The 57,671-nt window shown below is 47.4% G+C and carries 57 protein-coding genes and 1 riboswitch (1 of these 58 running past the window's edge); of the genes, 3 read left to right on the forward strand and 54 right to left on the reverse strand.

Going from position 1 to position 57,671, the window contains the following annotated elements; translation table 11 throughout:
* Window positions 1-196 precede the first annotated feature (196 nt).
* A complete protein-coding gene (locus tag C170_RS02420) occupies window positions 197-748 on the reverse strand; it encodes a hypothetical protein (RefSeq protein WP_036606096.1) in 552 nt (183 codons plus the stop codon).
* Window positions 749-834: 86 nt separating this feature from the next.
* On the opposite strand from C170_RS02420, the gene C170_RS02425 reads away from it, so the two are divergent.
* The gene (locus C170_RS02425; RefSeq protein ID WP_036606137.1) at window positions 835-1,425 is read left to right on the forward strand and encodes a TetR/AcrR family transcriptional regulator; all 591 of its coding nucleotides are present in this window, start codon (window positions 835-837) and stop codon (window positions 1,423-1,425) included.
* 85 nt (window positions 1,426-1,510) lie between these two features.
* On the opposite strand, the gene C170_RS02430 is transcribed toward C170_RS02425, so the two are convergent.
* The 37 genes from C170_RS02430 to pth all read right to left on the reverse strand — a co-directional run bounded on the left by C170_RS02430 (window position 1,511) and on the right by pth (window position 41,856).
* Window positions 1,511-2,848, reverse strand: a complete 1,338-nt coding sequence (locus C170_RS02430) for a TrkH family potassium uptake protein (RefSeq protein ID WP_036606097.1) — start codon at window positions 2,846-2,848, stop codon at window positions 1,511-1,513.
* A 204-nt stretch (window positions 2,849-3,052) separates the two neighbouring features.
* Window positions 3,053-4,564 (reverse strand): lysine--tRNA ligase, encoded by a 1,512-nt coding sequence (gene lysS, locus C170_RS02435; protein WP_036606098.1) that lies wholly within the window; start codon window positions 4,562-4,564, stop codon window positions 3,053-3,055.
* Between the two features lie 116 nt (window positions 4,565-4,680).
* Entirely contained in the window at window positions 4,681-5,160 is a 480-nt protein-coding gene (greA, locus tag C170_RS02440; protein WP_036606099.1) for a transcription elongation factor GreA, read from the reverse strand.
* Window positions 5,161-5,411: 251 nt separating this feature from the next.
* Entirely contained in the window at window positions 5,412-6,431 is a 1,020-nt protein-coding gene (dusB, locus tag C170_RS02445) for a tRNA dihydrouridine synthase DusB (protein ID WP_036606100.1), read from the reverse strand.
* A gap of 96 nt (window positions 6,432-6,527) precedes the next feature.
* Entirely contained in the window at window positions 6,528-6,722 is a 195-nt protein-coding gene (locus C170_RS02450) for a helix-turn-helix domain-containing protein (protein ID WP_235200703.1), read from the reverse strand.
* Window positions 6,683-7,231, reverse strand: a complete 549-nt coding sequence (gene folK / locus C170_RS02455; RefSeq protein ID WP_036606102.1) for a 2-amino-4-hydroxy-6-hydroxymethyldihydropteridine diphosphokinase — start codon at window positions 7,229-7,231, stop codon at window positions 6,683-6,685. The genes C170_RS02450 and folK overlap by 40 nt, the downstream gene beginning before the upstream one ends.
* A 9-nt stretch (window positions 7,232-7,240) precedes the next feature.
* A complete protein-coding gene (gene folB, locus C170_RS02460) occupies window positions 7,241-7,603 on the reverse strand; it encodes a dihydroneopterin aldolase (RefSeq protein WP_036606103.1) in 363 nt (120 codons plus the stop codon).
* 117 nt (window positions 7,604-7,720) lie between these two features.
* Window positions 7,721-8,584 carry a dihydropteroate synthase gene (folP, locus tag C170_RS02465; RefSeq protein ID WP_036606104.1) on the reverse strand — a complete coding sequence of 288 codons (864 nt, stop codon included), beginning with the start codon at window positions 8,582-8,584 and terminating at the stop codon, window positions 7,721-7,723.
* Complete coding sequence (locus C170_RS02470; protein WP_036606105.1) at window positions 8,581-9,465, reverse strand: aminotransferase class IV; 885 nt, start codon at window positions 9,463-9,465, stop codon at window positions 8,581-8,583. Before C170_RS02470 ends, folP begins: the two co-directional genes overlap by 4 nt.
* A gap of 1 nt (window position 9,466) precedes the next feature.
* On the reverse strand, window positions 9,467-10,042 hold the full coding sequence (gene pabA, locus C170_RS02475) for an aminodeoxychorismate/anthranilate synthase component II (RefSeq protein WP_036606106.1): 576 nt from the start codon (window positions 10,040-10,042) through the stop codon (window positions 9,467-9,469).
* 60 nt (window positions 10,043-10,102) lie between these two features.
* Window positions 10,103-11,716: an anthranilate synthase component I family protein gene (locus C170_RS02480; RefSeq protein WP_036606107.1), complete on the reverse strand. Its 1,614-nt coding sequence runs from the start codon at window positions 11,714-11,716 to the stop codon at window positions 10,103-10,105.
* Window positions 11,717-11,856: 140 nt separating this feature from the next.
* Window positions 11,857-12,795 carry a cysteine synthase A gene (gene cysK / locus C170_RS02485; RefSeq protein ID WP_036606108.1) on the reverse strand — a complete coding sequence of 313 codons (939 nt, stop codon included), beginning with the start codon at window positions 12,793-12,795 and terminating at the stop codon, window positions 11,857-11,859.
* 338 nt (window positions 12,796-13,133) lie between these two features.
* A complete protein-coding gene (locus C170_RS02490) occupies window positions 13,134-14,084 on the reverse strand; it encodes a peptidyl-prolyl cis-trans isomerase (protein WP_036606109.1) in 951 nt (316 codons plus the stop codon).
* Window positions 14,085-14,107: 23 nt separating this feature from the next.
* Window positions 14,108-14,998 carry an Hsp33 family molecular chaperone HslO gene (gene hslO / locus C170_RS02495; RefSeq protein WP_036606110.1) on the reverse strand — a complete coding sequence of 297 codons (891 nt, stop codon included), beginning with the start codon at window positions 14,996-14,998 and terminating at the stop codon, window positions 14,108-14,110.
* 103 nt (window positions 14,999-15,101) lie between these two features.
* Window positions 15,102-15,872 (reverse strand): type III pantothenate kinase, encoded by a 771-nt coding sequence (locus C170_RS02500; RefSeq protein ID WP_036606111.1) that lies wholly within the window; start codon window positions 15,870-15,872, stop codon window positions 15,102-15,104.
* Between the two features lie 6 nt (window positions 15,873-15,878).
* A complete protein-coding gene (gene nadC, locus C170_RS02505; RefSeq protein WP_036606112.1) occupies window positions 15,879-16,745 on the reverse strand; it encodes a carboxylating nicotinate-nucleotide diphosphorylase in 867 nt (288 codons plus the stop codon).
* The gene (gene nadB, locus C170_RS02510; RefSeq protein WP_036606113.1) at window positions 16,742-18,382 is read right to left on the reverse strand and encodes an L-aspartate oxidase; all 1,641 of its coding nucleotides are present in this window, start codon (window positions 18,380-18,382) and stop codon (window positions 16,742-16,744) included. The genes nadC and nadB overlap by 4 nt, the downstream gene beginning before the upstream one ends.
* Before the next feature lie 35 nt (window positions 18,383-18,417).
* Window positions 18,418-19,356, reverse strand: coding sequence for a quinolinate synthase NadA (nadA, locus tag C170_RS02515; protein ID WP_036606114.1), 939 nt, complete (start codon window positions 19,354-19,356; stop codon window positions 18,418-18,420).
* A 299-nt stretch (window positions 19,357-19,655) separates the two neighbouring features.
* Entirely contained in the window at window positions 19,656-21,701 is a 2,046-nt protein-coding gene (ftsH, locus tag C170_RS02520) for an ATP-dependent zinc metalloprotease FtsH (RefSeq protein ID WP_036606115.1), read from the reverse strand.
* 100 nt (window positions 21,702-21,801) lie between these two features.
* Window positions 21,802-22,341 carry a hypoxanthine phosphoribosyltransferase gene (gene hpt, locus C170_RS02525; RefSeq protein WP_017691352.1) on the reverse strand — a complete coding sequence of 180 codons (540 nt, stop codon included), beginning with the start codon at window positions 22,339-22,341 and terminating at the stop codon, window positions 21,802-21,804.
* Window positions 22,342-22,393: 52 nt separating this feature from the next.
* A complete protein-coding gene (gene tilS, locus C170_RS02530; protein ID WP_036606116.1) occupies window positions 22,394-23,833 on the reverse strand; it encodes a tRNA lysidine(34) synthetase TilS in 1,440 nt (479 codons plus the stop codon).
* Between the two features lie 44 nt (window positions 23,834-23,877).
* Window positions 23,878-24,825 (reverse strand): serine/threonine protein kinase, encoded by a 948-nt coding sequence (locus C170_RS02535; RefSeq protein WP_036606117.1) that lies wholly within the window; start codon window positions 24,823-24,825, stop codon window positions 23,878-23,880.
* Complete coding sequence (locus C170_RS02540) at window positions 24,809-25,561, reverse strand: VWA domain-containing protein (protein ID WP_036606118.1); 753 nt, start codon at window positions 25,559-25,561, stop codon at window positions 24,809-24,811. The genes C170_RS02535 and C170_RS02540 overlap by 17 nt, the downstream gene beginning before the upstream one ends.
* A gap of 85 nt (window positions 25,562-25,646) precedes the next feature.
* Entirely contained in the window at window positions 25,647-28,154 is a 2,508-nt protein-coding gene (spoIIE, locus tag C170_RS02545; RefSeq protein ID WP_179088724.1) for a stage II sporulation protein E, read from the reverse strand.
* 472 nt (window positions 28,155-28,626) lie between these two features.
* Window positions 28,627-29,157, reverse strand: a complete 531-nt coding sequence (locus tag C170_RS02550; RefSeq protein WP_017691357.1) for a S1 domain-containing RNA-binding protein — start codon at window positions 29,155-29,157, stop codon at window positions 28,627-28,629.
* Between the two features lie 198 nt (window positions 29,158-29,355).
* Window positions 29,356-29,691, reverse strand: a complete 336-nt coding sequence (locus tag C170_RS02555) for an FtsB family cell division protein (RefSeq protein ID WP_017691358.1) — start codon at window positions 29,689-29,691, stop codon at window positions 29,356-29,358.
* An 11-nt stretch (window positions 29,692-29,702) separates the two neighbouring features.
* Window positions 29,703-30,272 carry a spore cortex biosynthesis protein YabQ gene (gene yabQ / locus C170_RS02560; protein ID WP_017691359.1) on the reverse strand — a complete coding sequence of 190 codons (570 nt, stop codon included), beginning with the start codon at window positions 30,270-30,272 and terminating at the stop codon, window positions 29,703-29,705.
* Window positions 30,269-30,553: a sporulation protein YabP gene (yabP, locus tag C170_RS02565; RefSeq protein ID WP_036606119.1), complete on the reverse strand. Its 285-nt coding sequence runs from the start codon at window positions 30,551-30,553 to the stop codon at window positions 30,269-30,271. The genes yabQ and yabP overlap by 4 nt, the downstream gene beginning before the upstream one ends.
* Before the next feature lie 169 nt (window positions 30,554-30,722).
* Entirely contained in the window at window positions 30,723-31,001 is a 279-nt protein-coding gene (locus C170_RS02570; RefSeq protein ID WP_036606120.1) for an RNA-binding S4 domain-containing protein, read from the reverse strand.
* On the reverse strand, window positions 31,001-31,273 hold the full coding sequence (locus tag C170_RS02575) for an HU family DNA-binding protein (protein WP_017691362.1): 273 nt from the start codon (window positions 31,271-31,273) through the stop codon (window positions 31,001-31,003). The genes C170_RS02570 and C170_RS02575 overlap by 1 nt, the downstream gene beginning before the upstream one ends.
* A 310-nt stretch (window positions 31,274-31,583) precedes the next feature.
* Window positions 31,584-33,077, reverse strand: a complete 1,494-nt coding sequence (gene mazG, locus C170_RS02580; RefSeq protein WP_036606121.1) for a nucleoside triphosphate pyrophosphohydrolase — start codon at window positions 33,075-33,077, stop codon at window positions 31,584-31,586.
* Between the two features lie 147 nt (window positions 33,078-33,224).
* Window positions 33,225-34,973 (reverse strand): putative polysaccharide biosynthesis protein, encoded by a 1,749-nt coding sequence (locus C170_RS02585; RefSeq protein WP_036606122.1) that lies wholly within the window; start codon window positions 34,971-34,973, stop codon window positions 33,225-33,227.
* A gap of 165 nt (window positions 34,974-35,138) precedes the next feature.
* The gene (gene spoVT / locus C170_RS02590; protein ID WP_036606123.1) at window positions 35,139-35,681 is read right to left on the reverse strand and encodes a stage V sporulation protein T; all 543 of its coding nucleotides are present in this window, start codon (window positions 35,679-35,681) and stop codon (window positions 35,139-35,141) included.
* A gap of 330 nt (window positions 35,682-36,011) precedes the next feature.
* The gene (locus tag C170_RS02595; RefSeq protein WP_036606124.1) at window positions 36,012-37,184 is read right to left on the reverse strand and encodes a peptidylprolyl isomerase; all 1,173 of its coding nucleotides are present in this window, start codon (window positions 37,182-37,184) and stop codon (window positions 36,012-36,014) included.
* Window positions 37,168-40,695, reverse strand: a complete 3,528-nt coding sequence (mfd, locus tag C170_RS02600; protein WP_036606125.1) for a transcription-repair coupling factor — start codon at window positions 40,693-40,695, stop codon at window positions 37,168-37,170. The genes C170_RS02595 and mfd overlap by 17 nt, the downstream gene beginning before the upstream one ends.
* A gap of 272 nt (window positions 40,696-40,967) precedes the next feature.
* Window positions 40,968-41,198 carry an anti-sigma-F factor Fin family protein gene (locus C170_RS02605; protein ID WP_017691368.1) on the reverse strand — a complete coding sequence of 77 codons (231 nt, stop codon included), beginning with the start codon at window positions 41,196-41,198 and terminating at the stop codon, window positions 40,968-40,970.
* 97 nt (window positions 41,199-41,295) lie between these two features.
* The gene (pth, locus tag C170_RS02610) at window positions 41,296-41,856 is read right to left on the reverse strand and encodes an aminoacyl-tRNA hydrolase (protein ID WP_036606126.1); all 561 of its coding nucleotides are present in this window, start codon (window positions 41,854-41,856) and stop codon (window positions 41,296-41,298) included.
* 139 nt (window positions 41,857-41,995) lie between these two features.
* Here pth and C170_RS30335 point away from each other — a divergent pair, with 139 nt between their 5' ends.
* Window positions 41,996-42,196, forward strand: a complete 201-nt coding sequence (locus tag C170_RS30335; protein WP_024633712.1) for a hypothetical protein — start codon at window positions 41,996-41,998, stop codon at window positions 42,194-42,196.
* Between the two features lie 300 nt (window positions 42,197-42,496).
* On the opposite strand, the gene C170_RS02615 is transcribed toward C170_RS30335, so the two are convergent.
* The 14 genes from C170_RS02615 to C170_RS02675 all read right to left on the reverse strand — a co-directional run bounded on the left by C170_RS02615 (window position 42,497) and on the right by C170_RS02675 (window position 55,461).
* On the reverse strand, window positions 42,497-43,450 hold the full coding sequence (locus C170_RS02615; RefSeq protein WP_017691370.1) for a ribose-phosphate diphosphokinase: 954 nt from the start codon (window positions 43,448-43,450) through the stop codon (window positions 42,497-42,499).
* A gap of 101 nt (window positions 43,451-43,551) precedes the next feature.
* Window positions 43,552-44,943, reverse strand: a complete 1,392-nt coding sequence (glmU, locus tag C170_RS02620; protein ID WP_260633062.1) for a bifunctional UDP-N-acetylglucosamine diphosphorylase/glucosamine-1-phosphate N-acetyltransferase GlmU — start codon at window positions 44,941-44,943, stop codon at window positions 43,552-43,554.
* A 77-nt stretch (window positions 44,944-45,020) separates the two neighbouring features.
* Entirely contained in the window at window positions 45,021-45,215 is a 195-nt protein-coding gene (locus tag C170_RS30640; RefSeq protein WP_124118801.1) for a hypothetical protein, read from the reverse strand.
* A gap of 83 nt (window positions 45,216-45,298) precedes the next feature.
* Complete coding sequence (spoVG, locus tag C170_RS02625) at window positions 45,299-45,583, reverse strand: septation regulator SpoVG (RefSeq protein ID WP_017691372.1); 285 nt, start codon at window positions 45,581-45,583, stop codon at window positions 45,299-45,301.
* A 188-nt stretch (window positions 45,584-45,771) separates the two neighbouring features.
* Window positions 45,772-46,599 carry a pur operon repressor gene (purR, locus tag C170_RS02630; protein WP_017691373.1) on the reverse strand — a complete coding sequence of 276 codons (828 nt, stop codon included), beginning with the start codon at window positions 46,597-46,599 and terminating at the stop codon, window positions 45,772-45,774.
* Window positions 46,600-46,696: 97 nt separating this feature from the next.
* Complete coding sequence (gene ispE, locus C170_RS02635) at window positions 46,697-47,551, reverse strand: 4-(cytidine 5'-diphospho)-2-C-methyl-D-erythritol kinase (protein WP_036606140.1); 855 nt, start codon at window positions 47,549-47,551, stop codon at window positions 46,697-46,699.
* A gap of 149 nt (window positions 47,552-47,700) precedes the next feature.
* Entirely contained in the window at window positions 47,701-47,877 is a 177-nt protein-coding gene (locus C170_RS02640; RefSeq protein WP_017691375.1) for a small, acid-soluble spore protein, alpha/beta type, read from the reverse strand.
* A gap of 257 nt (window positions 47,878-48,134) precedes the next feature.
* Window positions 48,135-48,410: a biofilm formation stimulator Veg gene (gene veg, locus C170_RS02645; protein ID WP_017691376.1), complete on the reverse strand. Its 276-nt coding sequence runs from the start codon at window positions 48,408-48,410 to the stop codon at window positions 48,135-48,137.
* A gap of 153 nt (window positions 48,411-48,563) precedes the next feature.
* Complete coding sequence (gene yabG / locus C170_RS02650; protein ID WP_017691377.1) at window positions 48,564-49,460, reverse strand: sporulation peptidase YabG; 897 nt, start codon at window positions 49,458-49,460, stop codon at window positions 48,564-48,566.
* A 59-nt stretch (window positions 49,461-49,519) separates the two neighbouring features.
* Window positions 49,520-50,422 carry a 16S rRNA (adenine(1518)-N(6)/adenine(1519)-N(6))-dimethyltransferase RsmA gene (gene rsmA / locus C170_RS02655; protein ID WP_100528122.1) on the reverse strand — a complete coding sequence of 301 codons (903 nt, stop codon included), beginning with the start codon at window positions 50,420-50,422 and terminating at the stop codon, window positions 49,520-49,522.
* Window positions 50,423-50,426: 4 nt separating this feature from the next.
* Window positions 50,427-50,972, reverse strand: a complete 546-nt coding sequence (rnmV, locus tag C170_RS02660) for a ribonuclease M5 (protein ID WP_017691379.1) — start codon at window positions 50,970-50,972, stop codon at window positions 50,427-50,429.
* A 155-nt stretch (window positions 50,973-51,127) separates the two neighbouring features.
* Entirely contained in the window at window positions 51,128-52,312 is a 1,185-nt protein-coding gene (locus tag C170_RS02665; RefSeq protein ID WP_036606128.1) for a 3D domain-containing protein, read from the reverse strand.
* Between the two features lie 273 nt (window positions 52,313-52,585).
* A riboswitch (cyclic di-AMP (ydaO/yuaA leader) is annotated at window positions 52,586-52,839 on the reverse strand.
* Window positions 52,840-53,080: 241 nt separating this feature from the next.
* On the reverse strand, window positions 53,081-53,851 hold the full coding sequence (locus tag C170_RS02670; protein WP_179088725.1) for a TatD family hydrolase: 771 nt from the start codon (window positions 53,849-53,851) through the stop codon (window positions 53,081-53,083).
* A gap of 332 nt (window positions 53,852-54,183) precedes the next feature.
* A complete protein-coding gene (locus C170_RS02675; RefSeq protein ID WP_036606129.1) occupies window positions 54,184-55,461 on the reverse strand; it encodes an HD domain-containing protein in 1,278 nt (425 codons plus the stop codon).
* A gap of 317 nt (window positions 55,462-55,778) precedes the next feature.
* On the opposite strand from C170_RS02675, the gene C170_RS02680 reads away from it, so the two are divergent.
* Window positions 55,779-56,033 carry an AbrB/MazE/SpoVT family DNA-binding domain-containing protein gene (locus tag C170_RS02680; protein ID WP_024633700.1) on the forward strand — a complete coding sequence of 85 codons (255 nt, stop codon included), beginning with the start codon at window positions 55,779-55,781 and terminating at the stop codon, window positions 56,031-56,033.
* A gap of 282 nt (window positions 56,034-56,315) precedes the next feature.
* Here the strand turns inward: C170_RS02680 and rsmI are convergent, their stop codons facing one another.
* The gene (rsmI, locus tag C170_RS02685; RefSeq protein WP_036606130.1) at window positions 56,316-57,200 is read right to left on the reverse strand and encodes a 16S rRNA (cytidine(1402)-2'-O)-methyltransferase; all 885 of its coding nucleotides are present in this window, start codon (window positions 57,198-57,200) and stop codon (window positions 56,316-56,318) included.
* On the reverse strand, window positions 57,201-57,671 hold the 3' portion of the coding sequence (locus tag C170_RS02690) for a tRNA1(Val) (adenine(37)-N6)-methyltransferase (protein ID WP_036606131.1). 309 nt of this gene lie beyond the right edge of the window; only the last 471 of its 780 coding nucleotides appear in the window; its start codon lies beyond the right edge, outside the window; the stop codon is at window positions 57,201-57,203.

Below are 57,671 nucleotides of genomic sequence, written 5' to 3' on the forward strand. Positions count from 1 at the left end.
TCTTTCGAAGCTTATTTCATTTGCTTGCCGCACCGTGTAAACCGTGTTTTCTTGGCCGGAATTAGAATATACCATGTACAGATATTGAATGCAAGTCTTTTTTTAAAACTATATTAACAATCGGTTTGACCTAATACGGACGTACATATGGGTATTCTCCCAACTTAGCAAGTTCATACGCACGTCCATTTTTACTTTAACGTTTAACATTCCTAGCAGGAACCTTTCTTGGCCATAAACTGTAACTAAAACTTATCAGAAAATCGATACCGAGTATCATTCCCCACACTCTGATCAGATTATTGAAGACAGCTGTACGTTCAGCATCTCCAATCCACCATATCATGGCCAATAAAAAAGCACTTCCTATAGCCCAAGCCAATAGATGTCTAAACCATCCACTACGCTCACGACTCGCATGTTCTCTACCATATAACTTGTTACTACGAGGGTTTTCTCCACCTTTGAACCAATATAGGAAATATCGATCCGCCCAAGCGATCATCTGGTGACCATAGGCAATGCTTACTCCTATATACACCGCAGCTATACCATGAATCATACTTGCTGTAGCTCCTCGCTGTAGATCCATAACTGTAGCTACCAGCAATAACAGATCGATAACCGGCGTCGCCATTAACAAACCGATGCCTATTCGCTTCATGCCAAGGAGATACCTGACACTCAGACCTGCGAACACAAACACCCAAAAGGCAATCTCACAACCTATAATGAAATAACCAATCATTTCAGCCTCTCCTTTTTTGATACAAATGTATTAAATTTAATTTAGCACGTGTGTACTATAATAATCAACAGTGATATAATATGCCTATGCCTAAACTTGTTGATCACGATAAACAGCGCGTGCTCGTGGCCGAGGCAGCTTGGCGTATTATACGAAGAGATGGCATGGAACAGGCCTCTGTTCGGAATATTGCTGAAGAAGCTGGAGTTTCGGTCGGTTCGATGCGTCACTACTTTTCTACTCAATCGGAACTACTACGATATGCCATGAATTTGGTATCTGAACGGGTGTCTCATCGAGTCCAAAAAATGTCCTTTACCGGCTCTCCCATGGACAATATGAAGTGCCTATTGCTCGAATTCTTACCAAACACGGAAGAAAAACTGGCCGAAATGGAGGTGTGGTACGCTTTTACAGCCAGAGCGAATACCGATCCTAGACTCAAAGAACTTGCTAATACCGTATATGATGAACTCAGACAAGCTGTAGGCTCTGTTATCACCTACCTGATAAAGTTCGACCTCTCCAGACCCGATCTGGACAAAGAACTGGAGATCGAGAGATTGTATGCACTGGTAGATGGCTTAGGCATACATACCGTGCTTAGACCGGATCAGTTGAATGCCAAGCTCATGGACGATGTTCTCACTTTGCATCTTGCTTCCTTGTGCCGTTAAACCAAAAAAACCGCAGCACATTCGTTGTGACTAAGGCCCGTTACGATAACAGGAGTTAGTTCTGAATGTCTGACGGTTTTTCTTTTTATCCGATAATGATCCGGCCCTCCGGATGACGATACAGTTTCTTCTCTTTGCGCGGACGAAGGGCATACGCGATGGTTAATGGCCCGATCCGACCTACAAACATGGTAAAGGTAATGATGATTTTTCCCCAATTGGTCAACTCATCAGTCACTCCCACAGAAAGACCCACGGTACCGATTGCGGATGCAGCTTCAAACATCAGTGAAAGGAATGGCGCATCCTCTGTCGTAAGCAGAAGCATCACCACGATCATGAATATGATCAGAGAAACCATAATAATGGTCAACGCCCTCATCAGCAGTTCTTTCGGAACACGCTGGCGGAAAAACACAATATCCTTATTTCCCCGAATCATGGCATACACCGCACCAATCATGATCAGGAATGTAGTCGTCTTGATTCCGCCCCCGGTCGATCCTGGGGAAGCCCCGATAAACATCAGCAGAATGAAGAAGAATTGGGTAGCCTGCCTCATCTCCGTGATATCGATTGTGCTCGTTCCCGACGAACGTGTAGAGACAGACTGGAAGAAGGACGCATAGATCTTCTCGCTCCATGTGAGTGAAGCCAGTGTATGTCCATTGGTGAATTCGAAAACAAACAACACAATCGCTCCTATACCGATCAGCGCTCCGGATACAGACAGCACCAGTTTGGACTGAAGAGACAAACGGCGGCGTTTGCGATACTCGAACAGATCATTCAATACAACAAAACCCAGTCCACCAGAGACAACGAGCACAGAAGCGGTCACATTGAATATCCAATCTCCAGTGTAGTATTGGAAGCTGTTACCAAACAGATCAAATCCGCCATTATTAAACAATGAAACAGAGTGGAATATTCCATAGTATACGGCCTGACCCAATGGCATCTCCGTTGCCCAGCGCAGCGCTAGTATGACAGCCGCCACCCCTTCAATGGTAAAGGAGAAAATCAACACCTTGCGGATAATGCGTACTATTCCTTCCATACTGTCTGCATTAATGGCTTCTTTGAGTAATAACCTGTCCTTGAGTGAGATTCGCTTGCCCAATACAAGTGCAAAGAGAGTAGCCATGGTCATGAATCCGAGTCCACCAAGCTGCATTAATACCATAATGACGATCTGACCAAACAAATTAAACGTCGTCCCTACATCCACAACGACAAGTCCAGTTACACATGCGGCAGAGGTTGATGTAAAGAGCGCGTCAATAAAAGCCAAATGCATACCGCTTTGGTTGGAGATTGGCAACATGAGAAGCACCGTTCCAATCGCAATGATAAGCAGAAAACCACCGACCAGAATTAACGGAGGAGATAAGAATTTGGCAAAGTGAAGCCTGAACTTCATGAAGGGCACCTCTTTTAACAAAAATACGAACAGGTTAATCTAACAATTTCAAGACGCGGTGTTACCCTAATGGTGTGCTGCGAACAAGGGCCTTCTGACAAACTTTATTTTTAGCGTCTATGTAAACCTAAAGAGGAACTTGCCCCAGCATGATACTGAACGGCAGGTTCCTCTTCTATTATGAACGTATCCTACGTTCCTTATTTAATCTTGCGTACGAGGACGCATGTGCGGGAAGAGCAGTACGTCACGAATCGACGGGGAGTTGGTAAGCAGCATGATCAGACGATCAACCCCGATTCCCAATCCCCCTGTTGGTGGCATACCATATTCGAGCGCACGGATGAAGTCGTCATCCATCTCATGAGCTTCGTCGTTCCCATGTTCTTTCTCCAGCATCTGTGCTTCAAAGCGCTGACGCTGATCGATTGGATCATTCAGCTCTGTGAAGGCATTGGCATGCTCGCGTCCAACGATGAACAATTCGAAGCGATCCGTGAAACGCGGATCTACATCATTTTTCTTCGCTAGTGGTGAGATTTCAAGAGGATGTCCCATAATGAATGTCGGTTGAATCAACGTCTCTTCTACAAATTCTTCAAAGAACGCGTTCAGAATATGACCAAATGTCATATGTTTTTCAACCGGAACCTTATGTTCCTTCGCCAAGTTGTGTGCTTCCTCATCCGTCATGTGTACGGAGAAGTCTACGCCTACAACTTCCTTAACTGCATCCACCATCGTAACACGGCGCCACTGTGGCGTAAGATCTACTTCATAATCTCCATACTGGATCACTTGCGTACCCAGTACTTCCTGTGCAATATGAGCAACCAGGTTCTCCGTCAATTGCATAATATCCTTGTAGTCGGCATATGCCTCATACAATTCAATCATGGTGAACTCCGGATTGTGACGTGTGGACATACCTTCATTCCGATATACACGGCCAATCTCATATACCTTCTCCAGTCCGCCAACAATCAGACGTTTCAGGTGAAGTTCAATCGCAATCCGCATGTACAGTTCCATATCCAGCGCATTGTGATGTGTGATGAACGGACGTGCTGCCGCTCCTCCTGCGATGGTATGCAACGTAGGTGTTTCCACTTCCAGATATCCAAGGGAATCCAGGTAACGACGCATCGATTGAATGATTTTGGAACGTGCGATAAAGGTCTGTTGTACGTCCGGGCTCATAATCAGGTCAACATAACGCTGGCGGTAACGCAGCTCTACGTCAGTGAGACCATGGAATTTATCCGGAAGCGGATAGAGCGATTTGGACAGCACTTCAATATCTTTCACTTTGACAGAAGTTTCACCTGTTTTGGTCTTAAAGATCACACCCGTTACCCCTACGATATCGCCAAGGTCCAGCAGGCTAAATGCCGCATACTTGTCTTCAGGCACGCTATCCTGACGAACATAGATCTGGATTCTGCCGCTCAGGTCCTGAATATGTGCGAAGCTTGCTTTACCCATTCCCCGCTTCGCCATAATCCGTCCGGCAATACTGACTTCGATGTGCTTCTCTTCCAGCTCTTCCTTGGTCAGTTCTTCATACTTCTTCAGAATGGAGCCGGCTTCTTCGGTACGTACGTATTTTTGGCCAAAAGGGTCGATTCCCAATTTGCGGAGCTCGTCCAATTTGTCACGGCGAATTTGTAAAAGCTCGCTAAGTTCGGTTTCCTGATTCAAGACTTCATCCGTCATGATCTGTATTCATCTCCTTATTTACATTGCAGGCATCGCGAGAGGACGTTTTTCCTCTAATGTTGAAAAAGCTTCCCTAAGGAAGCTTTTGTTTACCGCGCCCAACTGCTTCGTTGCTATAGCTTTTTAATGTCCATAATTTTATATTGAATTACGCCAGCAGGCACACTTACATCAACAACTGTACCTTTTTTCTTGCCGAGAATTGCTTTACCTACAGGGCTCTCGTTCGATATCTTGTTCTGAAGCGGGTCTGCCTCCGCAGTACCTACAATCGTATATTCCGTGATGTCGCCAAACTCCAGATCTTCTACAGTGACGGTTGCACCCACGCTTACGGCATCGGTATCGATCTCGTCGCTGTTAATAATCCGCGCGTTACGAAGCAATTTCTCCAACGTGATTACACGTCCTTCAATGAAAGCTTGCTCATTCTTCGCGTCTTCGTATTCAGAGTTTTCACTGATATCTCCATACCCGATGGCTACCTTAATCCGTTCAGCCACTTCGCGGCGCTTCACTGATTTCAATGTTTCCAATTCTTCTTCCAGCTTCTTGAGTCCTTCTGGTGTAAGGATAACTTCCTTGTCGCTCATCTCAACCGATTCTCCTGTCATGGGAATAAATTTGATTGTACGGCAACGGAATCAGTGCTTGTTACAGAGCTCCGCTCGCATACATCTTCAAAACTATATGAAGTTCTCCAGAGGAATAGAATATTCCTCCTGATGCTATATCCTTATTAACGCACATGGCGAATTTATACTGAGAAATTATAGGGGAACGATCTCGAAAAGTCAATGTTACGCCCCCTATAGGTGTAAACGTTTTACAGATGCGTTTATAATTAAGATGCATTTCCGGCGATTACCGGTTCTGACTCCAAATTACCTTCGCTTTTTAGCTGACTCACAAAGTTCTCCAGAATCTGTACCATCTCGTCCCGCTTGGTTCCTTCCATAATAACGTCTTTGATGCGGGCAGATCCTTTCAAACCTTTCAAATACCAAGCCAGATGTTTGCGCATCTCGCGTACAGCAACTGTCTCATTCTTCAATGCGATCAGGCGATCCATATGCAGGATGGCAACACGGATCTTCTCTTCGCCATTCGGGTCAGGAAGCAATTCCCCCGTGCTTAAGTATTGAATGGTACGATACAGCATCCATGGATTACCCAGGGCAGCACGACCGATCATAACTCCGTCACACCCCGTTTCATCCAGCATACGGCGTGCATCCTCTGGTGTATGGACATCACCATTGCCGATCACTGGGATAGAGACAGCTTCTTTTACATCTTTGATGTGTGACCAGTCAGCTGTACCTGTATAGAGTTGCTCACGCGTACGGCCGTGTACACTTACCGCCTGTCCACCAGCTCGTTCAACCGCGAGTGCATTCTCCACCGCGAAGATATGCTCGTTATCCCAGCCGATACGCATCTTGACGGTCACCGGCTTCTCCACCGCGTCCACGACAGCGGATACCATCTCATAGATTTTGTTCGGATCAAGCAACCAACGTGCACCTGCATCACATTTCGTTACCTTTGGCACAGGGCATCCCATGTTAATATCGATGATGTCTGCATTGGTTTCTTTGTCCACGATTTTGGCTGCTTCTACAAGGGAATCACGATCTCCCCCAAAAATCTGAAGGCTCAGCGGTTTCTCACGCTCATCTACAAACAACATCTCACGCGTACGCTGGTTGCCATGGACAATGGCTTTGCCACTCACCATCTCCGCGCATACGAGGCCTGTTCCGAATTCTTTTGCGATCAAACGAAAAGCCGGATTACATACGCCAGCCATCGGCGCAAGTACGACCTGGTTTTTCATTTCAATGCCACCAATGTTAAGCACGGTAGTCGTTCCACTCCTTTTTTAATTCTGTATATATCACGATATAAAATTCGATCAGTGTCTTGGTTGTTGTAACATGACGAAACCGAAACGGTCCTAGTTGCCCCGCAACTCCGCGATACTGATTGCCAGCACACCAGCAATTCGATCGAGCTCTTGCTGTGATACCTTACGGTTTCCCCGTTCAATGGTTCCCAGAATGGCCAGCGAGATGCCGGTCTCGGCCGCAAGTTCATGTTGTGTTAAACCTTTCAGCTTCCGGAATGCCCGGATTCGGTTGGCCAATTGCATGTTTTCCAAAGCTGTATTCCATCCTTTCCATCCAGTACAGACAACGATGAGTGTACAAAGGTATACAAACCTGAAATCTCGCCCTCCGGTACGATATCCGACAGTGGGACCAGCACAAAAGCCCGTTCTCCCATACGAGGATGAGGCAATTGAAGCAATTCGGTATCTCGCGTCTCACCTTGCATCCAGAGCAGATCCAGATCAACGGTGCGCGGTCCCCAGCGAATATCACGAACACGGCCAAGCCGATTCTCGATATCCAATAATTCCGTGAGCAACTGCTCAGGTGTCAGCATCGCCTGTACGGCGACTGCCATATTCAGAAATGCAGGCTGATCTACATATCCTACAGGCTCCGTCTCATATAGTGCAGAACAACGCAGAACGGATATATGAGGGTGTTCATCCAGCAAAGACAATGCTTCAAACAGCGTCTGTTCCCGGTCACCCAAATTGGCCCCTAAAGCAATATAAGCCTCTGAAGATTCAGAGGTCGAATGTGCAATCATGATCGGTTCTCACTTTCTTGTGCGGCGAAGCTCTACCGTTACGCCCTCAAAATGAATATCGAATGGCGGATGTGGCTTCGTCACCTTGACTGTCAATGCATTGATAATAGTATAAGTGTCTAGTAAAGAAGATGCAATATGTTCGCCCAAAGCTTCAATTAACTGGAATGACTTATTCTCTACAATTTGTTTCACCAGCTCATGGATCTCCGCATAATTAATCGTTTTGGTCAGATCATCGTTACGTCCGGCCTCACCCAGGTCCATATCAATCTCCAGATCAATATAGTACCGCTGCCCAAGCTTCCGTTCTTCTGCAAAAACACCATGATATCCGTAATACTCCATACGATGCAATACCATTCTATCCATACGATCCGCCTACCCTCTATATATATTGAAATTTTAATCTATTTGAAGTTATCCCTTAGCTTCGCCTTTGAAAAACGCTGCGCTTCCACTGGACGGGTCACCAGGGACCCGCCAGCATTATTTCCTCCGTATACCCGGAGAAGCATACAACATGGCATCACACATGTCTGCCGTCCGCCGAATCGGCTTCACATCATGAACCCGAACCATCTGGCAGCCTTGGGCAATGCCAAATGCAACGGTCGCAGCCGTTCCTTCCAACGCATCATCCGCCCCGACATCCAGAGTGTTCTGGATGAATCTTTTGCGTGAGGTGGCTAGCAGAACGGGATATCCCATTTCATTGAGCAAACCGAGCGATGACATGAGCTTCAGATTTTCTCCGAGATCCTTCACAAAACCAATGCCCGGGTCCAGGATAATTTGGTCTGCTTTCACGCCGGCTGTTAATGCAATCTGTATGCTCTCCTGCAAATCGCTGACGACATCACTCAGATAATCGGTGTAATTCCGATCCTGCCGATTATGCATCAGAACGATGGGACACCCCAATTCGGCTGCCATGCGGGCCATATCTGGATCTGCCTTGGCACCCCACACATCATTAATAATATGGGCACCGGCCAGAATAGCCTGACGTGCAACCTCGGCTTTATACGTGTCTACCGATATCGGAATGTGCGGGGCTTGCTGATGCAATGCTTCAATAACCGGAATAATCCGGCTGAGCTCTTCATCGGCGCCCACGACATCTGAACCTGGTCGGGTGGACTCCCCGCCGATATCAATCAGGTCCGCCCCGTCCTCCATCATCTGTTTGGCATGAGCAACCGCCCGCTCCACGTTGGTATAACGTCCACCATCCGAGAATGAGTCAGGCGTGACGTTAAGAATGCCCATAATCTGTGTTCTTGTACCCAGCTTCAATTCAGCTGGCCCCCATGCATAGTTCCGTTCATAGATGACAGGTGTAAGTGTCATGAAGTATACCCCGCTTTCTGCCGGTACATACCCAGAAGGACTGCTGTAACCGGGCCTATATGTCCGTTGCTAAATATCGTTTCAGCTCCGTCCTGATCCCGCAGAGTTGTCACCGGAACCAGTTCGGCCACCGAGCCGGTTAGAAATATTTCATCTGCTTGCAGGAGATCCTCCCAAGAGGCTAGCGTTTCTATGCAGGGGATTCCTTGCTGCGAGGCAATCTCCATTACCACAGCTCTCGTGATACCCGGCAGAATGCCGGTTGAGAGTGCTGGCGTGTAGAGAACATTTTCCCGTACCCAAAACACATTGCTGACGATCCCTTCCGCTATATGACCATCCCGGGTTAATTGTAGCCCTTCTGCACCCTGCACATGCTGCCCGTATCCATTAAGCTCCCGTTTCGCCAGAATACTGTTCATGTAATGTAGCGACTTGAACCGAACTTCTCCTTCGGGCGTGTTGCGAGGTGTAGACAACCGTTGAATCATTTTTCCACTCTCATATAAAGAAGGAGAAGGTTCAGGTAATGCTTTTGCCAGTAAAATATGATTTGGCTTTGAATAATCACCAGAAGGCAAGCCTAGCGGTGCTTCACCGGCTGATACCGTATAACGTACATACGCATCCCGAAGTCCGTTCGCATCCATCAAACGTTGAATCCAATCAGTCACCTCTGCTGCGGTCGTTGTAAAAGGAATGCCAAGTTCCTTACACCCCGAGGCCATGCGCTCCAGATGCCGTTCCAAAAGATATGGGACACCTCGATACGTCCGGAACGTCTCAAACAGTCCAAGTCCGTACAAAAAGCCGTGATCCGTTACAGGAACCACGGCCGCCGCCATATTGACCAGCTCTCCGTTTATCGCGGCATATTGCATGTTAAACCTTCACTTGTTGGGACAAAAAGTTACGAAGCATCTGATGACCATGGTCTGTAATAATGGATTCCGGGTGGAATTGAACCCCTTCAATCGCATATTCTTTGTGACGCAGACCCATAATTTCACCTTCAGCTGTCTCCGCTGTAATCTCCAGGCAGTCAGGCAAGCTGCTGCGCTCCACAATCAGGGAGTGGTAACGGGTAGCTGTGAATGGAGATGGCAATCCGGCAAATACCGATGTTCCATTGTGGTGCATCTCGGATGTTTTGCCGTGCATCATGCGCTCCGCACGAATGACATTGCCACCAAACGCTTGTCCAATGGACTGATGCCCCAAGCACACACCAAAGATCGGAATGCTTCCCTTGAAATGATCGATGACTGCCAGACTAATGCCCGCTTCATTCGGTGTACACGGGCCCGGAGAGATCAGAATATGATCAGGTGCCAGTGCCTCTATGCCTGCCAGATCAATCTCGTCGTTGCGGCGAACTTCCACCGTCTCGCCCAGTTCACCCAGATATTGAACCAGGTTATACGTGAAAGAATCGTAATTATCGATAACCAGTATCATATGCCTGCTCCTCCTCATCATCCGTCAACACAAGTGACGGTTGCTTCGTTTTATTTTAATTTAATTTAGTTTAACAGCTTCTGTTCGCTCCGCTTGTTCTTGTTCAATAGCTCTGCTTGCTTCCGCCTCTTCGCTGTAATTCACAGCTCTCATCATGGCTCTTGCCTTGTTGCGGCATTCCTTGTATTCCCGATATGGATCGGAATCAATAACAATCCCTGCCCCGGCCTGTACATAACCAATATCGTCCTTAATGGCAAGTGTACGAATGACGATGTTCAATTCCATATTTCCACTGTAATCCATCCACCCGATGGAACCCGTATAAGGCCCACGCCGCACAGGCTCAAGTTCCTCGATAATCTCCATGGTGCGGACTTTCGGCGCCCCGGTAATCGTTCCACCCGGGAATGTCGCAGCGATCACATCAAATACGGATAACCCTTCTGCCAGCCTGCCTTCCACCTGGGAAACGAGGTGCATGACATGGGAATACTTCTCGATGGTCATCAATTCAGGCACATGAACCGAACCATAGGCCGCAATCCGTCCGATATCATTACGTTCCAGATCAACGAGCATAATATGCTCCGCCCGTTCCTTCTCACTGCTGAGCAGTTCATCCGCCATAGCTTTATCCTCTGCTTCATCGCGGCCCCTTCTGCGGGTCCCTGCAATGGGACGTGCACTGACTTTGCCATTCTCCACTTTGACCAGAAGTTCAGGAGAACCGCTTACCAGTTGAAAGTCTGGACTACGCAGCATACCCATATACGGTGATGGATTCACAAGGCGCAGCCATTCATAAATATGCTCAGCGCTCGAATGAAGCCGCTTCTCCTGTCTCAAGGACAGGTTCACCTGGAACACATCGCCCTGCCTGATATATTCCTGTACCGTACGCACAGCTTGTTCAAAGTCCTTCTGGGGAAAGGAGGTTTCCCATCCTTCCGATTCCCTTTCCGCCTCTTCAGGCTGCGGGGTACGATTGACCTGTTTGTTGCGGCGTTCCAGTACCTGCTGTTGTTCCTCGGCCTGTGCAGCCCCCATAATATGAAGCCAACGTTTCTGCATCGCTGTCGCTCGTGTTTCTGCCGCTGAATATAGGCTACGGATATCCGTTTCGTTCCGGTTAGGCTCTATAGCCAGATGAACCATGCAGAAAAGCGCCTGCTGCTCATGGTCATACGCCCATATTTCTTCAAAGCGCATCCACCAATAATCCGGCAGAGCCGGGTTATCTTCAGCCAAAGCTGGAAGCTTCTCCAATGATCTTGCTACATCGTAGCTGAGATAACCTGCGTATCCACCCCCAAAGTCTGGAGCCCCATTAACCTTGGGTGCGCTATACGGGGCAGTCCATCTCTTCAATACATCAAGTGGCTTGCCGCTGTCCGTCAAAGTGGTTCCTTGCGTCACATCATGAATAACCGCTTCTTGACCTTTACCTGAAATTACGGATACGGGGTCTAACCCCAGAAATGTATATCTCCCGCCTTTGCCATTCTCCAGCACAATTGCGTAGGGTGACGCCTGCTCCCAGGCTGCCTCCCACGATAACGGTAAACCGCCATGATACGGCCCCTCATCCGACTTCGTGATATAGGGCATCATGGTCCAGCCTTGTTCAGCCCACTCCATCCAGTCGGCGTATGTTGTCATCAGGTGTGTCATTGCGGTGTGCCGCCCTCCATCTGTCGCTAGTTCTATTGTCTGATAGTATACTAAAGCGCCGCTCCTTTTAAAAGCATTACGCCAAAAATCCTCCATACCCGTCATACGGGCAAGGAGGATTGGTTTTGTCATTTGTAGACTTAGCCTTCGAAGTTGTAAAGAGGTGTGCTGAGGTAACGTTCGCCGTTACTTGGCACGATTACGACAACGCGCTTGCCTTCACCCAATTGTTTCGCAACCTGAAGACCTGCACGGATCGCCGCACCGGAAGAAATACCGGACAGGATGCCCTCTTCCTTCGCTACCTGACGAGCCGTCTCGAATGCATCATCATTCTCAATGTGAATGATCTCATCATAGATTTCCTGATCCAGAATCTCAGGGATAAAGTTGGCACCAATCCCCTGGATCTTATGTGGTCCTGGTTTGCCGCCCGCCAGAATTGGCGAAGCTGCTGGCTCAACTGCAACAATTTTAATACCAGAGAAAGCTTCTTTCAGCACTTCCCCTACACCTGTAATTGTTCCACCTGTACCGATTCCTGCAACGAAAGCATCCAACGTACCGCCTACAGATTGAATTGCTTCAACAATCTCAGGGCCAGTCGTTTCACGGTGGATCTTCACGTTGGCTTTATTTTTAAATTGCTCAGCCATGAAATAGGAAGGGTTTTCTTTCAGCAGTTCTTCGGCTTTTTTAACAGCACCATTCATGCCTTCAGCTCCAGGTGTAAGCACAAGCTCAGCACCATACGCACGAAGCAAGTTGCGACGCTCCAAGCTCATCGTCTCAGGCATTACAATAACGGACTTGTAGCCTTTGGCTGCAGCCACCATCGCGAGTCCAATTCCCGTGTTACCACTTGTTGCTTCAATAATGGTATCACCTGGTTTTAGCTTGCCTTCTTTTTCCGCTTCTTCCACAATGCTAATTGCGATACGGTCTTTCACGCTTGAACCTGGATTCTGGTACTCCAGCTTCACGAATACTTCAGCACTGCCTTCAGGTACGATACGGTTCAGACGAACAAGCGGAGTACCTCCGATGAGTTCTGTTACGTTATTAACTACTTTAGCCATATGAATGCCCTCCTTAGTGGATGAATAAAACTTGAGTCCTGTTAACCTATACTGTGCGGCCGGTAGCCTCTAGCTGTTATAGAAGAACTGCGGAAATCCTGTTGATCCTATCCCTTACTGCCAAGATTTCTAGCAGGGCGGAGGTTTCCGAAAGTTTCTTTGTTCATAAATAAATCTTTTATATCCGAGTAAACGAGTAGGTATTTATTATTTTCATCTTATCAACGTTAACCCTCATTGTCAATATGAGTACTCAAAAAAAACACTCTGCCTTTGGCCCTAAGACCGCAGACAGAGTATTTTTATCAAGATGCAGCAGTACTGTACAATCTTTGAATTCAGGAGGCAGGAATCTCGGACAGGATTACGGCTTCATACTTGTTACGCAGCATTTGCTCTACCTGCGGCAACGGATCAGCCTGACTCAGAGCCAGTTCCATTCGAATCTCCTCACGGACTTCTTCGGCCGATTGCACCTGGCGTTCTTCTTTATCATTAAGTCTGATAATAACATAGCCTTCTTCCACTCGAACCGGTCCGGCAATATCGCCTACATCCAGCCCGGCAGCAAGTTGAAGGATTTCTTCTGACTGGAATGGATCATTCCGCTCAATCCATCCCAGCCTCCCACCAGCATCACGAGAGAAGCTGTCTGTCGATTGCTTGCGAGCAGCTTCTTCAAAGTCCTCCCCCTTCTCCAACGCATCCAGTAAGGAATCGGCTTCATCTTCTTCCTTCACTACGATGATGGACAAGTCATATTTCTCGGGGGAAACGTAATCCTCACGGTGTTCAGTCCAGTAATGCTCAATATCTGCATCCTTGATCTGTATGCCGATCGTTGCGATTTTCTCAAGCAGCAGTCTGTAGCCGGCTTCCAACTCAAGTTCCTGTTTCGACAGGCCCAATTGAGACTTCATTTCGTCAAAATACGATTTCTCTGAATCGTACCCATCCATCGCGGCGGCAAGTTCTCTTGCAATCTCTTGGGGAGTGACGATCAGCTTGCGTTCAATTGCTTCGGCAAATACTGCTTTACGGTTTAACATCTGGAGTAATAACTCGCTGCCATAGCGTCTTTTCAGCGCATCGGTCCACTCTTTGTCCGTGATAACTTCTCCGTTGATCGTCGCTACGGTGCTTCCTTCTTCCGTATTAGCATCATGGGATGCATCTGCCTCGTCTTTGCCCTGTCTGAGACCATGCATAGCCATCACACTACCCATGACCAGCATACCTAGCGTCAAGACAATTACAGCCGTCCACAACCCTTTTTCCTGTCTTGTCATTCCGCATCCCGTCCCCGCATAGATCAGTTCTTGGCTTGCTCTAGGATGGTCTCAAGTTGTTCTTTGTTAAAGTCATAGGCTTCATTACAGAATTGGCAGACCACTTCAGCCTGGCCCTCTTCTTCAATTAATTGCTCCATCTCCGTTTGGCCCAGGCTGATTAGTGTCTTCTCTACCCGCTCACGTGAACACTCACAGCTAAAATGAATATCCAATCCTTCCATCACTTGTACATCTGGCAACAATCGGCGAAGCAACTCTTCCAATTCAAGTCCCTGTTCCAGCAACGTCGTCACTGGCGGCAACGTACTAATGGCGTTTTCGATCGCCGTGATCTCTGGATCTGTCAATCCCGGCAACAGCTGCATAATGAATCCACCTGAGACAATAACGGAATTATCCGTATCAACGAGCACACCAACGCCTACAGCAGAAGGGGTTTGCTCCGATTGCGCAAAGTAGTACGTGAAGTCTTCGCCCAGTTCTCCTGAAATAATAGGCACACTGCCACGATATGGTTCTTTCAGTCCCAAATCCTTCGTTATGTTGATGAAACCTTCCGTTCCAACTGCGCCTGCAACGTCCAGTTTTCCCACACTATTGCTTGGCAAATGTACATGCGGATTAGAAACATATCCTCGTACTTCGCCTTTCGCATTGGCATCAGCTACAATCTGTCCAATGGGCCCATCACCATTGACTTGTACCGTTAACTTCTCTTCACCTTTGAGCATTGCACCCATAATGGCTGCTGTTGTAACCGTACGCCCCATGGCAGCTGTAGCCGTGGGAAACGTATCGTGTCTTCTGCGTAGTTCCTCAACCAGTTCCGTAGTCTGGATAGCAAAGGCTCTTACCTTTCCATTCATTGCTGTACCACGAATTAACCGGTCATGCTTGTTGTTGTTTTCCAAGTCATTCAGCCTCCTTTGGCGTATCGCCATAATAGTCGTAACACAGAAAAAACGGCACAACACTTAAGCTGTAATCTCAGCCCGCTGTATGCCGTCACTATGCTCACCTTTCCCGGTTCCGCTCATATATAATACGCAGCCCTTCAAGCGTAAGCAGCGGATCAACTTCCTCTATACTACGGGTTTCTTCTGCGATAAGTGTAGCGAGACCACCCGTCGCGATAACTCGGGGCTTCGCTCCCATCTCCTCGCGAATACGTTCTACAATACCATCTACCTGCCCTGCATAGCCATATATAATACCCGCTTGCATGGCATGAATAGTATTACGGCCAATGACCTTTTTAGGTTTCTCCAGCTCTATACGAGGCAACTTGGATGCCCGCTCATAGAGCGCTTCAGTGGCGATCTGAATGCCAGGTACAATAGCTCCCCCCAGGTAGTGACCTTTCTCGTCAATACAGTCAAAGGTCGTTGCAGTACCGAAATCGACCACGACGAGAGGGCCACCATACTTCTCAACGGCTGCCACTGCATTAACAATACGATCTGCACCCACTTCACGAGGGTTCTCGTATCGCAGGTTCAAGCCAGTTTTGATACCAGGCCCAACGAGCAAAGCTTTTTTGCCTACATACTTCTCACACATCGCTTCGATTACATTCACCAGTGGCGGAACCACAGATGAGATGATGACACCTTCGATGTCACTTGCCCTGATGCCGGACATATGAAATAAATTATAAATCAATACGCCGTATTCATCCACTGTAGACTGACGTGATGTACTCAGACGAAAGTGGTGCAGCAATTCCCGGCCTTGATATACGCCGAGCACCATATTGCTGTTCCCCACGTCTACAACTAGAATCAAAGAGGTTCACCCCTCTTTCTTTTCATTTAAATCCAGACTAATATCCAGGCTCTCAAAGGAATAGGTTAACCTGCCAACCGAAATTACATCCACACCACTCTCTGCAATACCACGAATGGTCTGAAGAGACACGTTACCGGATGCTTCAACCTTCACATGAGGAGCCTGTTCACGAATAAGCTCAACTGCTTCACGCATCCGCTCTGGATGCATGTTATCCAGCATAATGATATCTGCCCCGGCTTGCAAGGCTTCTCTCACCTGCTCCAGATTTTCAGTCTCCACTTCAATCGTCATCGTATGTGGGATAACGGTTCGCGCACGCTGTACCGCCTCGGTGATTCCGCCTGCACCCTTGATGTGGTTATCCTTAATCATAACGGCATCGTACAGTCCAAATCGATGATTCGCTCCGCCACCCACGCGCACTGCGTATTTCTCAAGTAGTCGGTGGCCCGGCGTTGTCTTACGTGTATCCACGAGCCTGGTCTCAAGACCATCCAGCACATCCACGTAGGCACGCGTACGCGTAGCTATTCCGGACATACGTTGCAGCAAGTTAAGTGCCAGTCGTTCCCCCGTAAGCAGAGAATGTGTACTTCCCTCTACCTCGGCCAAAATCGTGCCATGGGTAACCTTGTCTCCGTCTGTTACCTTCGGTGAAAATACAAGATCAGGATCAACGACCTGAAATACAAGTTCAGCTACGGTCATGCCTGCAATAATACCATTGTCTTTGGCGTGTATAATGGCCTTGGATTGGTTGCCTGCCGGGATCGTCACACTTGTTGTAACGTCACCTGCACCAACATCTTCACGAAGCCAGTTTTTGATTGATTCGATAAGCCCTTCATTATATCCATTCAGTATCATGACATCAATTCCTCCACAATCGCTTGTTCTCGCTGCTGCAGACTATGCTTCTGCCACACGATATCATCACGCGCCGGGAAATCCTCACGATAGTGAGCCCCCCGACTCTCCTCGCGGTGTAATGCTCCGCTGGTAACTAACCAGGCACAGGTCAGAAGGTTGGCATACTCCAGCTCTTCCTTATGAGTGAGTGTCAGATCAAAAAATTGCAATTCCTGTTGTAGCTTGTCCATGGCCTTCTGCAGGTCCTCACCATTCCGGCGCAGGCCTACCTGACGAACCATCATTTTCTGTAATCGTAAGCGTCTTTCGGATACTGGCTTTTGCTCTTCCGTGATTTTGTTGATCTTGTTATTCATCTCCACAGATGAAGGCGCAGCCCCTCTTACTTGTACTAAACCAAGCGGAGGAAGAGATTGAATACGATCTACAATTCTCCGCCCAAATACAATCGCTTCTGACAAGGAGTTGCTTGCCAGGCGGTTAGCTCCATGCACTCCTGTAGAAGACACCTCACCACAAGCAAATAATCGGGAGATGCTGCTCTCTCCACTTAAATCCGTTTTCACTCCACCCATCATGTAATGGGCAGCAGGTGCAACGGGAATCCAGTCCGTTGTCATGTCTAATCCATAACGCATACAAGTCTCATATATGGTAGGGAACCGATGCTTGATCATCTCTGGCTGTTCATGCGTAATGTCCAAATACACAAAGGTACTGTTGGTGGACTCCATCTCACTAACAATCGCTCGTGCCACGATATCGCGAGGGGCCAGTTCAAGCTGGGCATGATAACGATCCATGAAGCGCTCGCCCTTCACATTGCGCAAATATGCCCCTTCGCCACGTACGGCTTCTGACACAAGGAAACGCGGGGCCCCCGGGTAACAAAGAGAGGTGGGGTGGAATTGGATAAATTCCATGTCACGAACAATAGCCCCAGCCCGATAGGCCATGGCTACACCATCGGCAGTAGCTACATCCGGATTCGTCGTGTATCGGTACAGTTGTCCTGCCCCACCAGAACAAAGAACGGTTGCCTGTGCCTTCACGAACACTTGTGATCCGTCATCCTTCTGAACTAGAGCGCCAATGCATTCCCCTCGATCTCGATCTGTAATCAGGTCAACAACAAAATGCTCATCCCATACTTCAATCCCGGGATGCTCATTCACTTCAACAGCAAGCGCACGTACAATCTCATATCCTGTTGCATCTCCGTTGGCATGCAAAATACGGCGGTGGCTATGCGCACCTTCCTGCGTCAACGCCAACTCGCCGTTCTCCAGATCAAATAAAGTACCCAAACGAATCAGTTCCTTCACTCCGTCCGGCCCCTCATTCACCAATACCTCTACCGCTTCGGAGCGGCATAAGCCCGCTCCTGCTACAAGTGTGTCCTGCAAGTGGTAAGCAGGTGAATCATCCTCAGCAATAACCGCAGCGATGCCTCCCTGCGCATATCTGGTGTTACTTTCAAGTAATGACTTCTTCGTGATCATTAATACACGTTGTTGTTCACTTGCCTTAATGGCAGTAAACAAACCAGCAATCCCTGAGCCTATAACCAGTACATCCGTCTCTACCATGGGTAGGGCAGACAGATCAAAATCAACTAAATATTGCGGTATCATGTTATTCACCTGTCTTGGAGCAAGAGTAGCGCATCCTACTTTACCAACAACATGCGCTCTAGCGATTCTCTGGCTTTGTCGGCAACGGCCGGTGGCACGTAGATTTGCGGCTTCATCGTTTCCAGGCATTTCACCAGTTTCTTCAAGTTGTTCACCTTCATGTTGGGACATACGAGGAACTTGGTAGCAAAGTGGAACTGTTTATCCGGACTATCCAGACGAAGCTGATATCCTGTACCATCTTCGGTACCTACGATAAATTCCTTCGCTGATGAATTTTTGCAATACTCCAGAATAGCTGTTGTGCTGCCTACAAAATCACCCATTTCTACAACCTCAGGGCGACACTCTGGATGGACAACAAACTCTGCATTTGGATGCTTGGCTCTCATCTCCACCACATCTTTGACTGTAAGCATATCGTGAGTGTTGCAGTAACCTTCCCAGATAATCATTTTCTTGTCTGTATGCTGCTGCACATAATGTCCCAGGTTTTTATCCGGTACCCAGATAATTTCGTCGGAATCCACCGATTGAATAACCCGGACTGCGTTCGCTGATGTACAACAGATGTCAGTCTCTGCTTTGATCTCAGCCGAGGAATTGATATACGTAACCACCTTGGCATTAGGATGTTGTGCTTTCAATTTGCGTAGTCCATCCACATTCACCATATCTGCCATTGGGCAGCCCGCACGTTCGTCCGGGATAATAACTGTTTTATTTGGCGCAAGAATTTTAGCGCTTTCACCCATAAAATGAACACCACAGAAAACGATCACATCCGCATCTGTTTGTGCTGCCTTCTGGGCTAACAGAAATGAATCTCCACGGAAGTCGGCAACCTCCTGTACTTCGTCACGTTGATAATAATGGGCAAGAATAATGGCATTACGTTCCTTTTTCAACACCATAAGCCGCTCACGCAGCTCGCGGTTCATCTCAGCCTTGCGCTCTAAAGCCAGAGCTTCCACCTGTGATCCTCTCCTTTATCGGGACAGCGTCATGCGCTGTTTCGTGGGCTAACCTAAGTCGTTATCTTCGCTTGAGAAACGAATCACAAGCGGTTTAACAACTAATTTACACAACGTTCACGACTCTGTCAATAAATGAAAAAGGCCCGGAACAGCGCTGTAACCACCTGTTTGCTAACTGGTTCTCCATCTAACTCCCGTTTATCTTTATCTATCCTCTTTTAAAATAATGGATAAAAAAAGAGAGCCCCGAGGGCTCTCTTGATTTCACCTGCTATTATAGCCAGATGTATTGTGCATTAAGACGTTGGCTTCGTTCCGCCATCATCCGGGTTATTGTTATTACCCTTTTCCAGATTCGGAGCTTCGTTTGGAATATCTCCGGCTGGTGGCTCAGGCGTTTCATCTTTACCTTGAATACGAACACGCACATCACCGATGGTGTCGATGATTGGCTCTCCGCCTTCAGTTGGTGTGCCTTCACCATCATTGTCATTCTCTGCTTTTGGAGTCAAAGAACCTGTTTCGATCAATTGCTTGATCTGATCCATTTCCAAAGTCTCAACCTCAAGCAAAGTTTGAGCGATCAGGTGCATCTCTTTTGAATGTTTAACAAGTAAGTCCTTACACTTCTCATAACAGTCATTGATAAAGCGTTGCATTTCCTGATCAATCTCGTAAGCAATGGAATCTGAGTAATTCTGTTCATGACCGATATCCCGACCAAGGAATACCTGTCCTTGTGAACTTCCGAATTGCATAGGTCCCAATTTCTCACTCATACCGTATTCCATAACCATGCTGCGAACAATACCTGTCGCTTGCTGGAAGTCACTGTATGCACCAGTACCAATTTCTCCGATGAACAATTCTTCAGCTACACGACCCCCGAGAAGTCCGGTTACTTTATCCAGCAATTCCTGCTTGGTAACCAGCATACGGTCTTCTTTTGGCAACATGATTACATATCCACCCGCACGTCCGCGCGGAATAATGGTCACTTTATGTACCATATCAGCATGTTCGAGGAAGTATCCAACAATGGTATGACCTGCTTCGTGATAAGCAACGATTCGTTTCTCGCGATCACTGATGACACGGCTTTTCTTCTCCGTACCAACGATGACACGGTCAATCGCTTCGTCAACTTCCTTCATGGAAATATCTTTACGGTTACGACGCGCTGCAAGCAATGCCGCTTCGTTCAAGAGATTCTCCAAATCCGCACCAGAGAAACCTGTTGTACGCTTCGCGATAATATCCATCTTCACATCTTTGGTCAGTGGTTTATTACGGGAATGTACTTTCAGGACAGCTTCACGACCTCTTACATCAGGGCGGTCAACCGTAATTTGACGGTCAAAACGTCCTGGACGCAGCAAGGCAGGGTCCAAAATATCTGCACGGTTCGTTGCGGCAATGATGATGATACCTTCATTAACTCCGAATCCGTCCATCTCAACGAGCAACTGGTTGAGTGTCTGTTCACGTTCATCGTGACCACCACCAAGACCAGCACCACGCTGACGTCCTACAGCATCAATCTCATCGATAAAGATGATACATGGGGCATTTTTCTTCGCATTTTCAAACAAATCACGAACACGTGATGCACCGACACCGACAAACATTTCCACGAAGTCGGAACCTGAAATAGTGAAGAATGGTACACCCGCTTCACCGGCTACGGCACGAGCGAGCAATGTTTTACCGGTACCTGGAGGCCCTACGAGCAATACGCCCTTAGGAATCCGCGCACCTACTGCTGCGAATTTACGAGGGTCCTTGAGGAAGTCTACAACCTCAACAAGTTCCTGTTTCTCTTCGTCAGCACCCGCAACATCTTCAAATGTAACCCGCTTCTTCTCTTCGTTGTAGAGACGAGCACGGCTTTTACCAAAGTTCATTACTTTACCGCCGCCGCCTTGAGCCTGATTAAACAGGAAGAAGAACAGCAGGAACATAATGATCAAAGGAATAAAGGAAGTCAGCAACGTCAACCAGATGCTGTCACCTTTCATTGGCTCCTGATGATATTGGAAATTGTTAGTTTCACTTGCAGCTACAAGCTCACTAATTGCCTCATCCGTAGGAGGAATATACGTTGAGAAATTTTCTGATTTGGCGCCATCAGGTGCCTTCTTGTATTGACCGGTCACGAGATACGTTTGACCGTTGAATTGAACCGTCAATTCAGAGACATTGTTGGCTTTGATCGCTGCACGCAACTGATCATATCTAGGATTATCGGTGGCTTCGCCGCCATTGCTGACGAACTGGACTATCCCCACCACAACTAAAAAAAGAATCAAATAAAAACCAGAATTCCGGATGAACCGATTCATCCCCTACCTCCTCTCGAGACACTTTAATTATTTTAACATAGCCCGACATGGCTTCTCAACAGAAGCCAAGAACAGCTCAAGGCTTGGGTCGGGCAGGATATTAGCTACTATAGACTTCCGGCTTCAAAATCCCGATATAGGGCAGGTTCCGGTACTTCTCCGCAAAATCCAAACCGTAACCAACGATGAACGCGTCAGGAATGTCAAAGCCTGTGTAATGAGCTTCCAACTCAACTTTACGGCCTGAAGGCTTGTCGAACAGCGTAACCACTCGCACCGACTCGGCACCGCGGTTTTCTAGCAGTTCAATCAGATAGCTGAGTGTAAGTCCGCTGTCGATAATATCTTCGACAATCAGAACTTCCCGTCCTTCTACGGATACATCCAGATCCTTAATGATTTTGACAACACCTGATGACTTGGTGGAAGCGCCGTAACTGGATACCGCCATAAAATCCATTTCAACAGGTACCGTTATGTTTTTAACCAAATCAGCCATAAATATAAACGCACCCTTGAGCACACAAATGACCAAAGGATTGCGATTTGCATATTCGGCACTTAGTGTTGCGCCTAATTCCTTGACTTTACTCTGAATTTCTTCTTCACTGATCAATACTTCCTGAATGTCGTTCTGCAACTGTGCGAACCTCCTAAGTTATACTATGAAAGCCTTACCTGAACCATAACCACTACCCCTGAATCGCTGAATCGCCTACAGTCATGTACAGGATTGCGGAAGTGCCCTCCCTGACAGGAGCCACACTGGACCGTCGAACACCCGGTAACCAGATGATATGACCTGCTCCATCACATACCACAGGAATACGTGGACGGACAGATGGGGGGATTTTCTCATCGATGAAAATATTTTTCACCTTTTTGCTTCCGTTTAATCCCATCACTTTCATGGTATCTCCAGGTAACCGTGAACGCACAACCAGCGGCATAAGCAGTTGATCCGCATCAAACGCGGCTTGATCCGCCGATTCCGGTACATGATAGTCCTCGGGACTCACCGTCATCAACCGAATATACCGGTTAATTGGGGTGAGTGAAAGCTCATAAGTTCCACTCCATTGCGCAAGACGGTACTCGTAAGATTGATCCTGTACGTCCGTCCGTATGCCAAAAGAAATCAGATTATACTCCCGAGTGCAGGCGAGTGTCTGTCCTATATCCAGGCTCCAGGTCGTCACATGGGTCTCTATGACCTTGCGCCGAATGGTTTCTATACGGGTAAAGTCGACAAAATCACTGTCCAAAGGCAGATAATTCAATATTAGTTTAATCAACCTTCGTTGTAAAGCGACATGTAACTTCAAGAAGGAAGGCACCTCAAAGGTTTGCCTTCCGCCGTTCACCTGCACTAGACACCTGTATGTGTCATATGCACTCTGCTCCATGAAATCGTCTTCATCACCCACAATTTCGGCAAGCCGATTCAATGACGGCGTGAGTTGTCCATTATACTGCCCCAAAAAAGGAAGCACATCCAAGCGAATGGCATTACGCCGATATTTACGCAGGGCGTTGCTCTCATCATTGAAATACATAAAACCCTGGGTAATACAAGCTTCTACAAGGTCTGTCTTGTTTATACGAAGGCATGGACGAATAAGTTCCACATTTTTTTCTCGTCTTTTAAACTTCATTCCTGAGAGTCCCGACAAGCCGGTTCCACGAAGCAAATGAAGCATGACCGTCTCCGCCTGATCATCGGCATGATGTGCCAAAGCGATGCTTGCCGCATTATATTTGGAAGCCACTTCGTGCAAAAAGGCATATCGCTTGTTGCGGGCTGCTTCCTGTGGTCCTTGACCCGTAAGCTCCATATATGAAGGTACATCGGCCTTGGTCCATTCAAATGTAATACCAAGCTGTTGTGCCAGTTCCATCATTTTCTCCGCTTCATCATCAGATTCACTCCGGAAGCCATGATGCACGTGGGCACAGATCAATTCAAGTGGCACATGCCGCTTGCTGATCTCGTGCATGATATGCAAAAAAGCCACCGAGTCCGGCCCGCCCGATACTGCGACGACAATCCGATCCCCGGGAACCCATAACTGATGCTCTTCCGCTGCATCCAGCACGTTCTTTACCAGCATGTTCCAGCGTAAAGCCTCCATACCTGTTCCTCATTCCTTGCGTTATGTATATGCACTCTCACAGATCAGAAAAGTAGTGCATAGATGAGCACTCCAATAAGTAATATCACAGATACAGCAAATGCGTTCATAAGCCAGCGCGGTGTTGTACTTTTGGAACGACGGCGGAGAGGCGTGGGGCGTGCCATCATTTCCTTCCACCCTTGTGCCGCATGACCTGCATCACGAAACTGACCTCGTAATGCCTGAGTTGTCCAATTGCGAAAAGGACCCAGTCGTTCACTGCGCTCCACCAGCGCTACGAGCTGATTCACACTTCGCAGTTGCGGTAATCCTTCGGCCGCCAGTGCCTTGAGCGCGTCTGCTTCAAGTACATGAATCAATAATAATGCAAATGCAAATACATCATAGGTACCATCTGCCGTACGGCTACCTGCATTCCAGAAGCCCCGATCATACCATTCGGTGAACTGTTTGACGCTTCGTCCAATCGACGTAACTCCGCCGTAGTCGATCAATTCCACCTGCCCATAGTCGGATACCAACACATTCTGAGGTTTGAGATCACCAAACACCCATCCCGCCTGATGCAATTGTGCCAGCTTCTGCAAGAGTCTAAGTCCCACCAGAAGTGTCCAGTCTGTCCCCTGACGCCGAATAAAGTGATGAAGTGCCTCACCTCTAACGTAACGCATCACATAAAAGGGAATATCCCGGCCACGAACGGCATAATCATCCACATCTTTAAGATAGGAAGGAATGCCGCTCTGCCGAAGGGCCTCATGATTACGCTGTAGTTGAAAAGATTTGAGCACATTAACTTCCGATTGCAGATCAACCGGATCAAATCCCATTTTTAGCGCATAGTGTTTGCCATTTTCACCCCGTTGGACAAGAAAAACGATGCCATTAGCTCCTTTGCCCAGTAGCTTCCGAATCGTGTAACGACTGCGATTCCATTTCCCTGTAACCACTGTTCCTGGCGGGAAAGAGGCGTCAGACAACGTTGTCACCGAGCATCCCTTCTCTTTCAATGCGATAGTTCCCTTCTATTTCCTGCTGTTTCTCCAGTGTACCATAACGGTAAAAATCAATCACCTTCTGAATTGCAGGACCTGTCGGCGTTGCACCCTTCATCTGCAACCTTCCAAACAAGGACCGAACACGGCCTGGATCCGTTGTCCAGTCAATATCCATTACCGCATCTTCTCCGCTGTGTCGTCCGGGAAAATGAAATACGGAAAGCTTGCTCTGACCTATACGCGCCTGCAAACTTAACATTAAATCACGGATGCCTTCTTCTACCGCAGCCAGTTTGGGCTTCATGCTGGCACTAACGTCGATTAACAATATAACCTGTAAGGCTATAGTTTCAGCCATATCATCCATCACTTCCACGACCCTGGCGCGTTGTGCAGGCTCCAGATCGGTTACCGTTTTGGGCTCCTTCTCTCCCAAAATTTGTGTTAACTCTCTATTAACCGCCTGCTGAATGGTCTGAACCACCGTTTTTCTTGTCATCATCTGCATCGTATGGGCAAGCTGACGTGTACCTACAATTTGGCTGATTCCACCTCCGGCTCTGGCAATATCCTCAATCTCCCGGCTACCCAACTCACCAATGGTTCCATAATCAATCACGCCAACCACATTAACCGTAATCCCCTCTTCCAGCGCTTCGGCCGCTGCCAGCACCGGACTTGGTCCTACATTGGAACAACCGTCGGTGATCAATAAGATTTGCTTCATCCGATATCCCTCCGTTATTCGTTACTCTCCAACTCTATGACTAGCATTGCCAGAATGAAGAGACTTCAAACAGAAGAATATGCAATTAACTGACGGTCCGTGGACGCTCCATCCGGTTGATGCCAGGCACACGCAGTGTGGCCCATTCAGGGCGGAAATGCTCTACTTTTCCAACAACGACGGTCATATCATCCAAAATCTCATGCTGCTGATATCTTATGACACTTTCAAGCAGGCAATCGGCCAAATCTTGTGGATCATCTGTATCAATCTCTTGAATGAGCCGTTTCATCCATAACTCTTTGTTCACCGCATACCCCGGTGCATCATAGATGCCATCCGTCATCATAATGAGGATATCCCCCGGCTGAAGCTGTACCGTCACCAGATCCACTTCAATATCTTTAATAATACCGATTGGCAAATTGCTGGCTGAAACCTGAATAACCTCCTGTCCTCGTTTGATAAAACTTGGCGTCGATCCGATTTTCATAAACGTGGTCTCTGCCGTATATTCATCGATCAGCGCCATATCCACTGTTGCATACATCTCTTCAGGGGAGCGCAGCATCAGAACGGAGTTCACGGATTTGATCGCCAGTTTCTCGTCCATGCCGGACTGTAGCAACTGTTCCAGTATGTTCAGCGCCGCGCTGCTCTCCATGCGTGCCCGTTCTCCATTGCCCATTCCATCACTGAGCGCCACCGCGAATGTACCGTTGCCTAACTCAACCGTACTGAAGCTGTCGCCTGACATCACATCTCCCCCTTTTGCGGCGGCAGCAACACCCGTGGTTACCTCGAACGTTTTGGCCGAACCAAACGTGACGGTTGCCAGTCCCTGACGAGGATCGGTCATGGTCTCATGCAAGACGGCAATATGCTCGTCCAGTACATCCGAGATCAGCGGAGCAATCATTTTCCGGCACTCATCGAATCCACGTGTATATGCATGTACAATCTCAATCTCTACATTGCCCGCTTCCAGATTGATGATCTCAATGGAGTGAATGGATAAGCCCAGTGACTCCAGTGCGTCCCGAATCTGCTCCTCCTGCTGTACCATCTCATCACTTTCCCGCTGAATTTCTTTGGCCAGGTCCTCCATGACCTGAGATACACCAGACAATTGCTCTGCAACCAGCTGCCGGCTATCGATAATTTGACGCTTCCATTGCATGTTATGTTGATGCAGTCCATACTGGGCACGCATGACTTCAAGGACCTCTTCCGGTTTCGCACACACCCTGTTCCAGTCGACTGGAATCTGCTTGCCTGAGATCTCAGGGTTTCCTTCAATCGTACTCATCACGTCCGTCATATATTTGTAGGTTTGAATAAACTTCGCATCCCAGCATTGTGTACGCTTGAAACAGCTTGCACATGTGCCCTCGGCAACCGCATTCATGAAATGGTCCATTCCACCTTCTTTCTGTACCTGCTCCCCTGCACCGGACATCTGATCAAAGCTACGTGACAATTGACGGAATACCTGTGAGAACCGGGTTACCCGTTCTGCCGTGATATCCCGTATCCGTTTGGCATACTCATGCTGCGATTTGGTATGATCCTGCGTACCCGGTACATATTTGGATATCGCCGTCATCAGGCTTTTAGGTGTTAACATGAATAGTACGATAGCTGCACACGTCTCCCATAATGAGTTCATCACATCGCCCGGTCCGCCCAGATATATGGATAGAATGGACGAACCCAGTAGCATGCCCAGTGCAACCGCCGCACGTTTGCCTTCTCGAAGCATACCCGCCAGCATCCCGGCAAAAGCAAGCAGGCTCATCTGATACACCGCTGACATGTCAGCCAGACTAAGAATCAAGCCGGTAATGACCCCAACTGAGGCTCCAAGGGGGGCTCCGCCCACCAGCGCAAAGATTAATATGAGATAACGGGAGAGCATATGCTCGACGGATAAAGACTGAATGGTCCACCCTACGGCTCCCGTCATAACGGAAGCGAGCAATATGATCAGGCAGAGGATCTCCTCGTTCTTTAGGCTGAATTTTTTTTTGCGGTAGGTGAAGATCGGTATGGCTTGTATAAAAACTAGGGTGAGCACGAAACTTAATACCGAATCCATCGTGAGCATCAGCATCGCGTACCAGCTGAAGGATGGTCCAATCACAACCGCGAATAACTTGACCATAAATGTAGTCGTAAACACCATCGTTGGTGCATAAGATAACTCAGCACGATCATATGACTCCAGACCCCGGAAGAGCAGATAAAAGATGGCGATCTCCGATGCAACAATGAGTGGTACCGGAAACGGTGCAAAGAGACTGCCTGCGAGAAGTGCAGCGCCTACCGGAATGATGTAATCCCTGCGCATGAAAGCAATTACGGCGAAGTAAGCAATGGCAAAGGGAGATAACTCATTCAGGATCATTGCCTTTCCGAGCAGGAACCCCATAAACGTAAGCAGCAGTACCCATTTGCGGGAAGCAACCATCTGGACAGCCTTGCGGGAGCCAAGCCATTGTTTCAGACGTACCGACAGCTCCTCCCGAGCTTCCGTACCTCCTTTACCTGCTTTCATTCCCGGAAATTGAATGACATTCCACTTTTCCATCATCCTCAAGGCACCCCATTCGATTAATTTGAATTTTCGTGTTTCGTTCTCGATGGTTCTGATTATAGATAGATTAGAAGACGTAGTTTGTCAGAATAGGTGGGCAGGGTCCAAAAAGTTTACGACAAAAGAAACAAGCCTGGCGCGGTGGAGCGAAACCCCGGCCTTATTGTGGTTTCATTCATTCTCCTACTTGATTCCGACAATCGGAATGTCTGATTTTGAACCGGAGATGGTTTGGTCTCGCCACCATTTGAGCAGGATAACTGTGGAATGCCACGGAAACCTGTCGGTAAAAAATGGTAGACGACAAATGTTCTTATGGTTTCATTTTGCCGTGCAGAAAAACTGGGGATATGGAGCTTCACCTTACAAAAAAAGCTATTCAACTACTTATCTGTGAAAGAAACGCAAAAAAACCGTTAGCCCATGGGCTAACGGTTTTACTTATATGTTTAGATCAGGTTGTGACAGATTACACACGCTTGGCTCCACGGCCTCCGCGTTTGCCTTCTGTGTTCTTCTTAAGCGAAGAGATCCGCTCTTCACTATCTTTCAGGAAGCGTGACATTTTATCCTCAAATGAAGGTTTGCCTGCTGCGGGCTTGAAAGAACGGCCTCCGCGGTCACCACGGTTAAATCCGCCGCCACCACCACCACGACCTTGGCCACCACTTGGGCCTCCGCCGCTGAATCGTTCGCGATCTCCTCCACTGCGTTCCGGTCTAGGAGCTCTCGGGGGTCTAGATTGGGTTTGTTGCTCAACCGGTTTGTCAACAGCTTGCTTAATGGAAAGTCCGATCTTGCCATCCTTGTCAACGTTGATAACCTTCACTGTAACGAGGTCATTCAGCTTCAGGTGGTCGTTGACATCTTTGACATAATTGTCGGCGATTTCCGAGATGTGAACGAGACCCGTGACACCTCCTGACAGATCCACAAATGCTCCAAAATGCGTGATTCCTGTCACCTTGCCCTCTAACTTGGTGCCCACTTCAATTGCCATAGAATAAAATGATCCTCCCTTAAAAATATACAACCCGATTTTTTGAATGCCAAAATCAATGCTGCGCTAATGTAATTATACCTTATGCCATAAACCAAGGTCAACTGAACACTACCCCATCAGAGAGCCTATTTTTTCCGGTTTAACGGCTTCAGACACACGGATAACAAACCTAGCTCGGTAATAGACCGAATTCCATCAGTTCCCTGACTCTTCAACCTGGATCGGCGTTTCCTCAGGAAGATAATATCCTTTTTTCCGTGCCAGCTGTCCTATGTATTCAGGGTCATTCAACCGGCTGACTTCGTACTTCAACTGTTCCAGCTTCTTCAACGTATCTTCCTTTGAAGCTTGCTGAGTGGCCAGATGAGAACTCTTGTCCGAAATTTGTGCAGTCTGCACAAGGAATGTATATCCTGCCCATATTACAAATACAATCATAAACGTCATCCAAAGCATGAGGCGCCTTTTTGCACCGGCAGATTTTCCTTGGTTAGTTGGAGCCTTTGATCTGCCCACAGGTGTTTTACCCATTACGGACCTCCTTAAAACCAGCGTTTCCACATCGCTGCAATTCTTGTACCCACACGGATCATGAAGCGTGGCGTTACCCAATGTTTCAGGAGCGGCCTAAACATCCAGCGGAACAACTTGCCGAAAGGTACCAAACACTGTAGCACCAGCCTGCCCAGGAATAATAGTATCGCAATTACAAAACCGAATAATACGCGAATTAACTTATAAATTCCTTTAGCCGGCATAACGATCAGGATGTTAAGGATATGTCCACACCAATGAATCAGCGTTCTTGCGAGTTTAATTAACATTACCACAAAACGCTGGGTTGTAACACTTAAAAGCCAAAAATAGAAGCAAACCCCTATAATCAGCCCCAAAAAGACATAAAACCGCAACTGTCCGTGGTTTCCGGCGTATAGCATCCGAAAAACGAACAGCGCGGAAGCAACCCAGTACAACAGATCGAGCGTGTGAATACTCCATCTCGGAAACCGCAGCTGTCCGGACAGTACCCGGTAACTGTCGTAGGCCATTCCCATCACGACCCCCGAAGTAAGCATCCACATCAATGTGATCCATTGAGTATCCGGACTCATCGGAACATCTTGCCAAACAGGCCTTTACCATTTTTGGACTGGGAACCGGGGTCCAGATATTGGAGCGAACTGACAGTGCCTTCAATGGATAACAGACCTTCCTCCAGGCTCAGATTTTTGATATGTAAATTGTGCCCCCGGATGGTCAGATGCCCAAGTTCAGTCTGCAGCAAAAATTCCTCACTGTCGAAGCTCTCCACGTTGGAGACACCCGTCAGATCCAGCAGTTTCCGATTCTGCATGCTCAGATGATGCTGTTTGGCCTTACCGTGCTCAACCATGGCATGTACCCCTCCTTCTTACACCTAGCTTATGGGTGTGGAGGTTGGAATAGAACCAGCGTTGTTGAACAAATAACCCGGCATCCAGTAAAAAAAAACGCCCTTCCCTGTTACAGGAGGACGTTTCGATTCAACTTGCATTGAATGAATATTTATACCAGATGTACTGTTACCAGTTCATTCCGTTATCCTTGGCGATCGGCTCTTCCTTCACCAAGGTGTAGAGGCTGCTCGCCTCATCCTTCTTGGTACTCTCGGCAATTCGTTCCACCTTCACAGTGACCAGTTTCTGACCGAACTGAACCGTCAGCTCATCGCCCACTTTGACAGCGGCGCTGGGCTTAGCTTCACGTCCGTTCACCAGAACACGTCCCTGTTCAGAGACGTCCTTGGCCACAGTGCGGCGTTTGATTAGCCGGGAGACCTTCAGGAATTTATCAAGACGCATTATTTTACGGCTTCTTTAAGTTTGTTGCCTGCTTTGAATGCAGGAACAGTGGACTCAGGAATCACGATTTCATTCCCTGTTTGTGGGTTACGTCCGGTACGACCGGAACGTTTGCGGGTCTCAAAAGTGCCAAAGCCGATCAATTGTACTTTGTCTCCGCTGGCAAGTGCATCTGTAATTTCTCCCAAAAAGCCGTTCAATACGGACTCAACGTCTTTTTTAGTCAAACCACTTTTGGTTGAAATGTTGTTAATCAGATCTGTTTTGTTCATTTTTAAAAGCCTCCCAAATTGAAAAAAAAGTATCTGCGATTCCTGACAATACATCGATTGCCACTGGTTTCGCGTAAGGTTACTACACATGTATTCTGGCTTGGCATCTGAAATCCTGCCTTGGTCCGCGACTTTTTTTAGCTTTTTGTCGATGGTCCGCAGGCAACAGTCTAAGACCAGTACCCGAAACCATCCGTCGCTAAACACCAACCCCAGTTTACACAGATGAACACATGTTCGTATTATCATAACACACTGCATAGCATGAATGGAATAAGGTTATCTGGCTTTTCCCAGAAAATTGAACCTGTTATAATCCTGCCTTCTTCGCATCCTGCCAGAATTGCTCCATCTCTTCTACATTGCTATCTGCTGGTGTTCTTCCCTGTTCGCGAAGACGCTCTTCGATGTACTGGAACCGCCCGATGAACTTGCGGTTGGTCGCAGCAAGCGCCTCTTCCGGGTCCGTATCGATGAATCTTGCAACGTTTGCGGCTGCGAATAACAAATCACCCAGTTCGAGCTTCCGTTCTTCCGCAGACTGGCCTTGTTGCACCGCTTCTTTCAACTCCGCCAGTTCTTCCTCGATCTTGGCAAACACACCTTCAACATCATCCCAGTCAAAGCCTACTTTGGCTGCTTTCTTCTGTAACTTGTATCCCTTCATCAATGCAGGCAAGTCACGCGGTATACCATCCAGCACGGAAACCTTCTGCTGATCCTGGCCTTTGCGCTTCTTCTCCTCTGCCTTCATCTGTTCCCAGTTCTGAAGAGCTTCATTCGCATCTTCTGCCTGATTATCGCCAAAAACGTGTGGATGACGGAAGATCAGCTTATCATTCAAACCTTCGATGACATCATACACATTGAATGTACCAACCTCTTCTTCCATCTGGGAATGCAATAAAATCTGCAGCAGCAGATCACCCAGCTCTTCTTTCATATGGTCGGGGTCATCCTCATCGATCGTCTCAATGACCTCATAGGTCTCTTCAATCAGGTTTTTGCGAATGGACTGATGCGTCTGCTCCTGATCCCATGGACAGCCACCCGGACTGCGAAGAATATTGACGATCTCATGCAAACGCGCAAAGGAACGGCGACGCAGGGCATCATCAGTGTTCTTCGGTACATAGATCAGTGACAGATTGCCGTACCCTTCGATCCGGTCCAGTTCGTGCAATGGAATCTTGTGAATGACCTCCTGGCCCTGTACACCCAACGCGTGACCCACAAATACCGGATAATCATCCGGGTAAACCTCCATCAGGCATAGCTTCACATCTGAAGCAGTGAACACATCGTAGACTTGTCCAATCAATGTATGTAGCTGTGGTTGTACCAATTCCGTGTTCAGGCTGCTGGCATCCAGGAGTTGAAACCCTTCGATTGGATCGAATCCAAGCCGTATAAAGGCTTCGTCCAGAAAGCTCTCCCCGCCCATGACACGCAATGAGATACCCATCTGCGGACAACGTTCTTTGAGCAGGCGCACACTTGCTTCTGCTACCATCGGATGACCGGGTACGGCATACACAATCTCGGTTCCAGCCTCCCCCTTGCGAGCGGCCTCTATCAGTTGGTTTGCGATCTCATCATACACCTCGGGGAAGGAGGACTTCGCCTCATAGATAGCATCAAATGATGTCATCTCCAGCCCCTCTTGTTGCAGATCATTCAATACGGGATGATCCAGGGTACGTACATACAGCGTAGCTGCATGTTTCATTTTTTTGATAATACCTACGGTCAGTTGGTCTGCATCTCCAGATCCAAGACCCACTACGGTTAAAGCTGCACTCATTACGTAAACCTCCATCCGGACTATCCTGTCCAGTCTCATAATCATCGTGTCTGAACAGGACTAATTACACGTATTATACCAGAATCATTCGATATCCTATAATTGCATATTCGCTGTGCTGGATGCAGAAGCACCGTGAGCATGGAACTAGCGCAGCACACGCAGTCTGCGCAGCAGCTTGGCAAGGCGAGGCCCCAACTTGGGCACAGCCGCCAGCTCCGCGGCGGTCAGTAGCCCTGTCCGGGCCGCCGCCAGCAAGAACACGGCCGAGCCTGCGGCAATGCCCAGCAGGCTCACGCCCATCGCGGCCAGCCGGCGGTCGGCCGCGATACCCATGCCGCCGAGCATCGCTTCGGCGGCCCAGGCCGTGCCTACCGCCGCCAGACTCATGGCGGCGATTACCAGCGCCGGCTTCGCCAGGACGGCGCCAGGGGCAGGGCGCAGGGCGACAAGTCGCGCCAGCAGCGCCACATTCAGGCCAGCCGCCAGCATGTAGGCGACTGCGCCTGCCAGGGCCGCGCCGCTGATGCCCAGCGCCGGCACAAGCATGACGTTCAGCAGCGCCTTGACGCCTGCGGCGGCCAGCATGCTGAACGCGGGTGCGCGCACAGCGCCGAGGCCTTGCAGCAGCGCCGCCGCAATAATGCTGACGGTGCTGCCCGCAGCCGTCAGCGCCATGTACCGCAGTGCTTCGGTGCCTGCGGCATCTCCGTACAGCATGCGGTTAATCGGCTCCGCCAGCACCGCGAGACCCGCGGATGCCGCCAGGCCGATCAACCAGAACCAGCGCAGCGCGAGGCCTGCTTGCTGCCGGACGGCTTCTGGCCCGCCCTTTAACCGGGCTTCCGCCATCGCCGGAATAAACAGCACAGACAGTGACGTGGCCAGCATCGTCACCAGTTGAACCAGCGGCAATCCACGGTTATAGATGCCGAAGGAAACCATCGACTGAAGCTCATCCAGTCCTTCTCCTCGCAGCAATCGGGGCACGGTGAAGGTATCCACCAGATTCATCAGCGGTACAGCCAGCGACCCGAGACAGACGGGAATGGCATACATGAGTAGCGTCTTGATCCACTCCCCATTGGATCGTGATCTTTCTGCCAGAGCCGGGTTAATAGCACTCACCGTTTTCTTCAGCGGCGTAACCGGTGTATTCTCCTGACGTTCATGACGATCTGATCCAACTTCTCCGCTGTTACTGCTCCATTCCGAATCCAACTGTTCGGTTCGCACTTCCTTGCCTTTCCGCCGATGACGGGCCATGTACCCTAACATGGTAAGCAGCCCAACCATTCCGCCGGCAACGGAGCCCATCATGGCACCAGCGGCAATAGTCTCAAGCGAAGCGTCCCGTCTCATCAACCACAGAAGCAGAACAATCATGACGGTGACACGTATCGTCTGCTCCACCACTTGTGATACCGCTGTTGGAACCATCTGCTGTAATCCCTGAAAATATCCACGCAGCCCTGTCATCACCGGTACGAATAATAACGCCCATGAAGCAGCACGAATCGATGGAACCACATGGCGGTTGCCAATCATGTCAGCGATCAGCGGCGCACCTGCATACATCAAGAGCGCCATTATAATTCCAATTCCCCCGAGCAGTAGGGAAGATAGTCGAATAATTCTTCTGCTCTCGTCTGGTCTTCCGAGTGCGTTCTGTTCTGCTACGAATTTGGATACGGCCAGCGGCAGCCCTGCAGCAGCAAGCGTGATAATGAGCATATATAACGGATACACCGTATTGTAGATGCCAAATACACCGTCTCCCCCCAGATTCTGCAGCGGAATCTTCTGAAAAGCACCAATGATTTTAGAGATAATGGCAGCAAGCCCAAGTATAAATGCACCCTGTAGCAGCCTTGAGCCTGTAGACGGCTGTTTCATAAGTCCCTCCCGCGTAATCCTTTTAAGCATACTTTGCTATTATAACTGCCTGAAGGCACACAGACTAACCCTCCCCCATCACAATCATCCGGATTAACTTCGTTGTCCCTTAAAATGCAAAAACTCCCGTATGCCCAAACAGGGCACCAGGAGTTGATCTGCGATCTATTGTTCCATTTGCTTGCCAAGGAAACCAGCAGCCGTCTCAGACATCTTCACTTCCATCTGAGACATCTTCACCGATTCATCCTTATTGAACAGGATAACCGTTCCGATGGGGTCACCACCTGAAATAATCGGCGCAATAACAAAAGAGGATAACGTCTCGTCATGATCTTTGCTAAGTTCATAAGAACCATTGTTTGTTTCCAGAATGGTCTTCCTGTTTTCCATACAACCTTCCAACAGTTGACCCACCTGCTTGTCCAAATATTCTTTCTTGGAGCCGCCTGCCACCGTGATAATGGTATCCCGGTCAGAAATCATCGTTACATGTCCTGTACTCTCATACAGGGATTCTGCATATTCTTTGGCAAAATCACCAAGTTCGCCAATTGGCGAATATTTTTTAAGGATAACTTCTCCATCACGATCCACGAAAATTTCCAGTGGATCACCTTCACGAATACGTAACGTACGGCGGATTTCTTTTGGAATGACCACACGACCAAGGTCATCTATACGGCGGACAATACCAGTAGCTTTCATTTCACATGTTGCCCCACTTTCTCGAGAAGATTTTTCAACTACTGTTCCTTAATGGGTAGAGGAAAGTCCCAGAACGTTTAGTGTGATATCTTGACCATAGTATTCATCTGTTCCCATTTCCTTATACATGCTTCGGAGAATATAGTTGTGTAACTTTCGAAGAAGGCGACCATGTACCCATACGACTTGAATATATAAAAGAAGAAGCAAGAAGGAGGTCCTAAGTCCTCCCCTTGCTTCTCTGTATGGTTGTCCATATTTACGTAGTACAAGGCATTCATTCGGGCGAATTTAACCCTGAACGTATGCTAACACAGCAATTTTACCAGCTTACTTGCTGCTTGTACCTTCATCTGTAGTTGCATCTTTGTCTGTTCCAGTCGTACCTTGGTCAGTCTTGGTATCCGTACCTGTGGAGTCATCCGTTTTTGGTTCGGTTGTTTTTTCTCCTTCAGTTCCTGTACCCGTAGTGCCTTCAGTTGTGCCTTCAGTTGTGCCTTCAGTCTTACCTTCTTCAGCTTTTTCTGTTTTTGGCAGTTTAACTTCTTTTACGATTTTGTCCAATTCATTTTGCATGAACGTATCGATTTCGGCTGCAGCCAATTGGCTCTTCAGACTTTCTTTTTGTTCAGCCGTCAATTTGGCAAAGTCAGCTTCTGTACGAGCTTCCACTTTCATGACGTGGTAACCGTACTCTGTCTCTACTGGATCACTGATTTTGTTCAGTGGCAATGTTTTTGCAGCTTCCTTAAATGCCTCTACCCAGCTACCTACAGGTGTATTTTCATACAGTCCACCCTTTTCAGCAGAACCTGGATCTTCGGAATATTTTTTTGCAATTTCAGCAAAATCAGCTCCGCCATCCAACTTGGTTTTTACTTCTTTTGCAATTTTAAGTGCATCTTCTTTTTTACGCTCTTTTTGCGTTTTTGGATCTGTGAAGTTAATCAGCACGTGACGAACGGAAGCCGTTGTGAACTGATCTTTGTTTTTCTCAAACTCAGCCTTGATTGCATCGTCCGTAACGCCTGTTTCTTTATCTTTGATTACTGTCATGATCCGAGTCATGTAGTCTTTAATGTTGTCGTCAGTCAGTTTCTGAGCTTTGAGCATTTCTGTCCATTGATCTGCCTGAACAGAAGCTTTCATTTTATCGAATTGCTCAGTTGCCGCTTTTGTACCTGCTGTTTTGGCTTCTTCACTTGCTTTGCCACTCAGATATTCATAAGCAACTTCCTGTTTCACCAGATACTCTTTGAAATCGTCCATATCCATCATTTGTGCATACTCCGGATAGAGGAATTTCATGACACGTTGCTCCATGTCGAATTCATTGGCTGTAATGGTACCACCATCATACGTAGCGACTACGGCACTTGTATCCGTGGATTCAGGTGTTTTTGCTTCTTCCTTCTTGCCACATGCAGCAAGCAGTGATAAGGATAGTACTGCGACCATGCTCACAGACAGTACTTTTCCTACTTTTTTATACTTTGGTAACATCCTTTAGTTCCCCCTTTGATTTAAAAGCAGTTTTCATGGACTCCAGAATTTTCTCTACCAGCTCCATCAGTTGCTTATCCCCAAGCCCCTTGCCTTTAGCGTGAATCAGCATATGGGGTCCTTGTTCAAATTGTACACGTCTTTCGAACTGATTTCCAATGTGCGCGATTTTCGAGAGTTCAAAGGCATGTTCACGCCCTTCATAGAACTTCACGGTAATGTCCTCACCACGTTGGGAAATGGACTCAATACCGTAGATTTTGCCGTATACTTTCATCCGCGCAACAGCCAGCAAGTTAATGACGGCTTCCGGAAGATCACCGAATCGGTCAACCAATTCGTCTTCCAACTCCATCGCATCGTCGAAGGATGCAATGACCGCCACTTTTTTGTAGATCTCAATCTTCTGAATACTGTCATAGATATAATCGGACGGCAAGTAGGCATCGATACTGAGATCCAGCGTTGTATTCCACTGATCTGAAGGTACCGGCTCCTCGCCAAGCATCGTAACTTTGCGTTTGTTGATCTCCTCCGCAAGCATCTGGGAATACAGATCAAACCCGACGGAAGCGATGAAACCATGCTGCTCCGCTCCTAGCAGATTTCCCGCACCACGAATCGACAAGTCACGCATGGCAATTTTGAATCCTGAACCCAGTTCGGTAAATTCTTTGATTGATTGCAGACGTTTCTCAGCAACTTCAGTAAGCACTTTATCCCGTTGGTACGTAAAATAGGCATACGCAATACGGTTGGAACGACCCACACGTCCGCGCAGTTGATACAGCTGGGAGAGTCCCATTTTATCCGCATCATGTACGATCAGTGTATTTACGTTCGGAATATCTACCCCGGTCTCGATGATACTTGTGCTCACAAGCACGTCATATTCACCATCCAGGAAGTCCAGAATCGTTTTCTCCAGCTCTGTTTCCGACATCTGACCATGTCCTACACCAACTTTGGCTTCAGGCACAAGTTCAGAAATTTCGGCTGCCATCTCCTGGATTCCCTGAACACGGTTGTAGAGGTAATACACTTGCCCACCACGGGCAAGCTCACGCTCAATGGCTTCACGTACAAGCGCCTGGCTGTGTTCAACCACATAGGTCTGCACCGGGAAACGATTCTCTGGTGGAGTCTCGATAACGGACAGATCACGCACACCCAGCATGGACATATGAAGCGTACGCGGAATCGGCGTTGCCGTCAGTGTCAGCACGTCCACATTGGTTTTCAGCTTCTTCAGTTTTTCCTTATGGGTTACACCGAAGCGCTGTTCTTCATCAACAATGAGCAGTCCCAGGTCCTTGAACACCAGATCCTGCGACAGCAATCGATGCGTCCCGATGACAATATCGACTGTGCCTGCCTTGATGCCTTTGGCTGTTTCATTCTGCTCTTTACGGGAGCGGAACCGGCTAAGCACATGAATGTTGAACGGATAACCGGAGAAGCGCTCACGGAACGTCTCAAAATGCTGCTGTGCCAAAATAGTTGTTGGCACGAGGACAGCCACCTGTTTGCCTTCAATAGCTGCTTTAAATGCAGCCCGAATAGCCACCTCGGTTTTGCCGTAACCGACATCCCCACACAATAAACGATCCATTGGACGGTTTTGTTCCATGTCCTTTTTGATTTCTTCGATCGCACGCACCTGATCACGTGTCTCATCGTAAGGGAACATGTCCTCAAACTCCTGCTGCTCCGCAGAATCCTTGTCGAATCCAAACCCTTTGGAGGTCTGACGCTCTGCATACAGCTTAATTAGATCATCAGCAATATCCTGTACAGATGTGCGGACTTTATTTTTAACCCGTGTCCACTCATTGCCGCCCAGCTTGTATATTTTCGGTTCTTTCTCTTCGGAACCAACATATTTCTGAATCAGATCGATCTGCTCAATAGGTACAGACAGTTTGTCTCCACCCGCATAGAGAATATGCATGTAGTCCTTATGAATACCGCCAACTTCGAGGGTGCCGATCCCCAGGTACTTACCAATCCCGTGGTTCTGGTGAACGACATAATCGCCCACTTTTAGCTCGCTATATGATTTGATCCGTTCAGCATTATCCACATTCCGAATCGGTTTGCGTACTTTACGCTGTTTTTGCGAGAACATCTCGCCCTCGGTCACAACAGCCAAATGAATGGACGGCATTTCAAATCCCGTTTGCAAATTACCGATCATCATCTCTGGCTCTGGAATATCATAGTCCATCAGTACCCGGCGCATCCGCTCGAGTCGCTCCTCACCGTTCGCCAGCATGAGCACTTTGACTCCGGCCTTCTGCCAACGCTCCATCTCTGCCTTCAGTACGTTCATCTGTCCATGGAAATCCTGCATGCCACGACTGATGAAGTTCAGAATGTTCTGTGGTTGGGTGTGTGGAACTTGGCGCAAAAAGATCGACATAAACAGCGTCTGGAATGGACGCTCATACAAGAGTTCATCACCGTCTGCGGATAATGGAAGATCCGGAAGTGTTTTTCCGTTTTGCATCAAATGCAGGTTCCACTCCGATTCATCACGGTCCAGCTGTTTCGATGTCTCCGATAGTCTGGCAGGCTCATCAAGAACCAGCAGGGTATCTTCTGGCATATAGTCGTAGATCGTTTTGTTCTCCGGATAGAGCGGAGAAATATATTTATACATTTCGGAGAAATACACGTGTTCCCGCAAAAGCTCGATCTCCCGGTGAATTTCCTCACGAAGACGCAGCTTCGCCTGCCGGTCCGTCATTTTCTCCAGCTGTTGCTCCAGCAAAAGAGCAGCCGCATCGGCAGCCTTTTCCATACGTTCACGATCTGCAATTAACTCCTTGCATGGTAAAACCGTAATTTCTTCAATCCGTTCAATCGAACGCTGATCCGCTGGATCAAATGTCCGAATGGAGTCGATCTCATCATCAAATAACTCCACCCGATATGCGATCGATGAAGTAACCGGATAGAAGTCGATGATACCTCCGCGTACACTCATCTCACCACGAGATTCCACGCGTTCCACACGCTCGTATCCGAGCTTTACCATCTCCAGTAGGAAGGAGTCCAGTTGAAGTGTGTTACCCTGTTTGATCAAAATTCGAGCATTGGCCATCACTTCCGGAAGCGGAACATAACGTCTTACCCCGGAAAAAGGAATAACAACAACGCCCCTGAATCCCTGGGCGCAGCGGACCAACACATCAATACGCTGACCCAATGTTTCCGGGCTGGAAACAGCAGCTTCCGCAGCGACAAGTTCGTTGGCAGGATAGATTAACACCTGATCAGGTGAAAGCGCTTCCTGTAAATCTTCTGCAATTTTTTGAGCTGAAAACATATTATGTGTTACTACGAGCAATGGTCGGTTCATTTCCTGATGCAGAGCAGCCAGCATAATCTGACGCGCCGATCCGGATAGACCCGAAACCAATTGTTCCTTCATGCCGGATTTGATTCCGGCTGTAATGGACCCGAAGTCCGGATCTTTGGAAAAAGCCTGTATAAGTGCTTGTAACAAAAGGGGCACCTCTCTTATAACTTACTTGATTATCTCACGCATACGCGTAGCATCACTATTAAAATGGATACAAATTCCTTTTTGTCCTGTTTCATCATATCGGATTACTCGCAACATTGCCACATCTGTTGATGCGGCTGAGCCTGATTTCGAGATAGCCATGACTTTCATGCCAACTGAAAAGAAGCCTCAGCAGGCTGCCAAGGCTATAAAAGGTGGAGCGTTATTACGCAACCGCCCTCAACTGTCATTCGATCCTGTACAGGCGATGTCTACTGAAGCGGACTCGCGAGCAGGCTAAGCTCCGGATTGTGCTCCAGGGCTTCCTTACAGTAATCACATGTAATCCGAACGGTAATGTCACCACCGGAATTATACGCTATTATATCCCTCCGCTCGTCGGGGGTCAAGAAATGAAAGCCGAGCTCTACTTCCGTTATCCGGGCAGAATCGATTCGTCCAATAAAGGTACGGCAATGCCTACATACGTAATTCACTGACATGTTTATGCCTCCTGAACATGGTTTATACATCCAGTATGTCCATTATGGCTGAATCGAACCCGTCTTTATGATCATTTTACCAGTATGTCTTACAAAATTAACCGTTAAACTTCGCCATTGTTTGTTCAAACGTATGAGTCAAGCTATGCTCCAGGGCATCACATGTTTGCTCAATGGTCTGATCAAGGGCTTCCTTTTCTTTCTTCATAAATGTCGACAGTACATAATCAACAATGGCATGTCCTGGTTCAGGCCGGGATATTCCCATGCGCACCCGGTTAAACTGCTGTGTACCGGTATGCTGAATAATGGACTTGATTCCATTATGTCCGCCTGCACTACCTTGGTAACGCAATCTGACTTTGCCAATCTCTGTATCCATGTCGTCGTACACAACAATCAGATCTTCAAGACTAACTTTATAAAAATCCATATATGCTCGAACCGATTCACCAGACAAGTTCATATAGGTCATTGGTTTGATCAGTACGGTTTTCACACCGCCAATATTGCCTTCTCCAATCAGCGCTTTACATTTATTCTGTGTAATGGAGATATTATGACGATCAGCCAACCGATCCAGTGCCATAAAACCGATATTATGACGGGTTTTGGCATAGTTCGAGCCTGGATTTCCAAGTCCGACAATCCACTTCATCTTGTTCCCTCCTTCGGATTAGCCTGAGGTGAGGCATAGACTTCGAATCTTATATTTCATATAATATCAAGAAAGTAAAGATCGATTTACTGTAGTGTTCACAGTTAATATTTTATCGACCCAGGAAGGTGAGCGGGTTTTGCGCGAAGACAATGGACAACTGACTCAACATAGCGATTTTATCTATCATCTCGAATATCACGTACCTGTACAGGTATACGACCGCGACACCCATATTGAGATTGGTCTAATCACACGTTTCGATAATCAATTCGTCGAAATTGCCGACACGCTTTTTCATCGGCGTCGTTTCCGATTTATCTCCCGCCCCGGGTATTAACCATATTAAGATGAACGAACCATTTTACACTGGATCACTGCGCGTGCAGAAACATCTTCCGATCGCTGTTATCCCCAGATTTTTTGATTCCCTTTTCAAAGGGAAAATCCGGTGATAAAGGCGAACGCTTCGCTTCTTCAGATCTTTTCTGCCCTCTCCGTTATTGTGTAAATGAGTAGTTCAAACTTATATGGACTGACCAGCGTCTGTTTCACCTTTAATAAAACGGCACGCCGACAGGGGTTACATTTTCCATTGAACCGGAAAACGTAACCCCTCTACTACTTTATGCAGACATCCTTATTCAATTTCAAACAGCTTGCTGATTGACAATTCCTCATGAACCCGGATAATCGCTTCTCCGAGCAAAGGCGCTACAGACAACACTTTGAGTTTGCTTGTCGGATTAGCATGCGTAATTGGAATGGTATCCGTTACGATGACTTCCTTCAATGGTGCATTCTCCAAACGTTCCATCGCAGGTCCGGACAATACCGGGTGAGTACAGCACGCGTATACTTCTTTTACGCCGCCTTCCATCAGAGCATTCGCTCCCAGTACAATCGTTCCCGCCGTGTCAATAATGTCATCGATCAGGATAGCTGTTTTACCCTCGATGTTACCGATAATGTTCATCACTTCGCTCACATTTGGCTCAGGACGACGTTTATCGATAATCGCCAGGGGTGCATTCAGGAAATCAGCCAGTTTACGTGCGCGCACTACGCCACCGTGGTCAGGCGACACAACAACCGGATTTTCGATCTGTTTCGACCGGAAATATTGAGCCAGAATTGGCACGCCAAGCAAATGGTCGACTGGAATGTCGAAGAATCCCTGGATCTGCATTGCATGCAAGTCCATCGCGATGACACGGGTTGCACCCGCTTTTTCAATCAGGTTAGCAACCAGTTTCGCTGTAATCGGGTCACGCGAACGTGCCTTGCGATCCTGTCTTGCATAGCCATAGTAAGGAATAACGACGTTAATCGTCTTGGCAGATGCCCGTTTGAGTGCATCAATCATAACGAGCATTTCCATCAGGTTATCATTAACCGGCAAGCAAGTGGACTGCACGATATAAACGTGACAACCCCGAACACTCTCGGAGAGTTTCACTTGAATCTCGCCATCACTAAAGCTGGTTGTGTGAGATTCACCCATAGGGATCCCGATATAATCAGCAATTTGATGGGCGAGCTTGGGGTTAGAATTGCAAGTAAATATTTTTAATTTCGAATCAAAATAAGTCATAAAATAAAAACCCTCCGTGCTGGTTCATTGGAATCAATAAGCGTCTGCGACATGTCGGCACCTCCCCGATCTTCGGGAGGCAATCTTGTTATCAAAACCCCTTATTGGGGTTTGGCATTTTGTTTCTTGGCTTTGGCACGTCCGCGAATCTTCTCCGCATAACCAGGTTTATTCTCCTGACGTGGACGAGCAATGGCCAGATCATTCTCGGGAACGGAATGGGTAACGGTGGAGCCAGCAACCACATAAGCGCCTTTTCCTACCGTAATCGGTGCAATCAGATTAACGTTGCTGCCTACAAAAGCATCATCTTCAATCGTTGTCACAGCTTTATTATAACCATCATAATTGACAGTTATTGCCCCGCATCCAACATTTACGTTTTTCCCTACTTTGGCATCCCCAATATAGCTGAGATGAGATACTTTGGAACCTTCATCAATTGTAGCATTTTTCACTTCAACAAAGTCACCAATTTTTACGTTGCGACCCAGTTTGGTCCCTGGACGCAAATTAGCAAATGGACCTACCGTTGCATCAGAACCAACCTCGGCATTGGATACTACCGAATGTTTAATTGTAACTCCGTCCTGAATAACACTGTCTTCCACATCTGCCTGAGGACCAATATGACATGCTTCACCAATGGAAGTTGTGCCTTTGAGGATTGTCCCCGGATACAGAACTGTATCTGATCCAATCGTAACATCCGCTCCGATATATGTCGATGACGGATCAATGATTGTCACACCGTTCAACATATGGCGTACGGCAAGACGTTCACGCATGAAGGCTTCGGCTTGCGAAAGTGCAAGTCGGTCGTTAACCCCGATGGATTCTGCGATGTCATCCGACATGTAAGCTTCAACCACTTCTCCATCATTGCGGAAAATGCCAACTACGTCTGTGAGATAATACTCTCCCTGAGCGTTCTGGTTCGTCACTTTTTCCAAGGCAGCGAACAATTTTGCATTATCGAAACAGTATGTGCCCGTGTTAATCTCATTCACAGCATCTTCCTGCTCTGTGCAATCCTTTTGTTCCACAATCCGTTGTACAGATCCATCTTCTCCGCGAATGACGCGGCCATAACCTTTGGGATTGTCCAACTGAGCCGTAAGAACTGTGGCTGCTGCTCCGCTGCTCTCATGCAACTTCATCAGACCTTCCAACGTCTCACTGGTCACAAGTGGTGTATCTCCGCAGACCACAATCGTAGAGCCAGTTTCACCGCCAAGCAAGGATTTAACCTGCTTCACTGCATGACCTGTACCCAGTTGTTCCGCCTGAAGTGCATACTCCGCTCTGGAACCCAAAAATGACTGCACCGCTTCGGCACCATGACCGACTACAACTACACTGCGTTCAACGCCTGCGCTGAGTGCTGCATCCAGCACATGTCCAACCATAGGTTTACCGCATACGGGATGCAGTACTTTGTACAATTTTGATTTCATTCGTTTTCCTTGCCCTGCGGCAAGAACGATTGCCATTCGTTTCAAAATTAACGACCTCCTGTTCTGAAAATCCCATTGAAATGCATTGCTGATATATATCCAATGAGTATCGTTCAGCCGGCTTCAAGCCGGTCCTGTTCATCGCCTGCTGTCTCTGTAATCACACGTAACAACGCGGACACCAACGAATCGTGACCTATATGTATACGCCGTGTACCTGCGAGCTTAACCGAATCCCAATGATTCCTAAGATGCCGCCCTGCCACCAAGCGCACGATGCGCTTTTTGTTCTCTGCTAATAAACTCAATACTGAATATATCTTATTCCGGTCAAAAAGAAAAGAGAGCCATAAGACATGGCTCTCTTTTCCTTCGAACCCCAATAATGTTCTCAGGCACCTTCTTCAATGACTTCTTCCTCAGTTGCCGCACGATCGTATTCAGTCAAAACTGCTGCCTGAATCTTCTCACGCGTACCGGAAGAGATCGGGTGGGCGATATCACGGAACTCTCCATCAGGAGTACGTTTGCTCGGCATAGCAACAAACATTCCGTTGTTACCATCAATGACACGAATGTCATGAACGACGAATTCGTTATCGATGGTAATGGATGCGATAGCCTTCATTCTCCCCTCCGAGTTAACACGGCGGAGTCTGACATCCGTAATTTGCATGTGTGTGTTCACCACCTTTTTCCATCAGAACTTGGTGTATAATTCCACACAGCATATACGAACTCCTTCTTTTTATAACCACAAAAATTTCCTAATTTCAGGAATTTTTTTATTTAATACACAATTCGACAACGTTCATGCCAGGTCGATGGAAAAGACCTTTTAACGACATAACATTCGTCATCTTTCTACAGGTCAAAATAGTTGCCAGGCTTGACGGAAATCTGTCTGCTCTTGGCATCAACCGCCGTCAGTTTCGCCAGAGATACGTAATCTGTTAACAGGCGTTCTTCTGAATCTACAGAACCAGATTCCACCAGTACCCCTACCCCGGCTACTGTAGCATTAAACTCGGCCAAAAGATCGATCATTCCTTGCACCGTACCCCCGGCCTTCATGAAGTCATCCACAATAAGTACTCTGGAATGCTCACGCATCGCCCTGCGGGACAGGGACATGGTATGCAGACTTTTATGGGACCCGGATACATAATTGATACTAACGGCCGATCCTTCTGTAGCCTGATGGTCCCTGCGTACGAGCACGACAGGCAGGTTGAGCTGGGCTCCGGTCGCATAAGCCAATGGAATTCCTTTGGTTTCTACCGTCATAACCACATCAATATTCATATTGCCAAATGCCGTTGCAAAAATCTTGCCGGCTTCATTCATCAATGCGGGCTGACCAAGCAAGTCGGACATGTACAGGTATTCCCCAGGCAAGATCCGATCAGGTTGCGCGAGCTGGGTAGAGAGCCGCTCCGCAAATGCCAGTGCCAGTTCTCGGGATACCTTCGGAATCCATCTTACTCCCCCGGCTGCTCCAGCCAGTGTATGCAGTTCTCCTGACCCACCTTCTTCGAACACTTCTTTGATAATCGCCAAATCTTCACTAATTGAAGACTTTGCGGCACCATAACGTTCGGCAAATGTGGTCAACGGAATAACCGTATGCGGTCTGGACAATAAGTATTGCGTCATTTCAACCAGCCTTGCGCTTCGTTTTAACTTCTTCACAGAGATCCATCCTCACGATCACGGAAACATCCAAATCCGAATAATTATTTAAGAATATAACACCTTTATACGTGTTTGTACATTATAAAAGCGAATTTTACGTTAACATACGTACAGCGTACACTTCTTTACAGAACCCACGCAGACCATTGTATATCCGGGCAACCTTGGATTCTTTGGAAACCAGACCAAATACCGTTGGACCGCTACCGGACATTAACACGCCGTCTGCACCCAATCGAATCATGGCATCCTTCAGATGCTGAACTTCCGGATACAGCTTCAACGTTACATCTTCAAGCACATTGCCCATTTGGTTACAGACTTCCGTAAATGATTGATTGCGAATAGCCTGCTCCATTTTAGCTGCACTCGGATGACGAACAATCTTGTCACTGCGGAACCTTCCGTACACATCGGCTGTAGACACATTAATCGGAGGCTTGGCCAGAATTACCCAGCATTGCGGCGGATTAGGAATGGGAGTTAACTTCTCACCACGGCCTGTAGCGAGTGCAGTCCCTCCTGTGATACAGAATGGAACATCCGACCCGAGTTCAGCTCCAAGCTCCTGAAGTTCGTGATCCGGTATATTCAATCGCCACAGACGGTTCAATCCACGCAGCGCTGCTGCTGCGTCGCTGCTGCCGCCGGCAAGTCCTGCTGCAACTGGAATCTTTTTATCCAGATGAATATGGACACCCGTACGCACGTTATAGCGCTCCTTAATGAGTCTGGCTGCCTGGAAAGCCAGATTCTTCTCGTCGAGCGGGATATAACCCGCCTGACTGGAGATGAAAATAGTATCTCGCGGCAGCTCCGACATTTCCAGCCGATCAGCTAGATCGACCATGGTCATGATCATTTCAACTTCATGGAATCCATCGCTTCTTTTATGTAAAACGTCCAGCATCAAATTAATTTTAGCAGGCGCTTTTTCGTAAATTTTCAAGGCGTTCACCCGTCCTCACCTTTTCCCTAAGACAACTTAACATATTATATCAAAATGGGGCTGTCAAGTCATTTGTATTCCGCATCTAAGGGGAAAAAGCGGGGTTATTCCTGACGGATTTCCCCGCTTTTCAGTCTGCTTGAACCGGATTAAGATTTGCGGGCAGCCTGCTCAGCAAGTTGAATGGCTCTTTTCACCATGTTTCCTGCATCCTTGGCTTTAATTCCGCCCCAACCTTCCTGTTGCACCGTATCATAGAAGCCCAGGTCTTTCGCGAGCTCATTCTTCAGATCCTCTGACATGACACTTCTTCTTCTGCGACTCATGAACCATCCTCCTCCAAAGTATCCTTCATAATGTGATGAGTTCGTTGTTCGTTCACGTTTTGGACATTTTGTCACCAGGCCATATTCAGTTTCCTGCATTGCTTAAGAAACTGTCCCTTCACCTGTCCATATAGTATGCCGCGACCGTTCCTCGCTCATTCCTGAGTATGTATGGGTTACGTTAGAGGGAAAATTGGTGTTTTAAGAAAACAAAAAAGCGATCCGCCTTGTGGGGCGAATCGCCTGTAAATCGATACTTACGTCTCCATATAGGAGCTATGCGTCTGGCTGCCCGGGTCATAAACCATGACTTCCACCGATTCCGTAAGTATATCCGCATAACTATAAGATACTCGCTTGAAGGTTTCTTGCTCCTCATCAAGCTTAACAATAAAAACAGAAGGGTACGTTTCTTCCAATACACCCGTACGCTCAATGGTCTTACGGCGGCCACCATTAGCCCGCAACATAATTTTCTGACCAATATGTGCATCGAGATTGCGTTTGATATCCAACAGCGTGTTTTTAGCCATTGTCGACGACCACCTCTTTTCTTGTCCATTATACCGGATTTTACAGTCATTGTCAAATCAAAACTAATTATTATATCAGCATCAAAAAGTTGTTGTCAATGAATTTTTTTGCAAACAAAAAAAGCCCCAAATTGGGACTTTAAATGGCCTACATCAGACTGCCGACGGGTTCACTTTTAGCGTAGATAAATCATTCAGCCCAGGCAGACCTACCCGGTAACTCCCCCGTGTCTCGACACCACCCACACCCTGGCTACCACTGATGGTATTGTGCAGAACATCACTCATGTTGACCGTATCGCGCACAGAGGTAAAGGAGGCCTTGGCTGCCACATAGACCGGATCAAGTGCATGAATGAGAATTCTGCCTGGGGAACTGGCAAAGTTCGCTCCAGCGCGCAGCAGTGCCTCAAAATGGGACTGACAGGCCCCTGCAACAATAGTGAGGGCGTCCAGATGGCGTTCATATTGTCTGGCCACCTGAATGGCCGACACAAAATTTTGCGAGTTCTTGTAGCTACCAAGACTATATAAGTCATAGGGCTGACGTGTCTTTAACACCCCATCATGACCCGTAATAACTACGATATCCGGACGTACTTTGGGTAATAAGCGGTATAAGGTATCTGCCATTGCCGATTCATGGACATACTGTCCCTCTGCGGGCACACGAAGTTGCTCATAGAGATCCATACTTTTTTTCAAATAGTTCGGATCTCCATCCAGATGAAGCACCTTTCCAGGCATTTCAAAATATGCCGGTTCCTGCTGGGCAGACCAATCCTGTACCAGACCTTCACGATTCCGCTCAGCCTGTTCCATACGATTCTGCTGCAGACGGGACAGGGTCTGATGTGCTTTAATATGCGCCTGTCTGGTCTTGGCGCTTTGTGGTTCGTAGGGAACCTGTATCAAATCGTCCACCGGGGAATCGGCAATCAGCCGGAACTCAGTCCCTTTAATGACCGCAGCATCCAACTGGAGGCCTTCCACCCGAAAAGTCACATCGCCGCCGTATGACTTCCGAACGACCAAGTCTCCGATATTCATCAACGTAATCACCTCTACCCCATCGTATGGGCAAAGACCCGGTTTGGTTCATTCAAATTTTACAGCGCTGCACGTACCCCAGCTTCCCACATTACGGTGCTGAGTGTGGCATACTCTTGCAGACTCAATGTCTCTCCACGCCGGGACGGTTGAATACCTGCCTGCTCCAGCAGAATGTCTGCCTGTTCCCGGTTCTCCTTTGTGAAGAAACGTGCCTTCAAGTTGTTTGAGATTGTTTTTCTCCGCTGAGCAAAAGAAGCCTGTACCACTTCGAAGTAGTGTGCTTCATCCGGAATCTCCACTGGTGGCTGCTCACGCACCTTCAGCTTAATGACAGCTGATTCCACATTAGGTTGCGGAATGAAGACCGTAGGAGGCACAATACACACAAGTTCCGGCATACTGTAGTACTGAACTGCGATGCTTAGACTACCGTAGTCTTTTGATCCTGGTGCAGCAGCCATGCGTTCAGCCACTTCTTTTTGGATCATGACAACAATGCTGTCTACCGGCAGCTTCTCTTCCAGCAGTTTCATCATGATTGGAGTCGTTACATAATAAGGCAGGTTAGCCACGACACTGACTTTGTCCACGGATGCAAAATCCGTATTAAACAACTCAGCCAGATCAAGCTTCAGCACATCCCCATGATGAACACGTACATTCGAATAAGGCTGCATCACTTCTCCCAGGATTGGGATCAAGCGCTGATCAATCTCTACGGCTGTGACAGGACCGGCTACCCGAGCCAGTCGCTCCGTAAGGGCTCCAATACCCGGCCCGATCTCTAACGCACCCTTGGACTCGTCCAAATCGGCTGCATTAACAATTTTGTTCAGTATATTTTGATCGATCAGAAAGTTCTGACCCAGACTTTTCTTAAATGAGAATCCGTGTCTTTGAATAATCTCTTTCGTACGCTTGGGCGTTGCAATTTCAATCGTCTCTTCCATGTTCTTCATATGCTCACAATCCTTCACGTTCAATTTGCGCTAATGCTGTAGAGAACTCTTCCCGTGTAATCTGAAATACACTGAGACGTTTGTGGAACTGCTTACCGTTACAATAACCGATGCCCAGCAGATTGCCCATCTCCATGCGACGTGCAGCAGCCTGCGGATGCACAATAAGTCCTGCCGCGATCAGGTCCTCCCAATCGATCAGGCTCGGAGCACCTTCGTATGAAGTATGTACGCGCGCCAGAGCATGACGGATCGCCTCTGGTGAGGCATTCTCCACCCCAATGTCCCCTTTGCGCGTTGCATCGGCTTCCGGAATGAAGGCATGCTTGCAGCCTGGCACCTTGTTCGCAATAATTTTTCGAATGCGTTCGCCAGCATGATCCGGATCTGTCAGTACAATGACTCCCCGTCTCTCCTGAGCAAGCGCAATCCGCTTCAGAATGCGTTGGTTGATGGCTGATCCACCTGTTTCTATGGTATCGGCCTCCACGGCCCGACGGATAGCTACCGTATCGTCACGGCCTTCCACCACAATGACTTCTTTTATCATGTTCCATTTCTTCCTTTCTAACGCAAAAAGAAGAGGAATATCCTCTTCTCTGCCAAACGGCGGGGGAGACTGAATTCAGACTCCTCCGCCGCATATTCCGCATGAATCATTCATGCAACTATTTTATAGCATTCCCATTTCAAAGTAAAACGATTTTAGTTCGCTTCCGGCTTCACCGGACCGATCACGTAGACCGTCTTGCCTTTCTTACGTCCAAAATTCAGGGCATGCTTCACACTGTCATAATACACATCAATTTTGTTGCCTTTAATGGCACCGCCTGTATCTTCCGCACGACGGAATCCCAGACCTTCGATATATACCCACCAGCCAATTGGAATGACTTTGGGATCAACCGCAATGGTGCGTCCTTCCGTTACACGAGTACCGGAAGCTGTTTTAGTTCCAATGCCAGGCTCTTCGGAAGAGTAGGCAGTCATGGATACATTTTTAAGTACTTTGGAGTATTTAAAAGAAGTCCCGGATACGGTAATCACTTTGCTGCCCGAGGCAGATGTTTTCTTCGAGTTCGTTGTTGTAGCCTTTTTGGTTGTTGACGTTTGAGCCGATACGGTCTGAATCTCAGGTTCCTTCACGACCGGTTTTGCTTTGGTGCCGACAGCGATCACTTTATCTACACGATTATTAGCGACAGATTTGCCGACCATTTTTTTGGAGACCAATTCTCCATCCTGAAATACCTTTTCGATATGCTGTACAATTGTGCCTTCTTTGCCGTTCACAACGACACGGTTATCCCCTTTGTACAAGCTAGGGTCAGCCGTTTTAATGACTTTGTAAGCGATCGGTTGCTCTACTTCCACTGTACGCTTTGTTACGCGCACTACACGGATCTTCATCTCCGCTTTGATAGCAGTTCCAAGCGCCGGATACACTTTATCATTACTTTCAACTTGAATACCTGATTTTTGAATTGCATCTTCTACCGATGAATCGGTTGTATACAGAGTCTTGGTGTCTCCGTCTGCCGTAATGTTAACTGGAACGGCCCGCTCAATAACGATTCGGTCTCCATCTGTAATCGCCCCATTCATGGACATGGATACCTTATCGTGAGGGCTGACTGTGATCGACTGCTCCTCCAGCATTTCCTGAAGCATTCCTGTACGAGTCTCTACCACCTGAGCTTTGCCATCAATAACCAGCGAAATTTGTTTCCCGGCCTGACCGTAAACGACTAACAAGATCATGATTGTAAGCGCAATTGAGAAAATCGCGATCAATGCCATTTGACGCATGTTCTCATGCTTCCACCGCAACGCGAAAGACTTACTGGATGATCGTGACTCATGGGTCTCTTCTGGTTGGAATGTGCCCACTTCTCCGTCCTCCTTCATAGCCTCGCCGTCTAAAGTAATGCATGATGTCTTTGACGTGACTATACCAAATTTTCTACAGAACACAGATTGGACCAACGTAATCCGGTTCTGCACCATGAATCAATCTTCGCAACATGATGTCATCCTCCTGAATACCTACCGTATGATGACAATATTTCTTTTATTCAAAAACAAAAAAGCCAAAGAAAGAGTGTAAGAGGAACTCTTTCGTGGCTTCCGAATGATTTTGAATATCGGAAATTCATGCACGAGGTTGCCTCTCTTTTTCCGCTTGCGAGGTTAGCTGTCGGGTTCGGGCGAAAGAGAGCCGCCCTATCTTGGGTCACCCGCTCATGGCGGACGCCCTTGAATTCACCCCGAGACCCAAAGAAGAAATCAAATACGGCTTCGCAGTTCCCTTCGCTGCTTTTGGGTCAGCGAACGTTGCGCATCGGCCAAATACACCGATGTTTAAGCCCTATTGGTTCCCCCGCTCTCCGATAACGGAGACTCAGCGAGACTGATTCATGAAAGTAATGTTGTTTCATCGGAAAGTGTCCCTTTGTTCATCCCCCGAACATCTGTCCAATTTTCCGCACAACAATTCACTGAAAAGATGATATCCTGTTTTGATGCATGTTGTAAAGCGTTGATCAAGTACGTTTTTCTGAATATTTGGTTAAAATATTGTAATATTCTTGATTTATTTGGATCAAAGGGCAAATTACCTCCGCTTACCTGCCTTTTTCACCTCATTTGCTCGTTTTTTTAACGAATCCCAAATCGTTCCATGGCATTTTTGGTTGTTATTGCAGCAATTTCCTCCACCGAAATGCCTTTAATTTCCGCAGCTGCCTCTGCAACCAGACGTACATGCGCTGTCTCATTTCGCTTCCCACGATAAGGGTGCGGTGTCAAATATGGAGCATCTGTTTCAATGAAAAACCGGTCCATAGGAACCTTCTCCAGCACCTCTTTGGGTTGCTTTGCATTTTTGAATGTGATCGGTCCTCCGAAGGAGAGATGGAAGCCCATATCGAGACAACTTTTTGCTGTTTCCCAACTGCCCGAGAACGAGTGCATCACACCACCAACTTCGCCCGCCTTCTCTTCACGCAAAATTCTTATGATATCCTCATGTGCATCCCGATTATGGATGACAATTGGAATGTTCACTTCACGCGCCAAAGCAATTTGTTGTCGTAATACGCGATGCTGTATCTCTTTTGGTGAAGTATCCCAGTGATAATCCAATCCAATCTCACCGATCGCAACCACTTTTTCATGCTTGCATAAAGATGCAATCCACTCCAAATCGCCCTCCTGCAGTGTGATCGCGTCTACGGGATGCCACCCTACAGCTGCATATATAAAGTCATATGTTTCGGCGAGTTTCATTGTGGTTGGAATCGTCTCCCGGTTAAAGCCAATGTTGATCATGCGACCAACTCCTGCATCCACAGCACGCTGAATCATGTCCTCGCGGTCCTCGTCGAATTGTGGTGCATCCAGATGTGTATGTGTGTCGAACAGCATCATGTCTGTATCTCCCTTCATGTCGAAATAACGACTATCTTCTTTTTCAAAATCCAATTTGTAAAACTCAATAATTCAATGACTCATACATAAAACATTTTGGGTATCTGTGTATTACATCATTACGTTTGTTTCTTCACAACTACAATATATAGAAGATATACAGATATTCTGATCTATATATTGTTAATTGTGCTCATTCTGCCTGCTTGCATTTACAAAATTATGTCGATCTACATATACTCCCCATTAAAGCAGATTACTGTATCATGAAAAATAGCTCTTTTAGAAAGTGTTTTGATATCGAAATTCTTCATCGGATTATACCCACACGATTACAAGAAATAGGGGCGTATATGTGACGGTAATTCGTGAATAATCGCATCCACCTTGTTTTGCGGGTAATACAAATGATGTTTCCCTCGGTGAAGCCCACTGATGGAACGGACAATGTCAGATACTTCTGACAACTCACGTAAATTGTCCTGTCGATCCAGAAGAAGAATCTGCTTATCTGTGGATTCATCCGGACGAAACACATCATACGGATTATCCGAAGGAAAATCAATTTCAAGATCATATTCGGGATCGAGGCCAGCCTGTACAAAAGCTTCCCGAATCTCTTCCATCATTGTCAAGTCGACCTGTTCAAGCTCTACATACTTATATAACTTGCGATCCATAAAACGTTCGCATAACTCACTCAGAACAGTATCGTCCTCCTTGCGCCACTGCGTAAATGCCGTCTGAATTAATGCTTCATCCAACTGCAAATATTCATCCACGGATAATTCTCCTTCAAATAGTTGAGGGAGTGGATCAATCATGAAGCGGAATTGAAAACCATGTTGTAGGAGTGTTTTCGCTCGCTTGAATATTTGCCGCAATATAATTTCAGAACTACGAGTTACCGGATGGAAGTAAATCTGCCAATACATCTGATACCGAGACATTAGGTAATCCTCCACAGCATGCATGCCTGACTCCTTGACTACAATCCGCCCATGATAAGGACGCAGCATCCGAAGGATACGATCAAGGTCAATCGTGCCGTAATTTACACCTGTAAAATAGGCATCCCTGAGCAAATAATCCATTCGGTCTGCATCAAGCGGACTGGTCACCAAGTTCACCACAATCGGCTTTTCATACGTTTTTTGAATGACAGACGCTACCTTCTCAGGAAAATCAGGAGCATACCGTCTTAAGATCGCCCCTACTTCGGTATCACCTGTAATAATGCGACAAGTCCAATCTTCGTGATTCATGTCAAAAGCTTCCTCGATGGAGTGAGAGAATGGCCCATGCCCGAGATCATGAAGTAGAGCTGCACACAGAGCTACAATCTTTTCTTCCTTCGGCCAATCCGAATAATGACTTCTTTCAAATTGAGAGATGATCTTGCGTGTAATCTCATAAACACCTAGTGAATGTGAGAACCGACTATGCTCTGCTCCGTGAAAGGTAAGGTAAGAAGTACCCAGTTGACGAATCCGGCGTAAACGCTGAAATTCCGGGGTGTTAATTAACTGCCATATAACCGGATCTTGCACGTGGATATAATTATGTACCGGATCTTTGAATACTTTCTCTTCCGTTAAACGTTGTTCCATGTCGACTCACTCCTTTAATTTCTTTTATATTAACGCTTTGAGCTCTGCGATTCACCTAAGATTCGACACCATATGACGAACTTTGTCGAATGAAGTAGTTTTGTCGTTTTCCAAATCGACAAAGCTGACATTGAGGTTTAAATGCGAAAAACGGCTTCCAATCCCTTACCACCAGTAACCTTGTGAAAAACAGCCTTAATTTTAAGCTAATTTTAAGGTTGACTGATTTGGGAATCGTTGGTATGATGAGTATCATAAAACATAAAATAATGTCGAATAATGACAAAGATAGTTAGCTGAGAGGAGCACTGATTATAATGATGAAATCAACAGGTATTGTAAGAAAAGTGGACGAACTGGGACGGGTAGTTATTCCAATTGAATTGCGCCGTACGCTCGGTATTGGTGAAAAAGATGCTCTGGAAATCTACGTTGACGGCGAGCGCATCATGTTGAAAAAATACGAGCCTGCTTGTATCTTCTGTGGTAATGCAGAGAACGTTACTTACTTCAAAGGTAAAATTGTTTGTAACGAATGTATTTCCGAAATCCCTGCACCTGTGACAAAATAAGAAAAACCAGGTATACTGGACTTATCTAAATTGTTATTTCTAACCTTTTTAATATTCCTTAATGACCTTCCCGGTGTGAACCCCACCGCGGAAGGTATTTTTTTGCCTTGTTATGGGTTCCATTACCCAAAATGATTCTGTCACACGCGAACTGGGAGAGAACGATGAAATTTGTTCGGAATTTTTTTTAGCCACTCTGCTCTTTTTAATATTCCACTAAGGTTGGATATAAGCTTCTTTTCAGGTTATGTTCCCCACAACAGAAGATATTTGGTTAGATTACTACTCGATTAATGCATTATATACATCACGCTTCGCCAGACCGCGATCGGTAGCCGTTTTTTTCATTGCATCTTTGCGGTTATGTCCTTCACCCTCATAATGGCTGACATGATCCGCGAGTGACATGAGCTGCCACCATGCTTCGCGCTCAGCCTTACGCTCCTCTTCCTTAATGCCTTCTACCAGCAAGCAGTACTCGCCAAGAGGTGGATGTTCTTCAAGCCAGTCTATGCATTCCCTCACAGTACCCCTTGCGAATTCCTCATGACGCTTGGTTAGTTCACGAGCCAGGACAATCGAGCGATCACCCAGAATTTCTTCAAGGTGGACTAATGTTTTCCGAATACGATGAGGCGATTCATAAAATAACAAAGTCCCGTTGGATTCGTCAAACGCCTCCAGCACTTTTCGCATGTCCTTTTTCTCACGCGGCAAAAAACCGCCGAATGTAAAACGCTCCGTCGGTAATCCGGACACGATCAGAGCAGACAACGCAGCATTGGGCCCCGGGATGGGAATGACCGTTATTCCGGCTTCCAGTGCAAGCTGTACAAGGTCAGAACCAGGGTCCGAAATGGCTGGCAAACCGGCATCGCTGACGAGTGCCAAATTTTTTCCTTCTATTATATAGCGTATCAGTTCAGGTCCACTCGCCCCCTTATTATGCTCATGATAACTAAACAGCATGGAAGGTGTAATTTCAAAATGGGTAAGCAGCTTTCGGGTCTGACGTGTATCTTCTGCTGCAATGATGTCACAACTCTGCAATGTCTTGATGGCACGGAAGGTCATATCCTCCAGATTACCAATGGGTGTTCCAACCAGATAGAGCTTGCCTGATCCTTCAGGCTGCTCCGCATAGCTTTTTTGAATATGCAAAGTCATCTAAAGCCCTCCTTTCGTAGTACGCTCAGCATGTTGCTGACCATAGTAAATATCCATAATCTCTTCGCAGTATTTCCCCTCTTCATTGTAGACAATGAGTGGAGGAAGCATCCTAACTTCCGGTTTACCATCTTTCATTCCTTCAATTAACACCATGTTGGCTTCCAAATGAGCACGGGGATGTACCATCCGAATCCGTTTTGGTTCCAGCTTATATTCGCGCATGAGCGAGATAATCTCTGCAAGGCGTTGCGGACGATGAACCATTGATACTTTGCCGCCATTACGTACAAGTCGACTGCACGCCTGAATCACTTCTTCCAGGGTACATCCGATCTCATGACGTGCCATTGCCTGATGTGTGTTCATCTTGAGATCACTGCCATTCAGAGGCATGTATGGAGGATTAACGGTTATTGCATCGTATACAGCATGTCCTGTTTCTTTCACGAGTTCTCGCAAATCACCTTC

This window comes from Paenibacillus sp. FSL H7-689 (genome assembly GCF_000517905.1).
GTDB classification, from domain to species: domain Bacteria; phylum Bacillota; class Bacilli; order Paenibacillales; family Paenibacillaceae; genus Paenibacillus; species Paenibacillus amylolyticus.

Bases quoted from the DNA above. Each gene is read 5' to 3' on its own strand.
- C170_RS02420 (WP_036606096.1), bottom strand. From the start codon at position 748: ATGATTGGTTATTTCATTATAGGTTGTGAGATTGCCTTTTGGGTGTTT.
- C170_RS02425 (WP_036606137.1), top strand. From the start codon at position 835: ATGCCTAAACTTGTTGATCACGATAAACAGCGCGTGCTCGTGGCCGAG.
- C170_RS02430 (WP_036606097.1), bottom strand. From the start codon at position 2,848: ATGAAGTTCAGGCTTCACTTTGCCAAATTCTTATCTCCTCCGTTAATT.
- lysS (WP_036606098.1), bottom strand. From the start codon at position 4,564: ATGACGGATGAAGTCTTGAATCAGGAAACCGAACTTAGCGAGCTTTTA.
- greA (WP_036606099.1), bottom strand. From the start codon at position 5,160: ATGAGCGACAAGGAAGTTATCCTTACACCAGAAGGACTCAAGAAGCTG.
- C170_RS02450 (WP_235200703.1), bottom strand. From the start codon at position 6,722: ATGCAATTGGCCAACCGAATCCGGGCATTCCGGAAGCTGAAAGGTTTA.
- folK (WP_036606102.1), bottom strand. From the start codon at position 7,231: ATGATTGCACATTCGACCTCTGAATCTTCAGAGGCTTATATTGCTTTA.
- folB (WP_036606103.1), bottom strand. From the start codon at position 7,603: ATGGATAGAATGGTATTGCATCGTATGGAGTATTACGGATATCATGGT.
- folP (WP_036606104.1), bottom strand. From the start codon at position 8,584: ATGACACTTACACCTGTCATCTATGAACGGAACTATGCATGGGGGCCA.
- C170_RS02470 (WP_036606105.1), bottom strand. From the start codon at position 9,465: ATGCAATATGCCGCGATAAACGGAGAGCTGGTCAATATGGCGGCGGCC.
- pabA (WP_036606106.1), bottom strand. From the start codon at position 10,042: ATGATACTGGTTATCGATAATTACGATTCTTTCACGTATAACCTGGTT.
- C170_RS02480 (WP_036606107.1), bottom strand. From the start codon at position 11,716: ATGACACACCTGATGACAACATACGCCGACTGGATGGAGTGGGCTGAA.
- cysK (WP_036606108.1), bottom strand. From the start codon at position 12,795: ATGGCTAAAGTAGTTAATAACGTAACAGAACTCATCGGAGGTACTCCG.
- C170_RS02490 (WP_036606109.1), bottom strand. From the start codon at position 14,084: ATGACAAGACAGGAAAAAGGGTTGTGGACGGCTGTAATTGTCTTGACG.
- nadC (WP_036606112.1), bottom strand. From the start codon at position 16,745: ATGATACTGAATGGATATAATGAAGGGCTTATCGAATCAATCAAAAAC.
- nadB (WP_036606113.1), bottom strand. From the start codon at position 18,382: ATGATACCGCAATATTTAGTTGATTTTGATCTGTCTGCCCTACCCATG.
- ftsH (WP_036606115.1), bottom strand. From the start codon at position 21,701: ATGAATCGGTTCATCCGGAATTCTGGTTTTTATTTGATTCTTTTTTTA.
- tilS (WP_036606116.1), bottom strand. From the start codon at position 23,833: ATGGAGGCTTTACGCTGGAACATGCTGGTAAAGAACGTGCTGGATGCA.
- C170_RS02540 (WP_036606118.1), bottom strand. From the start codon at position 25,561: ATGAAGCAAATCTTATTGATCACCGACGGTTGTTCCAATGTAGGACCA.
- spoIIE (WP_179088724.1), bottom strand. From the start codon at position 28,154: ATGATGGAAAAGTGGAATGTCATTCAATTTCCGGGAATGAAAGCAGGT.
- C170_RS02550 (WP_017691357.1), bottom strand. From the start codon at position 29,157: ATGGCAATTGAAGTGGGCACCAAGTTAGAGGGCAAGGTGACAGGAATC.
- C170_RS02555 (WP_017691358.1), bottom strand. From the start codon at position 29,691: ATGGGTAAAACACCTGTGGGCAGATCAAAGGCTCCAACTAACCAAGGA.
- yabQ (WP_017691359.1), bottom strand. From the start codon at position 30,272: ATGAGTCCGGATACTCAATGGATCACATTGATGTGGATGCTTACTTCG.
- yabP (WP_036606119.1), bottom strand. From the start codon at position 30,553: ATGGTTGAGCACGGTAAGGCCAAACAGCATCATCTGAGCATGCAGAAT.
- C170_RS02570 (WP_036606120.1), bottom strand. From the start codon at position 31,001: ATGCGTCTTGATAAATTCCTGAAGGTCTCCCGGCTAATCAAACGCCGC.
- C170_RS02575 (WP_017691362.1), bottom strand. From the start codon at position 31,273: ATGAACAAAACAGATCTGATTAACAACATTTCAACCAAAAGTGGTTTG.
- mazG (WP_036606121.1), bottom strand. From the start codon at position 33,077: ATGAGTGCAGCTTTAACCGTAGTGGGTCTTGGATCTGGAGATGCAGAC.
- C170_RS02585 (WP_036606122.1), bottom strand. From the start codon at position 34,973: ATGAAACAGCCGTCTACAGGCTCAAGGCTGCTACAGGGTGCATTTATA.
- spoVT (WP_036606123.1), bottom strand. From the start codon at position 35,681: ATGAAAGCTACTGGTATTGTCCGCCGTATAGATGACCTTGGTCGTGTG.
- C170_RS02595 (WP_036606124.1), bottom strand. From the start codon at position 37,184: ATGTTACCAAAGTATAAAAAAGTAGGAAAAGTACTGTCTGTGAGCATG.
- C170_RS02605 (WP_017691368.1), bottom strand. From the start codon at position 41,198: ATGTCAGTGAATTACGTATGTAGGCATTGCCGTACCTTTATTGGACGA.
- pth (WP_036606126.1), bottom strand. From the start codon at position 41,856: ATGAAGTGGATTGTCGGACTTGGAAATCCAGGCTCGAACTATGCCAAA.
- C170_RS02615 (WP_017691370.1), bottom strand. From the start codon at position 43,450: ATGACTTATTTTGATTCGAAATTAAAAATATTTACTTGCAATTCTAAC.
- glmU (WP_260633062.1), bottom strand. From the start codon at position 44,943: ATGGCAATCGTTCTTGCCGCAGGGCAAGGAAAACGAATGAAATCAAAA.
- spoVG (WP_017691372.1), bottom strand. From the start codon at position 45,583: ATGCAAATTACGGATGTCAGACTCCGCCGTGTTAACTCGGAGGGGAGA.
- C170_RS02640 (WP_017691375.1), bottom strand. From the start codon at position 47,877: ATGAGTCGCAGAAGAAGAAGTGTCATGTCAGAGGATCTGAAGAATGAG.
- veg (WP_017691376.1), bottom strand. From the start codon at position 48,410: ATGGCTAAAAACACGCTGTTGGATATCAAACGCAATCTCGATGCACAT.
- yabG (WP_017691377.1), bottom strand. From the start codon at position 49,460: ATGAATATCGGAGACTTGGTCGTTCGGAAGTCATACGGCGGCGATGTG.
- rsmA (WP_100528122.1), bottom strand. From the start codon at position 50,422: ATGAAGAACATGGAAGAGACGATTGAAATTGCAACGCCCAAGCGTACG.
- rnmV (WP_017691379.1), bottom strand. From the start codon at position 50,972: ATGATAAAAGAAGTCATTGTGGTGGAAGGCCGTGACGATACGGTAGCT.
- C170_RS02670 (WP_179088725.1), bottom strand. From the start codon at position 53,851: ATGATGCTGTTCGACACACATACACATCTGGATGCACCACAATTCGAC.
- C170_RS02675 (WP_036606129.1), bottom strand. From the start codon at position 55,461: ATGGAACAACGTTTAACGGAAGAGAAAGTATTCAAAGATCCGGTACAT.
- C170_RS02680 (WP_024633700.1), top strand. From the start codon at position 55,779: ATGATGAAATCAACAGGTATTGTAAGAAAAGTGGACGAACTGGGACGG.
- rsmI (WP_036606130.1), bottom strand. From the start codon at position 57,200: ATGACTTTGCATATTCAAAAAAGCTATGCGGAGCAGCCTGAAGGATCA.